The organism is Synechococcus sp. MIT S1220 (assembly GCF_047303025.1).
In the GTDB taxonomy this organism is placed as follows: Bacteria; Cyanobacteriota; Cyanobacteriia; order PCC-6307; family Cyanobiaceae; genus Parasynechococcus.
Map to the genome: position 1 here is coordinate 510136 of NZ_CP138939.1, position 57282 is coordinate 567417.

General features: G+C 57.3%; 50 protein-coding genes (1 of these 50 only partly in view). 23 read left to right on the top strand and 27 right to left on the bottom strand.

Features of this window, described 5'->3' with window-relative positions; all coding sequences use genetic code 11:
- A protein-coding gene (locus SIB64_RS02565) for a sulfotransferase domain-containing protein (RefSeq protein WP_413441768.1) crosses the window boundary here: on the top strand, positions 1-1175 show its 3' portion. 379 nt of this gene lie to the left of the window's left edge; only the last 1175 of its 1554 coding nucleotides appear in the window; its start codon lies off the left edge, out of view; the stop codon is at positions 1173-1175.
- A gap of 15 nt (positions 1176-1190) precedes the next feature.
- Here the strand turns inward: SIB64_RS02565 and SIB64_RS02570 are convergent, their stop codons facing one another.
- Entirely contained in the window at positions 1191-1886 is a 696-nt protein-coding gene (locus SIB64_RS02570) for a glutathione S-transferase N-terminal domain-containing protein (RefSeq protein WP_413441769.1), read from the bottom strand.
- Between the two features lie 36 nt (positions 1887-1922).
- Here SIB64_RS02570 and SIB64_RS02575 point away from each other — a divergent pair, with 36 nt between their 5' ends.
- Positions 1923-2381 (top strand): protein phosphatase, encoded by a 459-nt coding sequence (locus SIB64_RS02575; protein ID WP_413441770.1) that lies wholly within the window; start codon positions 1923-1925, stop codon positions 2379-2381.
- Positions 2378-3001, top strand: a complete 624-nt coding sequence (locus SIB64_RS02580; RefSeq protein WP_413441771.1) for a 2OG-Fe(II) oxygenase — start codon at positions 2378-2380, stop codon at positions 2999-3001. Before SIB64_RS02575 ends, SIB64_RS02580 begins: the two co-directional genes overlap by 4 nt.
- A 299-nt stretch (positions 3002-3300) precedes the next feature.
- Here the strand turns inward: SIB64_RS02580 and SIB64_RS02585 are convergent, their stop codons facing one another.
- On the bottom strand, positions 3301-4608 hold the full coding sequence (locus SIB64_RS02585) for a mechanosensitive ion channel family protein (RefSeq protein ID WP_413441772.1): 1308 nt from the start codon (positions 4606-4608) through the stop codon (positions 3301-3303).
- Entirely contained in the window at positions 4605-5858 is a 1254-nt protein-coding gene (locus tag SIB64_RS02590; protein ID WP_413441773.1) for an extracellular solute-binding protein, read from the bottom strand. Before SIB64_RS02590 ends, SIB64_RS02585 begins: the two co-directional genes overlap by 4 nt.
- Positions 5859-5946: 88 nt before the next feature.
- Between SIB64_RS02590 and SIB64_RS02595 the strand changes: the two genes are divergently transcribed.
- Complete coding sequence (locus SIB64_RS02595; RefSeq protein WP_413441774.1) at positions 5947-8691, top strand: valine--tRNA ligase; 2745 nt, start codon at positions 5947-5949, stop codon at positions 8689-8691.
- Between the two features lie 48 nt (positions 8692-8739).
- On the opposite strand, the gene SIB64_RS02600 is transcribed toward SIB64_RS02595, so the two are convergent.
- Positions 8740-9561, bottom strand: coding sequence for a dienelactone hydrolase family protein (locus SIB64_RS02600; protein ID WP_413441775.1), 822 nt, complete (start codon positions 9559-9561; stop codon positions 8740-8742).
- Positions 9562-9932: 371 nt separating this feature from the next.
- On the opposite strand from SIB64_RS02600, the gene SIB64_RS02605 reads away from it, so the two are divergent.
- From SIB64_RS02605 to SIB64_RS02630, 6 genes are all read left to right on the top strand, one after another.
- The gene (locus SIB64_RS02605) at positions 9933-12758 is read left to right on the top strand and encodes a hypothetical protein (protein ID WP_413441776.1); all 2826 of its coding nucleotides are present in this window, start codon (positions 9933-9935) and stop codon (positions 12756-12758) included.
- A gap of 456 nt (positions 12759-13214) precedes the next feature.
- Positions 13215-13562, top strand: a complete 348-nt coding sequence (locus SIB64_RS02610) for a putative quinol monooxygenase (RefSeq protein WP_413442839.1) — start codon at positions 13215-13217, stop codon at positions 13560-13562.
- A gap of 620 nt (positions 13563-14182) precedes the next feature.
- Complete coding sequence (locus SIB64_RS02615) at positions 14183-15157, top strand: ATP-binding cassette domain-containing protein (RefSeq protein ID WP_413442840.1); 975 nt, start codon at positions 14183-14185, stop codon at positions 15155-15157.
- A complete protein-coding gene (locus SIB64_RS02620) occupies positions 15157-15954 on the top strand; it encodes an ABC transporter permease (RefSeq protein ID WP_413441777.1) in 798 nt (265 codons plus the stop codon). The genes SIB64_RS02615 and SIB64_RS02620 overlap by 1 nt, the downstream gene beginning before the upstream one ends.
- On the top strand, positions 15954-16742 hold the full coding sequence (locus tag SIB64_RS02625; RefSeq protein ID WP_413442841.1) for an ABC transporter permease: 789 nt from the start codon (positions 15954-15956) through the stop codon (positions 16740-16742). The genes SIB64_RS02620 and SIB64_RS02625 overlap by 1 nt, the downstream gene beginning before the upstream one ends.
- Before the next feature lie 35 nt (positions 16743-16777).
- On the top strand, positions 16778-17401 hold the full coding sequence (locus SIB64_RS02630; RefSeq protein WP_413441778.1) for a TVP38/TMEM64 family protein: 624 nt from the start codon (positions 16778-16780) through the stop codon (positions 17399-17401).
- Here the strand turns inward: SIB64_RS02630 and SIB64_RS02635 are convergent.
- Genes SIB64_RS02635 through SIB64_RS02645 form a run of 3 tightly spaced genes read right to left on the bottom strand, consistent with a single transcriptional unit; the run spans position 17377 to position 20013 of the window.
- Positions 17377-17562 carry a hypothetical protein gene (locus SIB64_RS02635; RefSeq protein WP_413441779.1) on the bottom strand — a complete coding sequence of 62 codons (186 nt, stop codon included), beginning with the start codon at positions 17560-17562 and terminating at the stop codon, positions 17377-17379. The two genes, SIB64_RS02630 and SIB64_RS02635, sit on opposite strands and share 25 nt — an antisense overlap.
- Positions 17559-19601, bottom strand: a complete 2043-nt coding sequence (ligA, locus tag SIB64_RS02640) for an NAD-dependent DNA ligase LigA (protein ID WP_413441780.1) — start codon at positions 19599-19601, stop codon at positions 17559-17561. The genes SIB64_RS02635 and ligA overlap by 4 nt, the downstream gene beginning before the upstream one ends.
- A complete protein-coding gene (locus SIB64_RS02645; RefSeq protein WP_413441781.1) occupies positions 19594-20013 on the bottom strand; it encodes a hypothetical protein in 420 nt (139 codons plus the stop codon). Before SIB64_RS02645 ends, ligA begins: the two co-directional genes overlap by 8 nt.
- A 73-nt stretch (positions 20014-20086) precedes the next feature.
- On the opposite strand from SIB64_RS02645, the gene SIB64_RS02650 reads away from it, so the two are divergent.
- The 3 genes from SIB64_RS02650 to SIB64_RS02660 all read left to right on the top strand — a co-directional run bounded on the left by SIB64_RS02650 (position 20087) and on the right by SIB64_RS02660 (position 21820).
- A complete protein-coding gene (locus SIB64_RS02650) occupies positions 20087-20635 on the top strand; it encodes a SprT family zinc-dependent metalloprotease (RefSeq protein ID WP_413442842.1) in 549 nt (182 codons plus the stop codon).
- Positions 20636-20744: 109 nt separating this feature from the next.
- Entirely contained in the window at positions 20745-21275 is a 531-nt protein-coding gene (locus SIB64_RS02655) for a hypothetical protein (RefSeq protein ID WP_413441782.1), read from the top strand.
- Between the two features lie 50 nt (positions 21276-21325).
- Positions 21326-21820: a DUF1269 domain-containing protein gene (locus tag SIB64_RS02660; RefSeq protein WP_413441783.1), complete on the top strand. Its 495-nt coding sequence runs from the start codon at positions 21326-21328 to the stop codon at positions 21818-21820.
- A 74-nt stretch (positions 21821-21894) separates the two neighbouring features.
- Here SIB64_RS02660 and SIB64_RS02665 read toward each other — a convergent pair whose 3' ends face one another.
- The 5 genes from SIB64_RS02665 to SIB64_RS02685 all read right to left on the bottom strand — a co-directional run bounded on the left by SIB64_RS02665 (position 21895) and on the right by SIB64_RS02685 (position 27383).
- On the bottom strand, positions 21895-22353 hold the full coding sequence (locus SIB64_RS02665) for a hypothetical protein (RefSeq protein ID WP_413441784.1): 459 nt from the start codon (positions 22351-22353) through the stop codon (positions 21895-21897).
- A 90-nt stretch (positions 22354-22443) separates the two neighbouring features.
- Complete coding sequence (locus tag SIB64_RS02670; protein ID WP_413442843.1) at positions 22444-23022, bottom strand: chorismate lyase; 579 nt, start codon at positions 23020-23022, stop codon at positions 22444-22446.
- Between the two features lie 17 nt (positions 23023-23039).
- The gene (locus SIB64_RS02675) at positions 23040-23828 is read right to left on the bottom strand and encodes a hypothetical protein (protein WP_413441785.1); all 789 of its coding nucleotides are present in this window, start codon (positions 23826-23828) and stop codon (positions 23040-23042) included.
- Between the two features lie 122 nt (positions 23829-23950).
- Positions 23951-25891, bottom strand: a complete 1941-nt coding sequence (gene mnmG / locus SIB64_RS02680; RefSeq protein WP_413441786.1) for a tRNA uridine-5-carboxymethylaminomethyl(34) synthesis enzyme MnmG — start codon at positions 25889-25891, stop codon at positions 23951-23953.
- A 508-nt stretch (positions 25892-26399) separates the two neighbouring features.
- Entirely contained in the window at positions 26400-27383 is a 984-nt protein-coding gene (locus SIB64_RS02685; RefSeq protein WP_413441787.1) for a helix-turn-helix transcriptional regulator, read from the bottom strand.
- 357 nt (positions 27384-27740) lie between these two features.
- On the opposite strand from SIB64_RS02685, the gene SIB64_RS02690 reads away from it, so the two are divergent.
- Positions 27741-29036 (top strand): S8 family serine peptidase, encoded by a 1296-nt coding sequence (locus tag SIB64_RS02690; protein ID WP_413441788.1) that lies wholly within the window; start codon positions 27741-27743, stop codon positions 29034-29036.
- A gap of 38 nt (positions 29037-29074) precedes the next feature.
- On the opposite strand, the gene dnaB is transcribed toward SIB64_RS02690, so the two are convergent.
- The 3 genes from dnaB to SIB64_RS02705 all read right to left on the bottom strand — a co-directional run bounded on the left by dnaB (position 29075) and on the right by SIB64_RS02705 (position 31994).
- A complete protein-coding gene (dnaB, locus tag SIB64_RS02695; RefSeq protein WP_413441789.1) occupies positions 29075-30487 on the bottom strand; it encodes a replicative DNA helicase in 1413 nt (470 codons plus the stop codon).
- Positions 30488-30562: 75 nt separating this feature from the next.
- On the bottom strand, positions 30563-31021 hold the full coding sequence (gene rplI, locus SIB64_RS02700; RefSeq protein WP_413441790.1) for a 50S ribosomal protein L9: 459 nt from the start codon (positions 31019-31021) through the stop codon (positions 30563-30565).
- Positions 31022-31061: 40 nt separating this feature from the next.
- A complete protein-coding gene (locus tag SIB64_RS02705) occupies positions 31062-31994 on the bottom strand; it encodes an acyl-CoA desaturase (protein ID WP_413441791.1) in 933 nt (310 codons plus the stop codon).
- Positions 31995-32044: 50 nt separating this feature from the next.
- On the opposite strand from SIB64_RS02705, the gene SIB64_RS02710 reads away from it, so the two are divergent.
- A complete protein-coding gene (locus tag SIB64_RS02710) occupies positions 32045-32785 on the top strand; it encodes a hypothetical protein (RefSeq protein ID WP_413441792.1) in 741 nt (246 codons plus the stop codon).
- 57 nt (positions 32786-32842) lie between these two features.
- On the opposite strand, the gene SIB64_RS02715 is transcribed toward SIB64_RS02710, so the two are convergent.
- Complete coding sequence (locus SIB64_RS02715) at positions 32843-33688, bottom strand: acyl-CoA desaturase (RefSeq protein WP_413442844.1); 846 nt, start codon at positions 33686-33688, stop codon at positions 32843-32845.
- 198 nt (positions 33689-33886) lie between these two features.
- Between SIB64_RS02715 and SIB64_RS02720 the strand changes: the two genes are divergently transcribed.
- The 4 genes from SIB64_RS02720 (at position 33887) to SIB64_RS02735 (ending at position 38888) form a co-directional block, all read left to right on the top strand.
- On the top strand, positions 33887-35182 hold the full coding sequence (locus tag SIB64_RS02720; RefSeq protein WP_413442845.1) for an aminotransferase class I/II-fold pyridoxal phosphate-dependent enzyme: 1296 nt from the start codon (positions 33887-33889) through the stop codon (positions 35180-35182).
- A gap of 11 nt (positions 35183-35193) precedes the next feature.
- Positions 35194-35583, top strand: coding sequence for a glycine cleavage system protein GcvH (gene gcvH / locus SIB64_RS02725; RefSeq protein ID WP_413441793.1), 390 nt, complete (start codon positions 35194-35196; stop codon positions 35581-35583).
- Positions 35584-35637: 54 nt separating this feature from the next.
- Positions 35638-38511: an aminomethyl-transferring glycine dehydrogenase gene (gene gcvP, locus SIB64_RS02730; protein WP_413441794.1), complete on the top strand. Its 2874-nt coding sequence runs from the start codon at positions 35638-35640 to the stop codon at positions 38509-38511.
- A gap of 137 nt (positions 38512-38648) precedes the next feature.
- Positions 38649-38888 (top strand): hypothetical protein, encoded by a 240-nt coding sequence (locus SIB64_RS02735; protein WP_413441795.1) that lies wholly within the window; start codon positions 38649-38651, stop codon positions 38886-38888.
- Between the two features lie 3 nt (positions 38889-38891).
- Here SIB64_RS02735 and SIB64_RS02740 read toward each other — a convergent pair whose 3' ends face one another.
- From SIB64_RS02740 to SIB64_RS02750, 3 genes are all read right to left on the bottom strand, one after another.
- Entirely contained in the window at positions 38892-39098 is a 207-nt protein-coding gene (locus tag SIB64_RS02740) for a hypothetical protein (RefSeq protein WP_413442846.1), read from the bottom strand.
- Between the two features lie 224 nt (positions 39099-39322).
- Positions 39323-40054 carry a pirin family protein gene (locus SIB64_RS02745; protein WP_413441796.1) on the bottom strand — a complete coding sequence of 244 codons (732 nt, stop codon included), beginning with the start codon at positions 40052-40054 and terminating at the stop codon, positions 39323-39325.
- Complete coding sequence (locus SIB64_RS02750) at positions 40051-40575, bottom strand: NADPH-dependent FMN reductase (protein WP_413441797.1); 525 nt, start codon at positions 40573-40575, stop codon at positions 40051-40053. The genes SIB64_RS02745 and SIB64_RS02750 overlap by 4 nt, the downstream gene beginning before the upstream one ends.
- 22 nt (positions 40576-40597) lie before the next feature.
- On the opposite strand from SIB64_RS02750, the gene SIB64_RS02755 reads away from it, so the two are divergent.
- Complete coding sequence (locus SIB64_RS02755) at positions 40598-40831, top strand: hypothetical protein (RefSeq protein ID WP_413441798.1); 234 nt, start codon at positions 40598-40600, stop codon at positions 40829-40831.
- Here SIB64_RS02755 and SIB64_RS02760 read toward each other — a convergent pair.
- Positions 40790-42592 (bottom strand): flavin reductase, encoded by a 1803-nt coding sequence (locus SIB64_RS02760; RefSeq protein WP_413441799.1) that lies wholly within the window; start codon positions 42590-42592, stop codon positions 40790-40792. The two genes, SIB64_RS02755 and SIB64_RS02760, sit on opposite strands and share 42 nt — an antisense overlap.
- A complete protein-coding gene (locus tag SIB64_RS02765; protein WP_413441800.1) occupies positions 42593-44344 on the bottom strand; it encodes a flavin reductase in 1752 nt (583 codons plus the stop codon).
- 83 nt (positions 44345-44427) lie between these two features.
- On the opposite strand from SIB64_RS02765, the gene SIB64_RS02770 reads away from it, so the two are divergent.
- Positions 44428-45744, top strand: a complete 1317-nt coding sequence (locus SIB64_RS02770; protein ID WP_413441801.1) for an NRAMP family divalent metal transporter — start codon at positions 44428-44430, stop codon at positions 45742-45744.
- Between the two features lie 106 nt (positions 45745-45850).
- Here SIB64_RS02770 and SIB64_RS02775 read toward each other — a convergent pair whose 3' ends face one another.
- The 5 genes from SIB64_RS02775 to SIB64_RS02795 form a co-directional block, all read right to left on the bottom strand.
- Entirely contained in the window at positions 45851-46243 is a 393-nt protein-coding gene (locus SIB64_RS02775; RefSeq protein ID WP_413441802.1) for an Hsp20/alpha crystallin family protein, read from the bottom strand.
- 304 nt (positions 46244-46547) lie between these two features.
- Entirely contained in the window at positions 46548-47024 is a 477-nt protein-coding gene (locus SIB64_RS02780) for an MEKHLA domain-containing protein (protein WP_413442847.1), read from the bottom strand.
- A gap of 22 nt (positions 47025-47046) precedes the next feature.
- Positions 47047-47934 (bottom strand): SWIM zinc finger family protein, encoded by an 888-nt coding sequence (locus SIB64_RS02785; protein ID WP_413441803.1) that lies wholly within the window; start codon positions 47932-47934, stop codon positions 47047-47049.
- A 2-nt stretch (positions 47935-47936) separates the two neighbouring features.
- Complete coding sequence (locus SIB64_RS02790; RefSeq protein WP_413441804.1) at positions 47937-51134, bottom strand: DEAD/DEAH box helicase; 3198 nt, start codon at positions 51132-51134, stop codon at positions 47937-47939.
- Positions 51131-51547: a hypothetical protein gene (locus tag SIB64_RS02795; protein WP_413441805.1), complete on the bottom strand. Its 417-nt coding sequence runs from the start codon at positions 51545-51547 to the stop codon at positions 51131-51133. Before SIB64_RS02795 ends, SIB64_RS02790 begins: the two co-directional genes overlap by 4 nt.
- A gap of 24 nt (positions 51548-51571) precedes the next feature.
- Between SIB64_RS02795 and alaS the strand changes: the two genes are divergently transcribed.
- Both alaS and SIB64_RS02805 read left to right on the top strand, forming a co-directional pair.
- Positions 51572-54247 carry an alanine--tRNA ligase gene (gene alaS / locus SIB64_RS02800; protein WP_413441806.1) on the top strand — a complete coding sequence of 892 codons (2676 nt, stop codon included), beginning with the start codon at positions 51572-51574 and terminating at the stop codon, positions 54245-54247.
- Between the two features lie 707 nt (positions 54248-54954).
- On the top strand, positions 54955-55659 hold the full coding sequence (locus SIB64_RS02805; RefSeq protein WP_413441807.1) for a Crp/Fnr family transcriptional regulator: 705 nt from the start codon (positions 54955-54957) through the stop codon (positions 55657-55659).
- Between the two features lie 34 nt (positions 55660-55693).
- Here the strand turns inward: SIB64_RS02805 and SIB64_RS02810 are convergent, their stop codons facing one another.
- A complete protein-coding gene (locus tag SIB64_RS02810) occupies positions 55694-57190 on the bottom strand; it encodes a cyclic nucleotide-binding domain-containing protein (protein WP_413441808.1) in 1497 nt (498 codons plus the stop codon).
- Positions 57191-57282 lie beyond the last annotated feature (92 nt).

Sequence of the window (57282 nt, forward strand, 5' to 3'; positions counted from 1 at the left end):
GCATGGTGGTCGGTGCTTTGCAGGTGTTGAACCGCCTCGATGGTCAGAGTTTTGCTGAGGCGGATCAGGCTCAGCTCGAGGCTGTGGCTCACGCCATTCAGCCTTCGGTGCAGCGAATGCATGCCAGTCGCCAGTTGCAGCAGCGTTCGCTGAAACTGGACCGCACCATTGAGGTCCTACGCGAACGCCTGGAGGCGATGCGCCCTGGGCACAGCTTTCGCACGTTTGAACCTGCCCACCTCGCCCATGCGGAGGGATTTCTGCATCATCGGTGGAACGGCCGTTGTTATCCCCCGTTCATTGACCGGAGAGCGACCGAACACCTCACCCAGTCTTGGGACACCCAGCCGAATGATGTCCTCCTTGCGACGCATCAAAAGGTAGGAACTCACCTGGCCAAGAAATTTCTGGTGGAGCTGGTGCGAGCGAATGTTGATCTCCCAGATCGGCATCCGATGGCTGAGGGAGATATCGGCCATGGAGCCATGCCCTGGCCCGAGGTTTTGCTGTCTCAGGAGACGCCTGGAGAGTGGCAGCGATTTCAGGCGGCAACGTCGGATCGTCCGCGCCTTTGGTACCTGCACTGTGCCGTTGAGGATCTGCCCTGTCGCCGTATCCACCCGCAGACGCGTTTTGTGGTCGCCATCCGCGATCCACGCGCAGCATTGGTTTCTCAGTACTTCTTCTGGGTCCGTCACCCTCTGCTTCAGGTGGATCCAGAGCTCGACATGGATCGCTTCGCTGAGCTTTTCGTGGAAGGGGATCTTTATTTCGGCAGTTATTTCAAACATGTGCGTGAGTGGCTGACGCCGGAACCTCGACTGCAGGCTTCGCAGATCTGTGCTCTTCGTTATGAGGACATGGTGGAGCGCAAAGCGGACACGGTGGAGAAGCTTCAGCGGTTCCTGTTCCCATCGGCATCGCTGTCAGCGGACCGGGCAGCGGAGATCGCTGCCGCGACGGAATTTCAGACCATGAAGCAGGGCATCACAGCCAACCCTGGCAGTTTTCACCTCAATCCCAAGCTCTATTTTCGGGCGGGCACCACGGACAACTGGCGCCAGCATCTGTCTCCTTACGCCGAGAAACTTGTTGTGAACGCTGCTCGACAGCAATGGGTTGATCTGGAAGAGCATCCCCTGGTCGGCCCCTATCTCACCGCGATGGCGCACTGATTTCGAGCTTTTGTCTCATCTGGTGGAGGCGCTGCTGGTTTCGTTCTGGCCTGGGGCATCAGGTTGTTGTTCCGGGGCGGCTGCGGCGAAAGCAGCGAGAGATAGGCACTGGATGTGCAGTGCGTTCAGGCGTGTGAACGGTGAGAGATCAAGGCCCAATCGCCTTGCTGCTTCGAGGTGGGGTATCACGAACACGTCGGCCAGCGTCGGTCGTGTTCCGATGCAGAAAGGGCCCGGCAAAGAGTCCAGCCAGGAATTGAGGCTGTCTAGAGCATCGAGCTGGTGATGACGCACACCGGTCTGGAGAGCGGCTGCCAGGGTCGGACCGAGGTGCCGGCCGGCGTCCAGGATGGGTTGACGCAGCCTTGCCGGGAGCAAGAGAGGTTGCAGCGAGCTGTTGACGTGCTCGGCGATTGCTCGGCAGATCCGGCGCTCCTTTTTGGAGCTCGGCAACAGAGCGTCGCTTTGTCCATCCAGGGTTTCCTCCAGGGTCTCGAGGATGGCCAGTGTTTGAACCCAAGGCTCTCCATCCACAAGCAGGGTGGGAACTTCGGCTCGAGGATTGAGCGCCACATACCAGCCGCTGTGTTGTTCGCCTCGATCGAGGCAGACCGGTGTGTAGGTGAACGCAAGTTGTTTGAGCCGAAGGCCGATCTGCAGGCGGTGGGATGCACTTGATCGCCAGCATCCAAACAGTTGCAGCGAGGGCATTGGAGGGGGTGTGGACTCTCATTCAAGATGGCGTTTATGAGCACGCCGTCTTCCGACCCGGTCCAGTTACAGGCCACCTTGTTTGATTTCGCAATCGCTGAACTGGTCCGTCAGCACAGGGAGAGCTTTCAGCCGATCTGGTCGGTGGACAGCTGGGTGAAGCTGCTGATTTGGCTGTCGCTCAATTGCGGTTGCCGAGGCGATGAAGACGGGATGAAGTGTTTCGCTGAGGCGCTGGGCCCCAGCCTCACCACGCGGCTGCGGCGGCTGTTTTTCGAGAGGGAACTGGAGGATCTGGATCTGCAACTGATGGCGGACCCTGCTGAGCCGCAGGTCTTGGTGCTGCCGATGGGGCCGGGAGCACCGTTGGATCTGTCGCGGGTCGCTGCGGTGATCGAGCGGATGCAGCTGGAGGAGCAGGTGGTGCTAGATCAGGATCGCTGGCAACACCTCGATGGGGTGGTGGCGATCCCGCGCAGGGAGTCGGCGCCATGACCCTGATCTGTGGTTACTGCAATGCCGGTTTTGTTGCCGTTGCCGATGCGGTTTCGGATTTTTTTAACCGCCGGTTGGATCTTCAGCGGCCGGGCTTGGCCTTTGGTCCGTCTGGAGAGAGCGATCCCGCCAAGCTCAGTACCGACATCAGCCTGGTGGCGATTGATCGCAGTGATGCTGAGTCCTTTGCCTTGGCCCAACTGATCTTGCGCGGTGTCACGGCAGGTTTGGAGCGCTACCTGGCGGATCGCCCTCTTTTTCGTGACTGTTGTCCCGATCAGTCCCTGTTTGTTAACCCGATCTTCAATCTGCAGCACTACGCGCCGGGTGAAGGTTTTAAACGATGGCATTGCGATTGGACCATCGGTGATGAGGCCACAGAGCCTGTGCATCGCGTCCTGGCTTGGATTTTGTATTGCAATGATGTTGATGAGGCTGGCACTGAATTCCACTGGCAGGGCCACCATGAAGCGGCAGAACGGGGAAAACTGCTGATTTTTCCGGCCGGACCATCGCATATTCACCGTGGTCGTGTGAATCATCAGTCGAGCAAATTGATTGCGACAGGGTGGATCAATGCCGGGCGGCAAGAGGATTATCTCAAGCGCTTGGCGCAATGAATTGTGTGTCTGCGGCGTTGTTCATTGCGACGGCAATCACTGGTTTTTGCGCAGCATCGCTCCTTGCTCAACATTGATTATTCATTGCCACTTTTTGTCTCTTGAATTGGACCAACCAAAGTTTTGTCAGCGGTTAGATTATAACTGGTCGTGCATTGCAAATGGGCGTGGATTGCAATATCCCCAAACTCTTGTTTCTTGTTTTTATGTTGATTGTTGTGTTCAGATGCATGCGAACCGATGAGTGTCTGAAGGTGGCTCGCTCGATCTGGAATTGAAGGTGTTAATTCGTTGGGCGTTTATTCGTCGGTCTCGGCGTGCTCATTCTGTTCAGGTTGGAGCTGGTTGGATTGGGATCCAAGCCGCAGCGTCTGGTCTTTGGACGGTGGCCATTCCATGGGATACACCTGGCGTTGGGGAAAGGGTATTCCGATGCCATTGTCTTCGAAACTGCGCCAAATTGCCTGCCTTAGATCACTCCCCACCCCAAAGGCTTCCAAGGGATTTCGAACCCAGAACAGCAGTCGATAATTGATTGAGGAATCGGCGAAATCGACCGTGAATGCTGCTGGTGGAGGGTATTGCAGCACCCTTTCATGCTGCTTTGCGACTTCTTCGAGAAGTGCGATCACCTGCTGTGGCTCGTGGTGATAAGCGGCACCAACTATGACCGAATCACGCCGGGATGTTTCTTCGGCTGTGAATGATTCCGCTTCTTGCGTGAAAAAATTCTGGTTGGGGATCAGCAGCTCGGCACCATCGCGACCACGGCGAAGCTGGGTGGCACGCAATCCCAGTTTGCGAACCGTGCACGGATCACCATTGATCATCAGTATTTCCCCTGGACGAACGGAGCCTTCGAACAACAACCAGAGGCTGCTGATGAAATTGGAGATGATTTCTTTGATGCCGAAGCCAATACCCACAGAGAGGCCACCGGCCACGGCCACGATCGCTGTTCCATTGATGCCCATGTAATACGCCACTCCCATCACGCCGATTCCGACGACTGAGTAACGCACGATCACCTCGAGCGCCTTGCGGCCTTGTGGCTTGATGCCAAAGAAGCTTCCACCCAGCCAGGCGGCAAAGGCGGCAGGGCGACTGGCCAGGGAGATGACCAGGTAAACGATGACGAGGGCGGTGAAGAATTTGCCAATCGTGAGGGTCACTCCAAACACGTCGCCAAGGGAGATGAGTGAAATTGATTCCCGGCTCCCCAGCATCTGGAAAAACGTGAGGATCGTTCCCACCAGCAGGATTGGCCTGAAGAAGGATTTGTCGATCTCCTCGACTGGCACCTTCGGATGGCGACTGCTGATCAGCTGCTTGGTGGGTTCCACACAGCGCCAGATCGTCCAGAGCAAAGCCAGGTACTGCAAATAGCCGGCAGTTACCCCAAGTCTTGTGAGGATTGAGGTAACCACTAACAGCATCGCTGGAACGACGAGTTGGGTGAGGCTGGAATGCAATGAGGTCTGCAGCTTGCGCTTCAGCCTCGATTCGCTGGTGATCGCGATGACGAACACCCCAACTTGAAGGAGGACCGAACCGCGTTGCAGATAACCGAGCCAGGTGGTGGCTTCAGAGGTCAGAGCACTGATCATTGACCGCTCTCCCGCAGGCTCTTGAGGATGTCCTGTGTTGCCTCTTCGGGGCTGCGGATGTCGTAGATGGTGTCGAGCAGGGCATCTGAGATCGCTTCGTATTGCACCGGGTCGCGGAACACCCTGGCTTTCGACTGCCCTTTCGCCGCATTTTCCTGAAGGGACTGTTGGGCATACATCACCAACGCTTCAGTCCCACCAGGGATTTTGGACGCAACGATTTTGGCTGCTTTCCGATTGACCGGCAGGGAATTGCGCCCCGCTAGAGCATAGGTTTTCTGCGCCCAGGGTTTGCTGATGAAGTCGATCATCACCAGCGCTTTTTCACGTTGCTTGGGGCTGGAGTTCCGTCCGAGCGACCACACCTGCAGCTTGGTGGTGGCTTTCAGATGAGTTGAAGGTCCCTTGGGTAATGGGGCGAGCTCGAGTTTGTCCTTGAATTTCTCGCGCAGCTCCCGCAGGCTGCTACTCCAACAGGTGATCCAGTCCAACTCTTCGTTGATCAGGGCCTTGCGGAGGCTGCGCTGATCGTTGAGAAAGCGGATGTTTTGTTGGTAACTCGCGGCTTCCAGCCAGCGGAGCCAGTTGGTCACATTGAGCTGCCGTTCAGGACTCGGGGGCAGATTGTTCAGCGCAGCTTCCATGGCTTCGCCGGCATCAAATGATTCCGCACTCCAGAACAGATCTTTCAGTTGCAGGGCCATCCCGAAATTGTTCTCATCGCTGTCCTGTTGCATTTCCTTCAGCGTTTCGGGTGGTGACGCCAGGCGTTGCTTGTTGAAGCAGGCCAGCTGGACAAATTGATTGACCGGTCGACCCACGAGCTGACCGTCTTGCGCCGTCACCAATTCGAAGAGATAGGGCGGGGTATCGGCTCGATCCTCTGCTGAAAGTGTGATCGGATCGACCAGGTTGCGGTTGTACAGCTCCAAGGCCGTATCGCTGTCGGTGATTAACAGGTCCGGTCCGAATCCACTCTGGGTCTGTGCAGCAATCTCCTCGACGAAATTGGCTTGGGATGACAGGGTGAGTTGGGGACGAATGGACGGGTCCACTCCCTTGATGTGGCTGATGGCGTCCTCAGTGATTTCACGTAGGCGCTCGTAATCCCGACTGGAAACGGTTTCTGCGCTGTTGATCGTCCGGACCACCTTGACGACAACGGGTGGTTTCCACGGACCGCTGCAACCAGTCGTCAGCGCAGCTAAGGCGATGCCCAAGGCCAGATGCCGGATCCGGATTGGGTTCATTATTCACTGGAAGTTCGGGGATGTTAGGGGCGTTGGCTTGAATGGGCTGGGCTTTGCGAGCATGAGCCGCTGTGTATGTGAGCGTTCCGTGTCCGAACTGGCTAAGACCTATGACCCGGTTGGCACGGAAACCCGATGGCAGCGGGCCTGGGAGGACCTGGGGGCGTTCCATCCCGACCCGAAGGCGCCTGGTGAACCCTTCTCGGTGGTGATTCCACCGCCGAACGTGACCGGCAGCCTGCATATGGGCCATGCCTTCAATACGGCCCTGATTGACACGATCGTGCGCTACCAGCGCCTGGCTGGAAAGAACGTGCTCTGCCTGCCGGGCACCGACCACGCCTCGATCGCGGTGCAGACCATCCTCGAGAAGCAGCTCAAGGACGAGGGCAAGACTCGCCACGATCTCGGCCGCGACGCCTTCCTGAAGCGGGCTTGGGAATGGAAGGCTGAAAGCGGCGGACGGATCGTCGGCCAGCTGCGGCGGCTGGGCTATTCCGTTGATTGGAAGCGCCAGCGCTTCACCCTCGATGAGGGGCTGAGTGAGGCGGTGAAGGAGGCCTTCGTGCGCTTGCACGAGCAGGGGCTGATTTACCGCGGTGAATATCTGGTGAACTGGTGCCCCGCCTCGGGCTCGGCGGTGAGCGATCTGGAGGTGGAGATGAAAGAGGTGGACGGCCACCTTTGGCACTTCCGCTATCCGCTCAGCAGCGGCGAGGGGCATCTGGAGGTGGCCACCACCCGGCCCGAAACGATGCTGGGCGACACGGCGGTGGCGGTGAATCCCACAGACGAGCGCTATGCCCATCTGGTGGGCCGGTCCCTCACTCTGCCGTTTGTGGGGCGGGAGATCCCAATTGTGGCCGACGACCACGTGGAGAAGGATTTCGGTACCGGCTGCGTCAAGGTGACGCCGGCCCATGACCCCAACGATTTCGCCATCGGCCAACGCCACGGTCTGCCTCAGATCACGGTGATGCGCAAGAACGGCACCATGAACAAGGAGGCCGGTCAGTTCGAGGGGCTGGATCGCTTCGAGGCTCGCCAGGCGGTGGTGGCAGGGCTCGAGGAATTAGGGCTGCTGGTGAAGGTGGAGGACTATCGCCACAGCGTTCCCTTCTCCGATCGCGGCAAGGTGCCGGTGGAGCCGCTGTTGTCCACCCAGTGGTTCGTGAAGACCGAGCCCTTGGCGGCCCGTTGCCGCGAAGCTCTTGAGACGCAGAATCCCCGCTTTATTCCGGAGCGTTGGGAGAAGGTTTACCGCGACTGGCTCACCGACATTCGCGATTGGTGCATCAGCCGTCAGCTCTGGTGGGGTCATCGCATCCCCGCCTGGTTCGTGATCAGCGAAACCGGCGGTCGATACACCGACAAGACTCCCTATGTGGTGGCACGCAACGAAGCCGAAGCGCTTGAGAAGGCCAAGGCTGAATACGGCTCAGCCGCTGAGATTGAGCAGGACGAAGACGTGCTCGACACCTGGTTCTCTAGTGGTTTGTGGCCCTTTTCGACCTTGGGCTGGCCGGATCTGGACAGTGCAGACCTGCAGCGTTGGTACCCCACCAGCACCCTGGTGACAGGTTTCGACATCATTTTTTTCTGGGTGGCTCGGATGACGATGATGGCTGGCGCCTTCACCGGCGAGATGCCGTTCCAGGAGGTCTATATCCATGGGCTGGTGCGGGACGAGCAGAACCGCAAGATGAGCAAGAGCGCTGGCAACGGCATCGATCCCTTGCTCTTGATCGAGCGTTATGGCACCGATGCTCTGCGCTTTGCCCTGGTGCGGGAAGTGGCGGGTGCCGGACAGGACATTCGCCTCGACTACGACCGGAAGAAAGACACCTCCGCCACGGTGGAGGCCTCGCGCAACTTCGCCAACAAGCTGTGGAACGCCACCCGGTTCGCCTTGATGAATCTGGGCGGTGAGACGCCAACCCTGCTTGGCGATCCCGATCCTGATGCATTGCAGTTGGCGGATCGATGGATCCTGTCCCGGTTGGCGCGGGTGAATCGTGAAACCGCCGTGCGTTATGGCAGCTACGCCCTTGGTGAAGCGGCCAAGGGCTTGTATGAATTTGCCTGGAACGACGTTTGCGACTGGTATCTGGAGCTGAGCAAGCGCCGCTTGAATCCCGGCGAGAGTCCAATGCCGGAAGCCTTGGCTGATCAGCGCACCGCCAAGCAGGTGCTGGCCAAAGTGATCAGCCAAATGCAGCTGATGTTGCATCCGCTGATGCCTCACCTCACCGAAGAGTTGTGGCACAGCGTCACCGCAGCGCCCGAAAGCACTTTTTTGGGGTTGCAGCCCTGGCCGGCGGTGGATGAGGCAGCGCTGGACGATGGTCTTGAGACGTCGTTTGCGGAGTTAATTGCGGCGATCCGGGTGGTGCGCAATCTCAGGGCGGTCGCGGGACTGAAGCCGTCTCAGAGGGTGCCGGTGCGCTTCGTCACCGGCCGTGGTGCGCTGGCGGATGTGCTCACCAAGGGCACAGCCGAGATCACGGCGTTGACGCGAGCCGAGTCGGTGGCGGTGATGTCACTCGCGGAGGCCAATGCCGCACCAGTGGCCAAGGCCCTGGCCGGTGTGAATGGTGAGTTGCAGGTGCTGTTGCCGATCGAGGGACTGGTGGATCTCGATGCGCTCAGAGGTCGGCTCGAGAAGGACATTGCCAAGGCCGAGAAGGAGATCAAGGGCTTGGCTGGCCGACTGGGCAACCCCAACTTTGCTGACAAGGCACCGGCCGCGGTGGTTGAAGCATGCAAGACCAATCTCGCTGAAGCCGAAGCGCAAGCTCAGCTGGCGCGCCAGCGTTTGGCGGATCTTGGTTGAGAGTCAGCGCTCCAGATAAACATCTGCATGGATGCCGCAGGAGTTTTTTTACTGGAGCAACCGTTCCTTGAAGAAGGCAATGATTTCATCGCGTGCCGCCAGGGTCGGTTCCCCGATTTCATCGATGAGATGCGTCGTGACAACACTGTGTGGATGGCCCACCACCTCTTTGGTGAACGGTGGCAGGTCCTTCGTGTTGCCAGCGCTGTCGGGAAGCACGCGGCCAATGAATTGGTCGCCGAGGGCGTCGGAGTAGGCAGCAAACCGTTCAGCCCGACAGAACGAATCACCCTCAAAGCGATAGCCGAGCACGGTGAGCTGATCGGTCTTCATACGCTCGGCGATCGTGCTGATCTCTTCCGTTGAGATGGCGAGTGCAGAGGGATTGTCGAGGGGAAGCGATGGTTCGCACATGACAGGCGCAACCACGGCCGGTTCAAGCATCATCGACAGCGCAAAATTTCCTGTGAAGCACATGCCGACGGCGCCCACACCAGGCCCTCCGCATTCCTGATGGGCCAATTTGGCTAACCCACGCAGCCATGACGTAACAGGACTGGATTCGTTGCTGGCAAAGGCCTTGAATTCATGGCTGATGCAAGCTCTTTCGAAAATCTCCTTGCCTTCTGATCCGCTGGGAATGGCCCCATCCCGCCCGAATAGAGATGGCATGTAAACGGTGAACCCCGCGTCTCTCACCCAGCGGCTGAAGCGTGCCACATGGGGGCTGATCCCTGGGATTTCAGCGATTACAACAACGGCTGGCCCAGTTCCTGAACAAAAGACCCGTTTTGTTGTGGTCTCGAAGGTCATGTTTCTGACCTTGAAATCTTCCAACCCATCAGGCTGGTTCACGTTACGTGGGCTCATCGGATGGGTGGTTGTTGAAGCAAGGGTTTAAGGGGGTTAGGTGTTTTGCTCGATGTTTCCAGCCTGTTAAAGAGTATCTAACCCCAGTTGCGTCCAAATCTTGGCTTGGCGATTTTTTCTGAAGATTTAAAAATGAGAAGCATCTGTGTGTGATCTGCGCAGCCCATGATTTATAGGTGAATGGGGATGTCGTTGGATTTTTGATCTGATTCGGAACCCAAGCCTTTGGATTCCGTTCATCCCCAAGGAATTGAGGATGATCAACGTAAAGGGTCTCTTTATTTTTTGGCGGTGATCTTTTCTCGTGACTAGCATGTGTTCGTAACGCTTGTGTCAATGTGATTTCTGAGCGGAATATTCTGGGTCACGTCTTGCAAGGGCCAGGGCATGACCATCATGATGGCCATTCTTCGTCTGGTGGTCATGATTCAACGTATGAGCCCACTCAGTCGCAGCCAAATTATTTTCAAATCCCCAATTTTAGTAAGGAAGACCGTTACAATCCCAATGCAGCTTATAACTTAGCCCCTGCATATACGTTTCCCAAGGGATTGGCTTTGCCAATCGCTAAGAATTTTGATTACCAATCTTTTATCAAGACAACCTGGGCCAACAATACGGAAACAAATGAGACTGGCCAAGGCCTTCCTCTTTATATTGATCTTCCCAATCTCGCATCAGAGGGTTCCTTCCAATGGGATAGCTTTCCAGCCGGAGAAGCACAGCAATTTTTAACGTTCAGTGTCGACCAAGACACCATCAACGATAAAGACCTCTACAACGGTGAAAACAACGGAGAAACACCAGTTGTTTTAGATGCATTGTCCAGTTCTAAAACTCAGCGTCCATTTACGATCTCACTGACCGTTACTCCATACAACGCAGGCCCGATTCCTCATATTCACTGGGCAGAAGATGAGTGGTTCATTCTCCTTCAGGGTGAGATGGATTCCTGGATCGGAGATCCTTTGGATGAACCCTATGAATTAAACGAATTCCCAGAGGGTTCGGAACCATCAGATGAATATTATTCTGGGAAGGTTATTACATCTGACAATATTGACACGTTCTATTACGGGCATTTGATGCCTGGACAATCTGTTTATCTCCCTCGGGGGCATGCGCACGCCTATCGAAATGCGAGCCCGAGTGGAGATCCATTGGTCTTTTTAACCATTTGGTCTCGCACTCCAGGCTACCCAGAGGGAGGTATTGAAGAATTTTTCACTTTGCCTGATCCAAGGATCGGATATTTCTTTGATACATCGAATGATGCTGCTTCGTTCGGAAATTTGAATAATAAAAATATTGGTAGTGAAACTGGAATTGAGAATCAACAGAGATTTGTTGATTATTTCAATACTTTCCCTGACTATCATGTCGCTATGAGCCGTAACTTTGGCTCATTTGCTGATCCAAATAGTGCAGGAGGAAATTGGAATCCTGAAATTCCTAATGATACTGCTGCGATCAGTACTCCCCCGCCATCCTATTGGTCCAAAACGTCTCAAACGCCCTGGCTAACAGAGGAAGATGATCCTGATTCCTCTCCTTTCTATTTGCCTCCTGCACCCAATGCCCCCTCGGATTATGTAGATTTTTCGACGCCTTTTGATCCAACAGTTGTTCAGACAGCTGAATATACATATGTTGGGCCTAGTTCTAAGAAAGGTAGGCGATCATTTGTCGATAGCTTGGAGCAGCTCCATGATGTGATTTCAACAAGTGATGGAGTGCTGAATTCTTACTTGTTACAGAAATCCTCGCAGAGTACCGACTCTCCTTCTTACGTCATTCAATCTACCTATGAGACTTATTCAGCACTGTCTGCTCTTCAAGATTCCTCTGAGTTTGAAGAAACCGCGAGTGATCTTTTGAAGGTGTCTGAACTTGATGTTGCAAACAATACTGTCAATGCAGATGTAGGGTCCGAAAGTAATGGGCAAGTGTTGGTTGGTGTTGCAAAAGTCAAGCCTCGTCATTTCGAAGAAGCGGTTGCTTTAAGTGCGAATTTTATGGATGCTGTGAACGAGCAAGGCCTTTCTGTGCAATCTGATTTTTATGTTGATTCTAATAATCCCAATACACTTGTTTTTATCGAAAGTTATTCTGGAGGCTCACAGGTCAACCAATATTTAACATCCACTGCTTATAACCAGTTTGCATCCGATTTTGGCCCCATGTTGAAGACTGGTCAACTTGCCAGTCGTGACGTTGTGATTTATCCAGTTAATTCAAATATTTCTCAGTTTTATCCCGAGCAGGTTGCTGGGACAAAACAATTGACGGATATTCTAAAGTCAATGCCAGACTTGATGCTTTCTTTGCAGGTCGATGAAAAATTTGTCATCCCAACCAATCAAACGAAGACGAATGATGTTGGCGGCTATCTGGCGATTAAAGCCAAAGTGCCCTCGCCAGAGAATTTAACTTATGGATATTTGACCTCTGAAGACTCCTCGCCAAAGATTTTATTCGAGCAGCCGAAAGCAATGAAAAATAATCGATTTTTGAAACAAGTTAACCACCGGATGATTCCTTTTATTTCTGGTGATCAGCTTCGATTCTTTGCTTCGGCACAGTCTGCTGCTGATATCACTGATAACGGACTCGTTGAGAGTGAAGCGTTATTTCTCAACCCTGCAGACGCCAAAACCAGTAAAAAGTCTGTCAAGTTTGACGGGTTGACTGTTTCTTTGGATTCACCAACTCAAGGCCTTTCGGAAGTGAGTAGTTCCATCCAGATGGATGCTCCAGGTGTTGTCGATCTCGTGCAGATACCACGGCGAACATTGTCTGGTGAATTCCATCTCCTTGATTCTACTGGAACACATTTACATGATAAAAAAGTTGGTTATGGTCTTTTCGAATTGATCGATCAAAGCGGATCGATTCAGGATCCACTGACAGGCAAATCTATTTCCCCCAATCAATCGAAACGATTTGGTGAGGCTCTGGCTTCTCTGGAAGATCAGGATGCTCTTGCAGAAGCTGATCCTGCTAATCACAAATCATTCAGTGTTGAAGGTGGTGCTTTGTATGCTCCTTACCTCAAGATTAATCGGAAATTTTATACTCCCTTCTCCAAGGAGTTCTCACAGCTTGGCGAGAATTCATTCGCTTTTCAAACCACTGATGAATTGTATATTACATCGATGGATCTTTTGATGAGTGGACAACTCCCAGTTCTTGCTTGAGGTTAATTGCATCAAGCCAAGTGCGATTCACTTGGCTCAAAAGTTTGTTATCAATTGTTGGAGGGAATTATTTGATCTGATGCTGTTCAGATTGCCTGATCTATCTTCGCTGATCACGGCACTGATCTTTTTGGAAAAGCAGGTCATGCTGAGATGGGGTCCATGTAGTGGTGGTGAATCGTTGCTCCTTTGGACCGACAGCTCAGGTCCGTGCGCATTTCTATCCATCGTCCTCATGCATGAATGTCTTGAGAAGTCTGGGTTTTGCCTGGGGTGGATATGTTTTCTAGGCTTTGATTTTGCCTTAGTCTAGGAATTATTGCTAGGCTATAAAGATAGAAGCTTCTTTTTGTTGTGAAAAGTTTTTGGTCGTCGGCTTTGCTTTCAGGATCCCGTTGGAGCAAATATTTATCCCTATCGCTTGTTGCTCTCATCCTTGCCGCTTGCGTGAGCTGGATGCCTGCTCTTTCTGGTCCTTCTGGGGCTGATGCGACTGCTCCCATTCACGTAATTGGCCGTATTCGCCTTGAAATACCAGAGAGTAAGTACGAGGAATATATGCTAAAAACCGACGCTTTATTTTCTTCGACAGCGAAAATTGATCGACCGAAACTCTACACCTGTAGCCGTGATTTGAACGATCCGACTATGTATGTTTGGGACGAGGAATGGTCTAGTTATGATGCTTTGCAGACGCATTTGGCCTCCACGCACTTTAACGATTGGTATTCCTACGTCAAAAAGTATCAGGTTGGTGATTTAAATGTGGTTTATGCGCCGATTTCGGCTTTCAAGACAGTTTGATCTTGACCAGCCTTATACTCACTGAAGTTTGTTTGTTTAAAGCTCGATCATTAAATTAATTCACTGGTTGAGCTTCTAGAGGTTGAATCATCTTGAATTATTCTCTCATTCATTTGAATTAAGCTTGGATTGATGTTGCATATTTTAATCTCGGGTTTCCATGCATTTTTGCTAGGGTTTTAAATTGATTTTTAGTTGAGTTAAATAATGAAATTTGGCTTATTTGCAAGCCAAGAGTTCTATTTTAATTTCTGTGTAGAGAATGTGTTGGTTAAAGTCCTGCCTCTTGGCCTGTTTTGAGGCCATTGGTGAATGGTCTTTCCACTGATCTATGAGGCGGGCAAAAGGTCATCCGTTGCACCGTTAGTCGCGGCCTTGTCTGATTGGTGGCTCGGGATGTGTCCTTGATCAACTGGTTGTTTTCTTGGGCGTGAATTTTGTCTTGTGACCATCGGGTACTTCTGTTGAATTGTTATTGGCTTCAAGTGATCGTTGCTGGTGTTGTCTGTGCATCTTCATCGTGGTTCTTGAAAGCTCGGTGGTCGGGCGTCACTCCCCCTGAACGTCCGTTACTGTTTTGTGTTGAGGCGGCAGAACATGTTGACTCGGTTGCCATGGCATTGATTGATGTCAGAGGTTTAAGCAAGACCTATAAGGTGGCCGATAAGCAACCCGGGTTTGCAGGCACCCTTCGTCATTTCCTGCAGCGTCGTTATCGCGATGTCGCGGCGGTACAGGATGTGTCGTTTCAAATCGCTCCCGGAGAGATGGTTGGTTTCCTCGGTGCGAACGGGGCCGGGAAAACCACCACATTGAAGATGCTTTGCGGCTTGATTTACCCAAGCGATGGTGACGTGCAGGTGGCAGGTCACCGACCGCAGCGGCGCCAGGCCGAGTTTCTGCGTCGTATCACTTTGGTGATGGGCCAGAAGCAGCAACTGATGTGGGATTTGCCGCCGTTGGATTCGCTTCGGGTGAACGCTGCGGTATACGGCATTCCCGATGATGTGGCACGTCGGCGTACCTCTGAATTGGCGGACCTGTTGGAGCTCGGCGAGGAGCTCACCCTGCCGGTCCGCAAGTTGTCTCTTGGGCAGCGGATGAAAGCAGAGCTGCTGGCTGCACTCCTTCATGAGCCGGAGGTGTTGTTTCTCGATGAGCCCACCCTTGGCTTGGATGTGAATGCCCAGTCCCGCGTCCGCCAGTTTCTGGCCGAATACAACAGGCGCACCGGAGCAACGGTGTTGCTGACCAGTCATTACATGGCTGACATCACCGCTCTCTGCCAGCGGGTCTTGCTGATTCATCAAGGGCGTCTGTTCCATGACGGTCCCCTTGAGGTCCTGGCCGATCAGCTGGCGCCGGAGCGAGAGGTCCATCTCGAGCTGGAGCGTCCTGCTCAGTCGGATGCCTTTGAAGGCCTTGGTCGGCTGGAACGGATCGAGGGCTGTGAGGTGCGGCTCCTTGTACCGAGAGATCAGCTCACCATCGTGGTTGCGCAGTTGCTGGAACGTTTTCCTGTCCGGGACCTGGACGTGAAGGACCCACCCATTGAAGAGCTGATTGGCGGTTTGTTCCGCCAGGGGCGCGTCTGATGCGGATCTTCGGGCTGAACCGGCGGATCATCCGCGTGCTGTTGGGCTCCCAGTACGCCCACATGCTCGAGTACCGCGCCGAGATTGCCCTCTGGGCGCTCTCCGGTGTGCTGCCGTTCATCATGCTGAGCGTTTGGAGCGGCAGTGAGGCCCGCCTCGGACTGGGGCTCGATGGGGTGGCGCTTGATCGTTATTTCCTCAGCGCTTTTCTGGTGCGCCAGTTCTCGGTGGTGTGGGTGGTGTATGCCTTCGAGGAAGACGCTCTGCTCGGGCGCCTTTCTCCCTATCTCTTGCAGCCGCTTCATCCGCTCTGGCGCTACGTCGCAGCTCATCTCGGCGAGCAGCTCACACGCTTGCCTTTCGCTGCGCTGATTGCTGCGGTGTTCTTTGTGGCGCAGCCCCAGGCCTTCTGGTTGCCGTCATTGGGCGGGTTCCTGTTGGCTTGGCTCGCTACCTGGTTGGCCTTTGCCATCGCCTTCCTGTTTCAGAGCCTGATCGCCGCTCTCTGCTTCTGGAGCGAGAAGGCCAGCGCCCTGGAGCGGCTCCAGTTCATTCCCTTTGTGTTTCTCTCCGGGTTGCTGGCGCCGCTCACGGCGTTTCCGCCGGGGGTGCGGGCTTTGGCCCAGTGGACCCCCTTCCCTTATTTGATCGACTTTCCAGCTCGATTGCTGGCCGGCCAGCCGGTGGATCTGATCGCGGGCTTCGCGGCGCAACTGGCTTGGGTGGCTCTGTTGCTGCCGCTGGTGCTGCTGCTCTGGCGGGCCGGCGTGCGGCGCTACAGCGCCATGGGGGCCTGATGGGGCGCTACTGGCGAACCTTGCGGCGCTTCTGGAGCACCGCCGTGGCGGTGCAGTTGGAGTACCAGGCCAACGTGTTGATTGAGTTGCTAGCGGTGGCGATGAGCCTCGGCGGCAGCCTGTTTCTGCTCTCGCTGTTCTATGGCCCGGATCAGACCCTGGGTGGCTGGAGCTGGGCCCAGGCTCTGATGGTGCAGGGGCTGTACACCGTGTTCGACGGCATGGCCAGCACCTGGCTGCGCCCGAACCTCGGCGCGATCGTCACCCATGTGCGCGAGGGAACCCTGGATTTCGTGCTGCTCAAACCGATCGACAGCCAGTTCTGGCTGTCACTGCGCACGTTGTCGCCGGGGGGGCTGCCTGAGATCGCTCTGGGGTTCGCGTTGTTGATCTATGGCAGCGTTCAGGCCGGTGTGGTGCTCACCCTGCCCTCCCTGTTCACCGTGCTGGTGATGTTGCTGGCCGGGGGCTTGATCCTCTACTCGCTCTGGTTTCTGATTGCCGCCACCAGCATCTGGTTTGTGAAGACCTGGAATGCCACGGAGGTGTTGCGCGCCCTGCTGGCCTCCGGCCGTTATCCCCTCAACGCCTACCCTCCGGCCTTGCGCCTGCTGTTCACCCTCGTGTTGCCGGTGGCGTTTCTCACCACGGTTCCCGCCCAGGTGCTGCTTGGTGAGGCTGCAGCACCAATGCTGCTGGCGGGCTTGGCGCTGGCGGTGCTGTTCTTTTCGGTGGCGCGTGCCTTCTGGTTGTTTGCCCTGCGGTTTTACACCTCAGCCTCCAGTTGAGTGCAATGCTCCACGCCATGCGTGGGTGAGTTCGCTTGATCTCCTTGGTTCAGCACTGGCTGCCGGATGTGTTGGAGCTTTTGCGCTCCCCTGTCGGAGCACTGCTGTTTGTTCCGCTTTACGCCCTCTGGGTGACGTTGTTGCTGCCGGGGGTGTGGGCGTCGATGCTGGCCGGTGTGCTCTATGGCACTTGGCTTGGCAGTAGCCTGGTGTTCGTTGGGGCCTGCTTGGGGGCGGTGGTGGTGTTTCTGCTGGGGCGTTCGGTGCTGCGTGACTGGGCCCGGCGCCGCTTGGAGCAGCTTCCCAGGCTGCAGGCGGTGGAGCGGGCCGTCAGCAAGGAGGGCCTGAAGCTGGTGTTGCTGACACGCCTCTCGCCTGCCTTTCCCTTCTCGCTGCTCAACCTGGCCTACGGCCTCAGTGAGGTGAGCCTGCGGGACTACAGCATCGGCTTGATCGGCATCCTCCCCGGCACGGTGCTGTTCTGCGGGTTGGGGGCGTTGGCCGGTGATGTGGCCCGTTTCGGTGAGGTGCTGGGGGGTGAGGCTGATGCCGGCACCTGGGCCCTGCGGGTGGCGGGAGTGCTCGCCACGCTGGCGGTGGTCTGGCTGGTGAGCAGGGCTGCCCGGCGGGCCCTTCAGGATGTGGAGACGTCGCTCTGATCGGGATTGGGCAGGCGCCAGTCCCGCAGGGCAGCGATCAGAATGAACCAGGCCAGGCGCGCGCGGGCGGTCGGACCGGTGCGTTGCTGCAGCTCAGCCAACTTGGCCCGTCCGCAGTCGGTCTTGATCCAGCGATGCAGCGCAGGGGTGGGTTGGCTCATGGCTCAAGCATGGCGGTGAGGTCGACTTCGCTGAGCACTGTCACCCCGAGGCTCTCAGCTTTGGTCAGTTTGCTGCCGGCGGCCTCGCCCGCCACCAGATAGTCGGTCTTCTTGCTGACGCTGCCAATCACCTTGCCGCCGGCCGCCTCGATCAGCGCTTTTGCGTCGCTGCGGCTCAGGTTGGGGAGCGTGCCTGTGAGCACCAGGGTCTTGCCCTGCAGCATGCCGTTGGCATTAGCTCCGGCTTGGCTCGCGGCCTCCTGCTCGGCTGCACTGGCTTCCAGGGAGAGGCCGACGCCGCGCAGATCCTGAAGCAACTGATTGTTGGCGGGGTTGTGGAGCCATTGTCCAAGGCTGGCGCTGATTTCCGGGCCGATGCCATGCAGTTCGGCAATCTGCTCCGGGGCCTCCAGAGCTGCTGCCGCGAGGCTGTCGATGCTGAAGAACTCGGCAGCGAGCGCCTTGGCAATGACCTCGCCGATGTGCCGGATCCCGAGGCCGTAGAGCTGCCGGTGCCACGGCTGCTTTTTGGAGGCCTCCAGGGCCTCCACCAGGTTGGTGGCCGACTTGTCCCCCATGCGATCCAGGCTGGCGAGCAGGGCCGCATCCAGGCGGTAGAGATCGGCCAGCGAGCCCACCAGGCCGCGGTCCACCAGTTGTTCGATCAACTTGCTGCCGAGGCCATCCACATCCAGGGCGCCCTTGCTCACCCAGTGGCGCAGGCCACCCCGAAGGATCGCCGGGCAGCTGCTGTTCACGCAGCGGGTGGCGGCTTCGTCGCCCTCCCGCACCAGGCTGGAGCCGCATTCGGGGCAGTGCTGCGGCAGTTGCACCGGGGTGGCGTCGCTGGGCCTGAGCTCGGGCAGCACCCGCACCACTTCGGGAATGATTTCGCCGGCTTTGCGCACCACGATGGTGTCGCCCAGATGCAGATCCAGTTCAGCGATCCGATCGGCATTGTGCAGGGTGGCGCGGCTGACGCTGGTGCCGGCCAGGGCCACCGCTTCGAATTCAGCGACAGGGGTGACGGCACCGGTGCGGCCCACCTGCGCCCCCACCCTCAGCAGACGGGTGGGGGCTTCTTCAGCGGGGTATTTGAGGGCGATCGCCCAGCGCGGTGCCTTCTGGGTGAAGCCGGCTTCGTCCTGCAGCAGCAGGTCGTTCAGCTTCACCACCACGCCGTCGGTGGCGTAGGGGAGGTCATGGCGACCCTGCTCCCAGTGGTCGCAGAAGCTCTGGATGGCGGCCAGGTCGGCACAGAGCTCCCGGTTCGGGTTCACGCGGAAACCGGCCGTGTTCAGCCACTCCAGAGCTGCCCATTGGCTGGGAGGTTGGGCGTCAACCGGTAAATGCAGGGTGTAGGCGAAGAAGTCGAGCCGGCGGGCGGCCACCACCTTCGGATCGAGCTGCCGCAGGGTGCCGGCGCAGGCGTTGCGGGGATTGGCGAACAAGGCTTCGCCCCGTTGCTCGCGTTCAGCATTGATCACCGCGAAGGTGGCATCGGGGATGAACGCCTCGCCCCTCACCTCCACCCATTCCGGTGGGTTGTCGATCTGTAGGCGAAGCGGAATGGAGCTGATCGTGCGCACATTGGCGGTGATCTCTTCACCGCGCGTGCCATCGCCACGGGTGGCGGCCCGCTCCAGCACCCCGTTGCGGTAGCTCAGGGCGAGGGCGTTGCCATCAATTTTTAGTTCCCCCACCAGGGGCAGCTGGGTGTCGCCCGGGCGGTCCAGCACCTTGAGCAGCCGCTCGTGCCATGCGAGGAGATCCCCTCGCGTGAAGGCGTTATCGAGGCTGAGCAGCCCGATGCGGTGGTCAACGCTGGTGAACCCTTCCGCAGGAGCACCTCCCACCCGCTGGGTGGGGCTATCGCTGCTCCGCAGGCGTGGTTCTGCTGATTCCAGCTGGACGAGCTCCTGGTAAAGCCTGTCGTAGACTGGGTCTTCCAGGATCGGTTGGTCGAGAACGTAATAGGCGTGCGCAGCCCTGTTGAGCAGACCGCGTAATTCAGCCGCCCGCTCACTCTGATCAGGCATTGACCCGATTGATGCGGGCAATCCTCCAATCGTCCTCCACTTTGGTGAAGGTGAAATCGAGGGGAAGTTCGTCGTTGTTCTCAGCCTTCAGTTTCACCGTGAGGATCACGTTCCCTTCTTGAATGCGCGGACGACCGGATTTGAGATTGCGGTATTTGTTCAGGCGCAATCCAGCCAGAAAGCGGATGAACTGCTGGCGGTTCACGTGCTGTCGGTAGGTCTTGGTGGTGAGCAGATAGGCCGCGTCGATTCGGCCGGCTGCCACCTGGGTGAAAAACTGTTTGATCAGCGGGTTGATCCCGCGTGCGCTGAGGATCAGCTTCACTGCCGTGAAGGTCCAGTAGAGAAGCAGAGCGCCTCCGCCGGCCAGCAGTGCCTTGCTGCCGATCTCGCGCACCAGACCCAGTTCCATCAGCTGTCTTCAGACCAGGGCAGAGTCTGACTGACCACGGCAGGATGGTGGGACTTCCTGATCAGGTTCGCCGCTGTCGCTGCTGCCGTTGCTGCCGCTGTTCCATCGCCTTAACAGGGAGCACTTCGATGGAGCACTCGCTAGGGCGGGAAAGCCCTTGCCTGCTATTCGGTGGAGCGATGGACGCATGTCCCGGACGGCAGGCCTTTACCGGCGAGGCCCAGCGGTCGCAGAAGGTCGTGGCTGCGAGATCGTGCTCTCAAGGCCTGTGCTCGAGCCGTTGCCGCAAGAGGCAACGGAGAGCACTCTTTGCCACGAGATGATTCACGCCTGGGTTGATCTGGTTTTGCATAGCCGTGAGGGCCACGGCCCCCACTTCCGCCGGAGAATGAACGTCATCAACGGGTCGCAGGATCGCTTTCAGTTGAGCGTGCGGCACAGCTATCCGGTTCCCGCGAAGGCTCCACGCTGGTGGGCCGTATGTCCAACATGTCGACGTCGGACGCCATACCGCCGTCGTGTACGCAATGTCGCTTGTCGCTCCTGCTGCGATCTGCACCATGGCGGGCAGTGGCATGCCAGCTGTCTGCTGCACTATGAACCGGTCGATGGGAGGGGGTGATCAATGGCCACGTTTTTGATCGCCCTGGAATGTGCGGGAGTCGTCATCGCCGTGATTGGCCTGCGACGGGAACATCAGCTTCGGCATCGCCGTCGGTAACGTCAGAGGTATGGAGGACAGACCCGCTCGAAGTTTCCGGTCGAAGGACAGCCGCGATCGACGCATGGATCAGTGGCTTGAAACTGGCCGACAGTTTGTTGATGGTGTTTCGGGGCGTCGCCCAGGACAGCGGCGCAGCTCGATCGACCTGGATTCGGTCGGACGCTGGGTGGGTGATCGGATCGAATGGCTGCTCGAGGATGATGAAGATTGGCGGGAGCCATGGCAGGACCCCAGGGAGAAAGATGTGCTGAATCGCAGTGGTAAGCGCCCTTTGAACGCCATTTCCAGACGGGTTCAACGCCCCTCTTCATCACCCAATGGAGTGGGACCTTCCTCCCAACAGCCATCGTCTCCAAAGCCATCTTTCCAGCCGCCGCCCTTGTCGCATTCGCCGGGGTTGGAGGACCCAACCCCGGCGTCATCGCCTGATGCCGATGTCTGGCCCGACGATGAGAGTTTTCGCGTTGAACACTGGACGCGCAGCAACGAAGTGTCGTCTAGGCGGGCCTTGCCACGGTCGAGTCGGCGCCGCACCTGACCCGAACGCTGATCCCTGATTACCGTTCGGGGCATCGACTCCAAGATCTAATGAGCAATCTGGTGGTGATCGGCTTCCCGACAACCGATGAGGCTGAGCAGGTGAGAAGCGAGCTGGTTGGGATGCAGCAAGAACACCTGATTGCTCTGGAGGATGCCGTGGTGCTGGAGCACGGAGAGGATGGTCATGTTCATCTCCGGCAGGCGATCAACATGGCTGCTGCAGGTGCGGCCAGTGGAACGTTTTGGGGAATGCTGGTGGGCCTGATTTTCTTGAATCCACTGGCTGGACTCGTGGTGGGGGCTGGGGCCGGGGCGGCGTCCGGGGCCTTGAGTGATATCGGGATCAATGATCAGTTCTTGCGAGATCTCAGTGAAACCCTTCCCAAAGGCAGTGCTGCTCTAGCGCTCCTGGTGCGTGACGGCACCCCTGATCGGATCGTGGATCGGCTTCGCAGTCATGCCCCCAATGCACGGATTGTGAAAACCAGCCTCAGCCATGCCAATGAGGACAAGCTGCGTGAACTGCTGAAATCTGCGGCTTAAGAGGGCAGGGATGCGTTGATTGTCGGCTGGCGATGCATCCCTGTCGTCTCGTCTTGATCGGGCATGCAGCCTGTTCAGCAGGCAGAAGCACTGCGTCTGGTGTGATGGCTTGCTCCTGTTCGAGGAACGCGGAAACCACAGCCGCGGGCGGCTAGCTGGTGATTGACATCCTCAACAAGGTCTCCTGGGATGTCTTCCGCCATTTGCTCAACGGTGGCGTTGATGGATGGAGAACCCTCGGCCATCGCCTCGAGGAAATAGGTCCATTGCTGCACCTGCTGACTGTGCGGCATTGGTCTGTACCCCTTGTCCTCGAAAGCGCCACCGCAGATTTCGCGGTTCCACAGCGTGCTTTGTGACTGTCCGTGGGGACCGGATGTTTTTGCTGCTCCAGATTCGAGGGCCTCTGGAGAGGGGAGGCCGCGGCGATCTCGCCAGCCCAGCTGTTCTAAATTGCGGCCGCAGTGGACAGCTGAAATGCCGAAGATCCGACCGAGGTCGGTGAGGCTGAGCCAGATTGGAGAGGCTGCCATGACACGGTGAACCAGTGTCATTCCATGATCCTTAGCACATAGGTGATGGCAAGTTGTCAAGAGCAAATCCCAACATTCCTAGGGATTTATTCATGAACTTTTGTGGAGCTCCTGGCGCAGGGTGGGGCCGAGCCAGGTCTCCAGCTGAGGGCTGAATACCTCGCGAATCACCGTCAACGCTTTCCCCCCGCGAAAAAACCGGTAGTGCCTGCTCCAGAACGGTCCTCGCAGGCCGAAACTTGCCTGGAGCCAGTCAGCTTCCACGAGAGCCAAGCCATCCACTTCGCGGAACAACTCGGAGCGGCCCTGGGTGAGGCTCCGCCAGATCGGCTGTTCGCGATCGCGCAGATGATGATCGGCCTGCTCCTGATTCCACCAGCTTTCCGCCCAAGCCAGAGTGCTTCCACCACAGTTCAGCCAGACCTGGCGACGCAGCAGCGGAGGCTTGAGATCCGTCACTTCCGTGGGTGCGCCGGAATGATCCGAGCGATCCGGTTCCATGGCGATCAAGTCGACGGTTACCGGTTCACCGGTCAGCAAGCGCAGGTGACGGGTTGGACTGCCGTCTCCCAACAGCATCAGGCGCCAGGGACCCGGCAACTGGCGCGGGCCCTCGCCAGAGAGCACCGCCTGGGTCGGAGCCTGCCAGAGCTGGTGGGGTGACTGCAGCGGAACTGGGTTATTGCTCAGAACACGCCTCCCACCGATAGGTTGCGCCGCTCACCATTGCGATGGATCACTGCGCCGGTTTCGCTGATTGATTCCAGGGTCCAGCCACTGTTCCCGATTCCATCTCCCAATCCCACCGAAAGGGAGGACTGGTTCAACTGGAAAATGGCCGAGCTGCTCCCCCCTGGACCTTGAACCACCCCAGTGAGTTGTGGCACCGGTGCATCCGAAGGGCGAGCCACTGCTGCTGGACCTGGTGATGGGGCTGATGACACCACCGGCGCAGGGGCTGCACCGCTGTCAGGAGATCGGCGGATCGGAAGGGTGAGAGGTTCCAGGCTGGTCACCCATTCAGGTTCGGGAGGCGGTGGCACCTCCCCGGTGCGGCCTGGCGCCGGGGGCGTCGGGGTCATGGGTTGCGCTGGCCTGGCGGGAGACTTGATTGGCTCGGCCGGGGGAGGCGTTCTCAGCCGTTCGATCAAGCGCAGATTTCGTTCTTGCGCCAGTTGAGATTCGGACTGCCTCCAGCTGCCGATCAACAACCCACTGCTGATCATTCCTGCTGCCGCAAGTCCACTCAGCAAGGGGATGAGCCAGACATCAGCCTTCGATGCTGGAGGTCGTTCAGAACCACTGCCACCATCGGTTTGTCTTGGCAGATCGCTGCTGGGTTCCTCAACATCGACGTCAACCGCAACCAGAGGTGGCTGGTTGGCGCGGAAGGCATCCTTTTCAAAAACCTTGTCCATCACCTGCTCGGCCCGCAGGTTCCAGTAGGCGCTCGAGGTAGGGACCCGTGAAACCAAGGTCAGTAGGGACGGGACCCAACGCTATCGAGCTTCGCTTGGCAGGGCGAGGGGTAGAACCGCCAGACTGTGGGTTGGGCATGGATGAAAGTTGATCATCCTGAAGATCCGATGCCTTTTCATTACGCCCTCTGAGATGGCGCGGTGGCCTTGATTGGGTCCGACTTGTGTCGCTGCTGCAGTTCAAGCCACATCAGCAGTGCCGTGATGTCGGCTTTGCTCACCCCTGGGACGCGCGACGCCTGACCAAGAGTGGTGGGTTGGATGTCCGTCAGCTTTTCGCGGGCTTCGCGGGAAAGGGTCTTGATTGATGCGTAGTCCATAGAAGCGGACAGTTTCCGCTGGCTCTGCCGTTTGACCTGGTCGATCTGCTGCTGTTGTCGCTGCAGGTAGCCGCTGTACTTGATGTCAATCTCGACTCCCTCCCTCACCGGCAAGGGTAGGTTTCTGTCCGAGAGGCCATGGCGGAGCAGATCAGCGGCGTGCATCCCAGGGCGTCGCAGCAAATCGGCCAGAGTGATTGATCCCTTGATCACCGCACCGGTTTCCCTCTCAATCGCCGGTGCAGCTGGGTCGCTGACTTTGAGCCGTTGGCTCTCCAAGCGTTCTTTTTCGGTTTGCATGGCTCGGAGTTTGTCGTCGAACAACGTCCAGCGGCGATCGTCGATCAGGCCGAGCTCGCGGCCCAGCGGCGTGAGACGTCGGTCGGCGTTGTCGCCGCGGAGAATCAAGCGGTATTCACTGCGGCTGGTGAGCACTCTGTAGGGCTCATGCAGGTCACGGCTCACCAGGTCGTCGATCATCGTGCCGATGTAGCTGCCCTCGCGGGGGAAATGCACCGGCTCCTGACCGCCCATCAGTCGGGCAGCGTTGACGCCGGCCACCAACCCCTGGGCGGCAGCTTCTTCGTAGCCCGTGGTGCCATTGAGCTGGCCGGCGCTGAACAGGCCGCGCACGCGCTTGGTTTCCAGCGAAGGTTTCAGTTGGGTGGCGGGCAGGTAGTCGTAATCAACGGCATAGGCAGGACGCAACATCACGCAGTGCTCAAGTCCAGGAAGTGTTCTGAGCAGTTGCAGTTGGATTGGTTCCGGTAAGCCGGTGGAGAAACCCTGCACATAGATCTCCGGGGTGTCACGCCCCTCGGGTTCCAGGAAGATCTGGTGGCTTTCTTTGTCGGCGAAGCGGACAATCTTGTCTTCGATCGAGGGGCAGTAGCGCGGCCCTTTGCTGTCGATCACGCCGCCGTAGATGGCAGTGAGATGCAGGTTGTCGCGAATCAGTTGATGGGTTTTGTCGGTGGTGCGGGTGATGTGGCAGCTCATTTGTTCACCGCTCACCCAGGCAGCCGGATCAAAGGAGAAGAAGCGATCGGACGCATCGCTCGGCTGCTCCTCCAATTGGTCGAGGGCGATGCTGCGTCGATCGATGCGGGCCGGTGTGCCGGTTTTGAGTCGATCGGTGTGGAAGCCGAGCTGCTGGAGCGCTTCAGTGAGGCCTTCGGCGGCCTGCTCGCCGGCACGACCGGCCGCCATGGATTGGTGCCCCACCCAGATGCGGCCCCCTAGGAAGGTGCCGGCGGTGAGGATGACGCTCTCCGCCCCATAAACGCTGCCGAAATAGGTACGGATGCCGGTGATCCGTTGTTGATCGCCCTCAGTGCATACCTCAAGGCCGGTCACCATTGCTTCGCGCAGCGCGAGGTTGGGTGTGTGCTGCAGCAGCTGCAGCATCTGGCGGCTGTACAGGCGTTTGTCGGTTTGCGCGCGTAGTGCCCAGACGGCGGGACCGCGGCTGGCGTTCAGGATGCGCTTCTGGATGGCGGTGGCATCGGCGAGCCGACCGATCACGCCACCAAGGGCATCTACTTCATGGACAAGCTGGCTCTTGGCGGGTCCGCCGACAGCCGGGTTGCAGGGCTGCCAGGCGATCCGATCGAGGTTGAGGGTGAACAGGGCGGTTGTGAGTCCGAGTCGAGCTGTGGTGATTGCTGCTTCACAGCCCGCATGGCCACCCCCGACCACAATGCAATCGAAGGATTCGGTTGGGATGGCGCTGAAGCTCATCTCATCATTATCAGCAAGTTGGTTCAGCCCGCTAGCTCTTCTGGGCGTGACGTCGCTCCAGGTTCAGAGTTTTACGGATCGACAGGGATGCCCTTGGATGATTTCTAGATGGAGAGGAATCAGTTGCTGGTGGCCTGTGGTGATCAGCTGCTCCTGGAAACGTCACCAAGATGGATTCGAGTGTTTGTGGTGTCAAGTATTTGTTGACTTTTTGTCGGTTGTCTTTGATGCGATGTTTGGTGTGTAAAGACGCGAAGCAATTCAGTATTGACGTGAAAATAGGCTCTGCTGTGAGGGGTATTTCGTCTCAGTCGTTGTGCTTTAAAGGCTAGTGACGAATAATTTTTCAATAGAGTTTCATTCAGTGTGAAAATATTGTAGCTGTAATATCGAGCATTGTGTGTTAATCAAGCCCGCCCCACGCTAAATACACAGATTATCGATCTGTCGGCTGCAGTTGTGGTGAGGTGTTGGAATGCGTTGATGGTGAGTTGGTTGTCCCGGCTTGTTATGACGGGCCTGCGTTGTGATCCCTGGATCTGTTCTGGTGCAGGGTGTCTTGGGGTAATTCCCCGTATCGCTGTTCATAGCGTCGCGCAAAGTGGCTACGGCTTTGAAACCCAAGTTTGGCTGCAATAGCGCCGACTCCTTCCAGTTCAAGGCGCTGGCAACGCTCGGGGTTGAGGAGAAGTTGGCGCACCAGATCGAGTCGAATCGAGCGTTGTAATTCCAGCGGTGTACGACCAAAATGTTCCTGACATCCCTTGAATAGCGACGTCCGTGATTGGAACAGCACCTGACTCATCTCATCGATGGTCATGCTTTGTTGGGGATTTTGTTGACACCAATGCAGAAGTTCGATGGCGGCCTGATGTCTAATCTGTCGCTTGGCAATGGGGCGCGTTTCGGCGTTTTGGTTGTCAAAACAATCGAGCAGAGCTGTAATCAGGCAATCAGCGGCATCAGGGGAAGTGTCCTGATTCGGGGCATTAACAAATGCATGGAGTTGTTGTTGGAACACGCTTCCACTTGGCTCTTGCAATTCCAACTGATTGGTCTTCTCCCAGCGTTCCAGGATCAGGTTGCTCTGCCTTCGCCTTGTTAGTCGTTCAAGGAGGTGGTCTTTGCTGATGATCAATGTGGCCACTTTGCAATGGGCTGGTAGTTGCAAGTCGAAATCTCTGAGCTGAAAGTTGTACCCCATCAATCCCTTCCAAGGCATTTGAATCCCTTGGGCCCTGGTTTCGCCAAGCTCGGTTGTGTTCCCTAAATCAAGGGCAAGTGTGCAGGGTTTTGGTCTCCGTGTACCGCTAATGAAGAGCGACTGATTGATTTCCAGCAGCGTGAGTCGAAATGCTCCGAGGCTGTAAATGCGGAGCCGGCCATCCAAGGGGCCGTTACTCAGTTGCAGAGCCGCAAGGTCTGATGAAATTGGCTTGAAGAGTTCTTGGAGGTCGGCACAGCTCCGGACCGTCGCGTCAAGCAGCTGCACGGGAGACTCTTTGTAACCCGCAGACAGTTTTGCTTACGTCCAGCACTCGACTCACCAAAGATGAGCCCATTCGTCCGTGATTCAGGAGACTGAAGCGAGTTTGCCTGTTTTCTAGGGTGTTTAGTGCAAAAGACGTTGCCGAAACGGGTTAAATTTAATTTTTAAGCGATTAATTGAGAGATGGGTGGTCAAAGATATATATATGATTTTATTTTACGTCCTGATACTTCCTCGGTTTGTCCGTGAATGTACCAAGGCTAAGTTCTTGGCTCATTTCAATTTCTTTAAACTTGTTAATATGAAGTCGATGTCCATCCTGGCGGCTATGCTCTTAATAATGCATTCGATCGTGGCGAGATGACGATTGTTGCCATCGTCGATTCGGGGCTGAATTTAAAGCATCGTGATATTTCGCCCAACCTTTGGGTTAATTCTGGCGAGATTCCAAATAATGGAATTGATGATGATGGTAATGGGGCTATTGATGACATCCATGGATTGGATACTTTTTCATCCGCGGGTTTAGCAACAACCCTTTCAAATAGTGGTGATCCTCAGGGCCATGGCACCCATGTGGCTGGGATTGTTGCAAGGCTGGCCCCGAAAGCGGAGCTGATGCCGGTACGCATGCTTGATGAACAGGGGAATGGCGTGCTTTCAGATGCCCTTTTCGCATGGTCTTATGCATTGGAAAATGGTGCCAAGGTTATTAACAACAGTTTTGGGGTAGTTGGATTGCCAACCTCTGAATTTTCATTTATGGAAGAGGCCGTTCGTTTGGGAAAATCAGGCTACGGGGCAGTCTTCATTGCGGCGGCGGGTAATCAAGGTAATGACAACGATGTTGTCCCGTGTACTCCAGCAAATGTACCTGGCATGATTTCAGTTGGTGCAACTTCTGCCGGTGGAGATGCTGCTTCGTTTTCGAATTATGGCAAGAAATCAGTGCATCTTTTTGCTCCTGGTGAAAATATATTGAGTGCGGATGCCTTTTCGGTTTCCGCAAGGTCTCGAAAAAGTGGTACGTCACAGGCGGCGCCAATTGTATCGGCTTATGTCGCCAAGATTTATGCTAAAAAGCCTAAGTCCAAGCCTTCTTTTGTTGAAAAACAGTTATTTTCACAGATTAAAGGTTCTACACTGCTGGCTGGAAAAAGTAAAAGTGGTGGCGCGCTGGCTGCTGTTCATACTCGCAAAATCAATAGTGTGGCTTCGCCTCGCTATGCAAGACGGGCGGAGCGACAAGCATCAGATCCCTTGATCAATTATCAGCGTCTGGTGGGTGTGGTCAACCAATCTAGTGGGATTACGCAGCATGATGTGAATGAGCAGTTGTTGTGCAAAGGATATAAATTTATTGACGATATTGTGTGGCCTTTTGATAATGTTGCGGTGATTTCTTTGGATAGTTCCTCCAAGGAGTTTGTCGCGTCGCAACGTGATACTGGGGCATTATCCCGTGTTCTTGATATGCCATGGAGTGCTAAGAAAAGCCTGAAGCGCGTCAAGCGATTGGGTTTTTTCGAGACGTTGGAGTGGGATGCCTTTGTGACGCAACAAGCATCGCCTGATCACTCCTTTGCCCTTGGTTCGCATGACCAATCACCACTGGCTTTGATCGGCGAGGCGCAGGTCGAATTGGGATCGGTATAGCCGTGTGATGTCTTGTTTTGGTTTTTAGAGCTGGACGATCAAGCTGCCAGATTGCGGAACCTGGTGAATTGCGGTTCAAACAAGAGCTTGACGGTTCCAACTGGGCCATTTCGGTGTTTGGTCACGATCACTTCGGTGATTCCTCGATCGGGGGTCTCGGGGTTGTAATACTCGTCTCTGTAAATCATCAACACCAGATCAGCATCCTGTTCGATCGAGCCGGATTCGCGAAGATCACTGAGCATGGGTCGTTTGTTGGTGCGTGATTCAACGCCTCGGCTGAGCTGAGACAGAGCGATCACAGGAACATTCAATTCTCGTGCCATTCCTTTGAGCCCACGGGTGATTCGTGAGAGTTCCTGGACGCGATTGTCTGGGCTTGATCCCTCCATCAACTGCAGGTAATCAATCACAACCAGTCCAAGTTCTTTGCCTTGTTCCGCCATCAACCTCCTGCAGAGTGAGCGCATCTCAAGGACTCCTGAGTTTGGTTTGTCGTCGATGTAGATGGGTAGTTGTCCCAGGCTGTTGATTCCCTGCCCCAACAAGGGCCATTCCTCCTGTTGAAGCCGTCCGGTGCGTAGCCGTCCAGCTTCAATCCCGACTTCCATCGACAGCAAGCGGTAGGTGAGCTGCTCTTTGCTCATCTCCAGGCTGAAGACACACACGGGCAGATCGTGCAGTTGTGCCACGTTCTTGGCCAGGTTGAGCACAATCGAGGTCTTTCCCATGGCCGGTCTGCCAGCCACGATGATGAGATCGCTGCGTTGAAGCCCCTGGGTCATGGCATCCAGGTCGTAGAAATTCACTGGAATTCCTGCCACAGATGTCCCGAGCGACCGGCTTTCGATCTCTTCGAAGGTCTGCGTGAGAATCTCCGCTGTGGGCGTCAGCCCCTTGGATGGTTTTTCCTGGCTGATGGCGAAGATCGTTTGTTCTGCCTGATCGAGCACCTGCTCCATCGGCAGGGTCTGGTCGAATCCGAGCTTGATCACCTCGTTTCCGGAGCGGATCAACTGCCGCCGTAGAAACTTGTCCATCACGAGCCTCGCCACCTGTTCCATGGAGGCGGTGGAGCTCACGCGTTCGACCAACTCAATCAAGCGGTTGTTGCCGCCCACCTTCTCAAGGGACCCTGTATCTGCCAGCCAGGCGGTCATGGCGGTGAGATCTGTCGGTTTGCCCTGGCCATGAAGCATCAAGGCGGTTCTGTAGATCTCGCGATGGGCGCTCAGGTAAAAGGCTTCCGCCTGTAGCACATCTGCAACCCGGCCGATGGCATCAGGGTCCAGGAGGATGCCGCCAAGCACGGCTTCTTCCGCCTCAAGATTCTGGGGCGGAACGGAATCCGGGAGAGCCTCGAAATTCGGTTCTTGATCCCGTCCCCGATTCAACCTGGTACGTCCCCCACCGGCGTTATCGCCGTTGTCAGAAAGGGGGACGCTCACCATGGGGGTAGGCCACTGATCAAGGGTTATTCACTTTGGCTCAGCAGAGCCCGATCAGCACCTCATGTGGAGTGTCGATCAGTAGCTCACCACTTCCAGGTTCAGTTCTGCGGTGACCTCGCTGTGCAATTTCACGTGGACGGTGTATTTGCCGGTTCTGTGGATTTCGGGCACGACGATGTCGCGACGGTCAATCTCCTTCTTTGTTGCTGTTTCGATCGCCTCTGCAACATCGCCGTTGGTGACCGTTCCAAACAGAACGTTGTCCTCTCCTGTCTGCTTCTTCACGGTGAAGCGTCCAATCGTGGCCAGTGCGGTCTTGAAGTCGATCGCCTCCTGCTTCAGGGCTGCCTGACGCTCGGCTTCCTTAGCGCGCCGATGCTCAACCTGCTTCATCACGGCCGGCGTTACGGGCACGGCTTTGCCGAAGGGCAGCAGGAAATTGCGGGCGTAACCGGGAGCGACTTCAACCATGTCTCCGTTCTTTCCGAGACTGAGGATGTCCTCATTCAGAACGATCTGAACACGTTTTGGCATGGGGAACGATCCTGACGACGGCTCTTAGCGATCGACAAGTTTACGATGCGACAGGTAGCCGAATGCGAGTGGCGAGGCCAAGAGCCCGCATCAGCCGAATGTGCTCCCAAGTGAGGTCAATCTGGCCGGGTTGCAGACCATGACGGGCGGAGTGAGGGAAGGCGTGATGGTTGTTATGCCAACCTTCCCCAAAGGTCAGGGCAGCCACCCAGCCGTTGTTCCGGGAGGCGTCACCGCTGTCGTAGGCCACCGTGCCCCAGCAGTGGGTCGCTGAATTCACCAGCCAGGTGACGTGATAAACGAGCACGAGGCGAAGAGGAATCCCCCAAAGCACCATCGCCCATCCACCCGCGCCCGTTGTCGTTCCGATCCAGAACAGCAGAAGTCCGAGGGGGAGCTGCAATAGCAGAAAATAGGTGTTCAACCAGCGGTAGTAAGGGTCTTTGGCGAGGTCGCCACTCAGGCGGGGCACCGCCTGCATGGCAGGAATGGGTTGGAACATCCAGCCCATGTGACTCCACCAAAAACCGCGGTGGCTGTTGTGATGATCAGCATCCGTATCAGAAAACTTATGGTGGTGGCGGTGCAGTCCAACCCAGTCAATCGGGCCGTGCTGGCAGCTGAGGGCACCGCAGGTGGCGAAAAAACGTTCCAGCCATTGGGGCACCTTAAAAGACCGGTGCGACAGAAGTCTGTGATAGCCGATCGTGACGCCAAGACAGGCTGTGATCCAGTAAAGGATCGCCAGGGCGCTGACGGACTGCCAGCTCCAGAACATTGGTGAAAGGGCCACGGCCGACAGGGAGTGGATCGTGATCATGAATCCGATCGTCCCCCAGCGTTTCGCCTGATCAGGTCGGATTGGATCGTGGCCTTTGCGGGGTTGGCGCAGATGTTCTGCGAGCTTTTTCGAGTCGTTTGAGGGTGTTGGTCGACTTGGGGGCGAGGGTGTTGCGACCACGGTGGACGACATCTCAATCTGATTAATTGCTCAAAACTATAGTCGATAAGAATCCGTATCAAATGGTAGATTCTCGGCAGTGCTCTGATCGCATGGCCATGGGGTATCGCGAGCGATTGACGGATGGTCGCCGTGCGATGGCTCATCTCGTTCATGTCTGGCACGAACGAAATGGCTGGTCCCACAAGGTGTTGCCCACCTTTGCCGATGCCCTTGATCTCGGCCGTGTGCACAATTCCCAGATTTCCAACCTGCGGAACGGCAAGCTTGCAGCTCCTGGGCCGGAGGTGTTTCTTGCTCTTGGTCAGGCCAATGCGTTGTTAATGGGAGGGCTGGAGTCCATCCGAACTGGTCTGGAGGAGTCTCACCCCGAACTTCTCCAGATCCTCGTTGATGGTCATGCACCTCTTGTGGATGCTGGAGGAGACCCCCTAAGCGCTGGTGCCTTGTTTGAGATCTTCGTTGGTCTGGCTCCACTTCCGCCAGGGTTTGATTGGCGAATCGATGCTGATGAAGCTTCGGCTCTGAGTGCAGCCCTGGCTGAACATCTTTGTGGGGGCCGTCGCTGGCGCTTCTGTCGCGAGCAGGTGATGAAGGCCTATCCCGTCAAAAAGAATCAGCGTCGTGATCGATTTGCAGAGGTTATGGCCGGCATGCGGGACTACAACGCTGAGGAGCTGGATGGTGAACTGCTCGACCTGTTCGCTACCCATCAGGCGCTGGGTGGATCGGGAAAGAGCGGAGCTGATGGCTTTCTCACTCAGTTGCGTGCCCGAGCCAAAAACCTTGAGGGTGAACGGTGACCTGCTGAATTCAGTTCAGGCTGTGAACTGATGAATCGGCCCGAACACCACCTTGATTTATGGATAGTGGGCCTGGCGCACGCGACGGGTCAGGCCAAGTCTTTTGAGCAGTTGGATATGCATCCAGGTCAAATCGAATTCAAACCAGCGCAATCCATGGCGAGCGCTGGATGGAAAGGCGTGGTGATTGTTATGCCAGCCCTCTCCGAAGGACAGAAGTGCAACCCACCAGCAATTTCTGGACAGATCGGGACAGTCGAAATTCCTGTAGCCGAAGGCATGGGTGGCTGAGTTCACCAACCAGGTGACGTGATACACAACCACAAGTCGAAGTGGGATCGCCCACAGAACCAAGCCGAGTCCACCGCCGTTGACCTGTGCCGCTTCGCCGTACCAGTACAACCCCAGGCCCAGGGGAATCTGCAGCAGCAAAAACCAGCGATCGAGCCACCGATAAAACGGATCTCTCAGCAAATCACCGGCATAGCGATCGAGTTCTTTAAGAGCTGGGATCTCATGCAACATCCACTCGCTATGACTCCACCACAGCCCCCGGCCCGCATCATGATGATCGGTGGGTTGATCGGAATAGCGGTGGTGATGTCTGTGAAGGCCAACCCACTCAATCGGACCGCTTTGGCACGCGAGGGTCCCCATCACCACAAGAATCCGCTCCACCCAGCCGGGCACCACCAGGCTGCGGTGGGCCACCAATCGATGGAGTCCGAGGGTCACACCCAGAACGGTCGCCCAGTACAGAACACCGAACGCAACGAGACCCTGCCAGCTCCAGAACCGCGGCAGTAGGGCAACGGTGGACAGCACGTGCATGACCAGCATGAAGCCGGTGGTCCCCATCTTGAGGCGGCGCTGGCGGACGGGGAGCGGTCCGCGGGGAGCCATCACGGCTGCTCGTTGCCGAAGCTCACGAGTGTCAGCTGTTTGCGTGGAAACCAACAGGAAAACTCCAGGGGTGACAGAGCCGCTCATGCAGGGAACCCCGGAGCGGATGGTGCCATTAGCGACCGAAATCTAAAGGAATTGCCGGGCTGATCTGTGGCCGGGGGGGCATGCTGCAGTGCTGGCGCCGGGAGTGACGCGGTGAAGAGTGGTGAAGTTGACCATCCCGCCCGGGCGCGAGCCCGGGATTTGGTTGAGAACGTTGCCAGGGAACAGGAGCCCCAGGCGGCGCTTCGCACCGCTGCGGTGCAGCAAGGACTGGAGCGGGTGCTTGATGCCTTCCGAGGCGAGCGGCTTGGGACGCAGCATTTCGCCTCGCTAACCGGCTACGGCCATGGTGACCAGGGGAGGGACGTTCTCGATCGGGTGTTCGCGCGCGTTTTGGGCGCCGAGGCTGCTGCCGTTCGGCTGCAGTTCGTCAGTGGAACCCATGCCATCGCTGCAGCTCTGTTTGGCGTACTGCGGCCTGGGGACCGCCTGCTATCGGTCACGGGACGTCCTTACGACACGCTCGAGGAAGTGATCGGCTTGCGCGGCCACGGGCAGGGATCCTTGGCTGAATTCGGGATCACCTACGACGAAATTGCACTCAGCCCCAGCGGAGTGGTTGATGGGTTGGCGCTCGATTGTGCCTTGAGCCGTTCAGCGCGGCTGGTTCTGATTCAGCGGAGCTGCGGCTACAGCTGGAGGCCATCGCTGTCCATCGCCCAGATCGGCGACCTGTGCGAGCGAATTCACGATCGTCAGCCCGACTGCGTTTGCTTCGTTGACAACTGTTACGGAGAGTTTGTTGAAGCGGTGGAGCCTCCCGCTGTGGGCGCGGATCTGATCGCCGGATCCCTGATCAAAAATCCTGGTGGCACCATCGCGCCGGCGGGGGGGTACGTGGCGGGAAGGGCTGATCTGGTCCGCCAAGCGTGCTGCAGGTTGACGGCCCCTGGAATCGGTATGGATGGCGGAACCGGGTTTGATCTCCAGCGCCTGGTGTTGCAGGGGATCTTCCTCGCGCCGCAAATGGTTTCCGAAGCCCTGATCGGTGCCGATCTCGTGGCTGGCGTTTTCGCCCGTCTTGGCTTCACTGTTCAACCGGTTGCGGGGGGCATGCGCAGCGATCTGATTCAGGCCGTTCGCTTGGGCACCCCCGAGGCCCTCAAGATCGTCTGTCGTGCGTTTCAGGCCTGTTCGCCCGTTGGGTCATATCTCGATCCCGTGCCAGCGGAAATGCCTGGCTATGCCAGTGCGTTGGTGATGGCCGGGGGCACGTTCATTGATGGATCCACCAGCGAATTTTCCGCAGATGCCCCTCTCCGTGAACCTTTCGATCTTTTCGTTCAGGGTGGAACCCATCGCACCCATGTTCGATTGGCTCTGACCGACGCGCTCACGGCGTTGGATGCGGCAGGGCTGATTGATCTCCCGCAGACTGGGAAGGCCTGAACCGTTCACCGATGGCGTTCGAGTTTCCTGCCTCCTTCCGCTTTGCCGACAGCCACGAGTACGCCAATGCTGATGGCGAACTGGTACGGGTTGGAATCAGTGCGTTCGCCGTCGATCAGCTTGGTGACATCGTTTTCGTCGACTTGCCAGAGGTGGGTGCTGATCTCAGCAAGGGCAGCAGCTTCGGTTCCGTTGAGTCCGTCAAGGCGGTTGAGGACATGTATGCGCCTTTGGATGGAGAGGTTGTAGAACGCAACGACGCTGTTCTCGACAGCCCGGAGCAATTGCAGAACGACCCCCATGGAGAAGGGTGGCTTCTCGTTGTGCGGCCCAAAGACCTGACTCAACTGGAGTCTCTGCTCGATGCGGCGGCCTACGGCATGAAGGTGAATGCCGACTGACATCGGTTCCGGTCATCCTTCTTTACGATCTGCTGCACTTACGCGGCCGCGGACTTGTCTTCCCCTTTCCTGCAGCGCCACCTCGGGCCCGGAGAAGAGGATCAGCAGCGGATGCTTGCCGCACTCGGCTACAGCGATCTTGATGCCTTCATCGCAGACGTTGTTCCCGGAGACATCCTTGATTCAGAGCCACCAGCCGAGGTGTTGCCGACAGGTTGCGATGAAGCCACAGCGTTGCAGGACCTGCGTGACATCTCTGCAACCAATCAACGGCGCCGATCACTCATCGGCCTCGGATACCACGGAACAGCGACGCCGGCGCTGATCCAACGGCACGTCTTCGAAAACCCGGCTTGGTACACCGCATACACCCCATACCAGGCGGAGATTGCCCAGGGTCGTCTTGAGGCCTTGCTCAACTTTCAGACCCTGATCAGTGAGCTCACGGGCCTGCCCATTGCCAATGCCTCGTTGCTGGACGAAGCAACTGCGGCCGCTGAGGCGATGGCATTGAGTTATTCGGTGTGCCGACGTTCCGGGGCCAAACGCTTTCTTGTCGATGCGGCGGTTTTGCCGCAGACCTGGGCTGTTCTTCAAACCCGTGCTCAACCACTTGGGATTCAGCTCGATCGGATTCGACCTGACGATGTCGTTCCCGACGAGCAGGTCTTCGGAATGCTCCTGCAATTGCCGGGGGCGGATGGGCGTCTCTGGGATCCCACGTCATTGATCGCTGAGTGTCATGCCGTCGGTGCTCTGGTCACCGTTGCAGTCGACCCCCTCGCCCAGACCCTGATGGCTCCGGTGGCGGAGCTGGGTGCTGACATCGCTGTCGGCAGCGCCCAGCGATTGGGTGTACCGATGGGATTCGGAGGACCCCATGCTGCTTTCTTCGCAACGCGGGATGCCTTCAAGCGTCAGATTCCCGGTCGCTTGGTTGGCCGTTCGAAAGATGCTGAGGGTCGAGCGGCTCTAAGACTTGCTCTTCAGACCCGTGAGCAGCACATCCGCCGCGACAAGGCCACGAGCAACATCTGCACGGCACAAGTGCTGTTGGCTGTAATGGCGTCGTTCTACGCCGTCCATCACGGCCCGGAAGGTTTGACGTCCATTGCGCGTCGAATTGTTGTTCGTCGGCAGCGGTTGGAAGCGGCACTGCGAGCGCTGGGTTTCCCTCTCGAGGTTCAACCAAGGTTCGATTCCCTGGTGGTGGACACTCCATGGGCGCCGGCCGTGCATCGCGCAGCGGCGGCGGCGGGCTTCAACCTTCAGGTCCTCCCCCATGGGGCAGCCCTCGCTGAGGCGACTGGCTTCGGTATTGCACTTGATGAATGCAGCACCGATGAAGAACTCAAGGCGCTGATCGGTGCCCTGGCTGCTGCAGTGGATCGGGATCCCCCGGCTCTTGTCGCCACCGTGACCGGGGATCTGGATGGCGTTCCCCTCCGCAGCGGTCCCTGGCTGACGCAGGAGGTCTTCCATCGGTACCGCAGCGAGACGGAGCTGATGCGATATATCCAACGTCTGGTCAGCCGTGATCTGTCCCTGGTGCACGGCATGATTCCGCTTGGAAGCTGCACCATGAAGCTCAACGCAGCTGCTGAACTTCTGCCCGTGAGCTGGCCGGATTTCGCAGCTCTTCATCCCTTCGCGCCTGCTGATCAGTCCTCCGGTTACGCACGCCTCGCAGTGGATCTTGAAACCTGGTTGGCGGCGCTGACGGGTTTTTCTGCTGTATCGCTTCAACCCAATGCCGGATCTCAGGGTGAATACGCGGGGCTGCTGGTGATCCGGGCCTGGCACCTGTCACGCAACGAATCCCATCGTGATGTTTGCCTGATCCCAACCAGTGCCCACGGCACCAACCCTGCAAGTGCGGTGATGGCGGGTTTGCGTGTTGTGCCGGTGGCCTGCGACGAGGAGGGAAACATCGATCAGGAGGACCTTGCGGCACGGGTGCTCGAGCACGCTGATCGCCTGGCCGCCCTGATGGTCACTTACCCCTCAACCCATGGGGTCTTTGAGCCAGGAATTCGGAGCATCTGCGACTTGATCCATCAAAACGGAGGTCAGGTGTATCTCGACGGAGCCAACTTGAACGCCCAGGTTGGTCTCTGCAGGCCCGGGGCCTATGGCGCCGATGTCTGTCATTTGAATCTTCACAAGACGTTCTGCATTCCCCATGGGGGGGGTGGTCCTGGGGTCGGTCCGATCGGAGTGGCGACCCATCTTGCCCCTTTCCTGCCGGGGCATCCCCTCACAACATCTGCCGGAACGGCGATCGGCCCCGTGTCGGCCGCTCCTTTGGGCAGTGCCGGCATCCTGCCGATCAGTTGGATGTATTTAAGGATGATGGGAGCAACGGCACTCCGTCAGGCCAGTGCTGTCGCTCTGCTCGCGGCGAACTACTTGGCGCATCGTCTCGACGAGCATTACCCCGTGCTGTTCAGGGGACCAACGGGATGTGTAGCCCATGAATGCATTCTTGATCTTCGCCCCCTGAAGCGCAGTGCCGGTCTCGATGTGGACGACATTGCCAAACGTTTGATGGATTTCGGATTCCATGCCCCAACCGTCAGTTGGCCTGTTGCAGGCACGGTGATGGTGGAGCCAACGGAAAGTGAAAGCCTTTGTGAACTGGATCGGTTCTGCGACGCCATGATCGCCATCCGCTCCGAGGCGAGGGACATTGAATCCGGTCGCATGGATCCCCTCAACAACCCCCTGAAGCGGGCGCCGCACACGATGGCAGCTGCCCTGGCCGATGACTGGGATCGTCCTTACAGCCGGACCGTTGCCGTGTTCCCGATGCCTGGGCAGGAGCAGAACAAAATCTGGCCGGCTGTCGCACGGATTGACAATGCTTTTGGTGACCGCAATCTTGTCTGCACCTGTCCATCGGTGGAAGACCTTGCGGAGGCGGCTTGAGTCTTCTTTGATCTGGTCTTCGGGCGCAGCGCAGGTTAAATTTTCATGGAAAACGGAAAATTTGGTTTGATTTCGGGCGTTCCCCTTGCGCTTGTCATCAAACTGTCCGACAACTGGCGCGTAAGCCCGGAAGACCTATGGATCGGATCAATCTCAATTCCAATCCATCACCGAGTCTTCCCCCTCTGCCCGAAGGGCTGGAATCGGCCTTCAAGCGCGGTCATACCCTGCAGGTGGATGGCACAAATGTGGTGAGGGTTCCCTTCGGTGTTCGCCAAGCCAGGCGCAGCCGGCCGGCAAAACCCGCTCATTGGCACACTCTTGTCATCCCTCTGCAGCCTTCTGGAGCGCCAACGCCCCCTCCGGCTGCAGCCTGAAGATCACGCCACCTTGATTTCAATCGATTCCTGAGAAAGCCTCCAGTCCAATAACGCTTTGACATCTTCAAGAGAGCAGGTGGGTGTCCTGAATGGAAGTAGGGCCATTGGGCTTCGTTCAGGGCGAACCAACCAGCTTTGATTGTTTTGGGGGAGCAAGAGAAAGCCCCGGTAGCGAATTGCTTCGGAATGATTCATCACAAATCCCATCGCTCGAGGGATCATTGATTCGTGGCATCGTTATTTCACCGCACAAGATGTGGTGTTGCCGGTTTGTACGGAAAGTTTTTCGGCTTGGTTCTGATCTTCAAACTTCAAGCAGCTGACCCTTGACGGCAACTGCGATGTTTCGACTTCAACCCATGCCTTCTCTGTATCAATTGACTCGGTTTGTATGAAACGATACCGTCCAAATTGAGCTGGGTTGTCCACATCTAGTGTCCTGCTTGCTCTGTATCTCTCATGCTGAACAGGAGGATGTCAGCGCCTGATTCAGACCCAATCAGCGTCGCAAATCTTGGGTCGTCCCGATCGATGCCGACGCCATCCCCTCGTTCCAGGCGCATCTGTTTTCCCTGTTGAGTCATCGATTCGATCGCTCCATCAATGACCTGCATCCAGATTTTTGATCCCTCTGCCATTCGGGGTATCGATAGGCGATCACCCGGCTGAGGTTGAGCGCGCCACAGTTGAACGGTTTGCTCGACGGCCATCGCTCCGTGCTGTCCTTTGGGATCCAGAAGGGCTGTCCATTCCCGGCCGATCGCAAACGCTTTCTGTTCGTAAGCCGGTGGCAGGTTGTTGTCTCTGGGTTCGATCCAGATCTGAATCAGCCTGCAGGCGGAAGCGTCTCGGTTCATTTCACTGTGAACAAGTCCGGTTCCAGCGCTCATGCGTTGCACTTCTCCCGCGTTCAGGACCTCCTCATGCCCCATGGAGTCCTGATGGGTAAGTCGTCCAGCCACCATCACCGTGATGATTTCCACATCGCGGTGATGGTGCATGCCAAACCCGCGTCCAGCGGCAATGGTGTCGTCATTGATGACTCGCAAAGGGCCAAATCCCTTCCAATCCGGGCTGTAGTGATCAGCAAAAGCAAAACTGTGCCAGGAGTCCAGCCAATCGTTCTGACTGTGGAAGCGCTCGGAACTGCGGCGAAGTTTCACAGGGTCAACGGTTGGAGCTGCAGGAGGCGTGCCAGCAGGTCATCGATGGTCTCCTGGCGAGGTGGTTTGCTTTTTGTGCTGTGCAACTGACGGCCTACTACTTGGGCGCCGAGGTGAATGAGTTGGATCCTGAGGCTGACCAGCAATTCCATTCCTCCACTGCCCGACACGCTGGCAATGACCACAGGACGACCATTGAAGAGAGCGCGGAAATCGGAACCCTGAACAGAAAGCCATGCGATTGCATTGCTCAGGACAGGGGGGATTGAACCGTTGTATTCCGGGGCACAGATCACCCAGCGCTGCGCCCTGGACAACTGCTTTTCAAGGGCAGAAAGACCTTGTGGTGGTGTGTCGCCTTTGATCCTTGGTGTGAAGACCGGTAAGTTCAGCGTGGTCAGGTCCAGAAGTTCGCAGCTTGCCCCTCTGGGGGATGCACCCTCCACAAAGCGTTCTGCAAGCTTGAGATTTTCCCCATTGCTGGCCGCGATCACGAGCAGGTCAACAGGTTGGTCAGCCATTTGATTCAACAATTCCTCTGTATTGATCCTGATCGTCCTGAGATGGGTCCACAACCCACTGCTAGCTGATCTGAACCAGGATCGTCCCGATCGATCATGGCTTGTTTCGTCTGGCCGTCAGGCTGTGATGCCCGAAACCCTTACGGTCACCGATGGCGTTGTCGATCTCCCGTTGGTCAGAGCGTCAACGCCAGTTGATGTGCATGATCTGATCTCAATAGTTGGCGCCACTGCGGCGATGGTGCACAGCTGTTGAACCCGTCAGGTCAAACACTCCACCGTGATTGACGCGGGCGTAAAGCAGCCAGTGGTCACCGCACTCCATGCGCTGCGACACCTCCCCCTCAAGCCAGGCCAATGCATCGGGCAGAAGGGGCTGATCGGCTGGGCTGTCCTGAAGCTCCAACCCGGAAAAGCGGTCCGCACCGGGGTCGAACGGCTGAAGAAACTGTCTCATCAGACCGGTTTCACGTCCTTCAGCCAGCACGTTCAATGCAAAACGGTCTCCTTTGTGCAGCAGGGCTTCGACGGCGCGATCCTTCGCTACAGCGATGGTGATCCCCGGTGGAGAGAAGCTGGCTTGGCTCACCCAGCTGGCGACCATGGCGCCGCTGAGTTCGCCTTTTCGGGTCGTTAAAACACAGAGGGATCCGATCACACGGCCGAGGGCGATCACTGCCGGATCGCTGCGACTTTCGCTCAGCCCACCGGCACTGCGCCGTTGTGCGCGCTTTTGGGCTTTCAGTAACTGGCGTGCAAAGCGGGTTCCGGTTTCCTCCAGCTGCTTCACCTTGGCTGTATCCGGGCTGAACTTGACTCGAATCGGCTCGAATCCGAACTGAAATCCACCGTCCCGCAGCTTGGTCTCTAGGAGGTCCACCGCTTCACCGCTCCAGCCGAAACTGCCGAACACGCCGACAGGTTTGCTTCGGTCGCCCTCCGCAAGCACGGTGCCAAGGGCAGAGACGACCGGTGTTGGTGCATGACCGCCCAGGGTGGGCGACCCGATCATGATGGCGTCTGCCTGATGAATCGAGGCGATCAGCTCGTCGCTTGGGGTGAATTCACAGTTGAGGCTGTTCACGCGGATCCCAGTGCGGCTCACGCCCTTGGCCAGGGCGTCGGCAATGGCCGCCGTATTGCCGTAGGCGCTGGCGTACAGAAGAACCACATTCAAGCTGGCCTGTTGGTGGCTTTCTCCCCAGCGGCGGTAATCGCTTAGCAAACTCCTCCAGCTGCTGTCGATGGCTGGACCATGGCCCGGGGCAATCGTGCGGATGTCGAGTTCCTCGAGACGATCCACCAGGGACTCCACCTGACGAGCCATCGGGGCCATCAGGCAGTCGTAGAAATGCCGACGCTCCTCGTCCGTGCTGCTGCGATTGGTCTCAGCCCAGTTGTCGGTGCAGAGATGGGCGCTGAAAAATTTGTCGCTCATCAGGAGACCGAGGCTTGCCTCAAAGGCGAGCAATCCTCCGGGCCATCGGGGTGTCGGAACTGCCAGAAGCAGCAGATCTCGTCCATGCGCCAATGGAAGAGTCTCTTCATGACGGATCACCCGCATGGGTGGAAGGTCCGGAAGCGGTGGTGGGTCTGTGCCCTGCCCCGGTGGGGTGGGTTTGCGCTGGTTCCAGAGTTCTCTCAGCAGTTTGGCGCCAGCATTGGAGGCGATCAGTTCAAGTTGAGAGCGGGTTTCGGCCAGGTTGCGAAGCAGAGCCACCCTGTTCGGGTTTACATGGCCGACAACGATCCGAAGCGGCTGGTCACAGTTCGGGAGGACGTCCGCAAGCGCTGGAAGAAACACGTCGCTGTACGCCGTTCCGGGGGGATGCACCAGAACAGCTGGATGGTCGTCGTCCGCTTCGAACAGAAAGCTGTTGGCGGTGCTGCCCCGCTCCAGGGCGTATTCCAGTTCAAAGCGATGACGCCGCGGACTCAGGCCACGCAGGCTGAGCACCCCTCCATCGATCGGCAATTGGATGGTGTGACGTTGGTCAGTGGTGCTGGACACGATCATTCAGTAGTGGTTGCCCACTTTGCGGTGGTGTACGGCGGTGACAGCGTCGGCGTCAGCCACGTTGCCCTGCTCCACCACGGCGTAGATGATCCAGTGGTCCGGCCCCTCCATGCGCTGCTCCACCTGGCAGCCCAGGAAGGCCAAGGCTTCACTGAGCACAGGCCCGCCCTGCGCCGCTCCCTCCAGCAGGTTCACGCCCGCGAAGCGATCGGCACCGGGGGGGAAGCGCTTCAGAAAGTGCCGCAATAAGTCCTGGTGGTTGTCCTGGCGCAGCACGTTGAGGACAAACCGGTCCCCCACTTGCATCAGGGCTTCAATCGCCCGGTCTTTGGCCACAGCAACAGTGATCCCAGGAGGTGAGAAGCTCGCCTGACTCACCCAGCTGGCGACCATCGCGCCCCGCCGCTGTGCCTCACCGTCCCCCTGGCTCGCGGTCACGACATACAGACCCCCACTCAGGCGGCCGAGGGCCTTGTCGAGATCGCCATCCAAACTCTTCATCGCTGCGATCGTTTTCTCTTTTGTGAGCAGCTGGCCGAGATCGGTGCCAGCCTCCTCACAGCGTTGGTAGTCACTGCCCTGGGGCAACTGACGAATGCGTAGCGGCGCGAAGGCCTGTTTCTGTCCTTGGCTGCGCAGCTGATCAGCAACCGCGTCAATCGGCTCGTCGTTTCCGCCAAAGGCGTCATAGACGCCGACCAGCTGCTTGGGGGTCAGTGCTGCAAGCAAGGTCCCGATGGCTGTCTGCAGGTCGCCGTCCGGTTCCGCGGGCCAGGTGGGTGCGACCACGGCTTTGGCATCGCCGATCAGTGCCGTCAGTTCCTGGGCATCGGTGGCCCGGAGGTCGATGAGCTGCACCTGGGCTTCTGCCTTTCCGATGCCGTGGGCGATCGCCTGGCTGATCCGATCGGAGAAGCCGTACTGGCTCAGATAACAGACTGCGGCATAGCTCTCACCCTTGCTGCGTTGGCTGCTCCATTCCTTGTAATCGGCGAGCCAATGGCTGAGGTGATGGCGCAGCAGTGGACCGTGGCCAACAGCAACAGTGTTGATGTCCGGCAAACCGTCCATGCGTTTTAAGGCTTGCAGAACGCTGCGGGCGTTGGGCCCCATCAAACAGTCGTAATAAAAGCGAAAGTCGGGAGCGATGGCCCCTGGATCGCTGTCGAAGAGATCGTCTGAGCAGTAGTGAAGTCCAAACGCATCGCAGGTGTAGAGGATGCCAGTGCCGTGATCAAACGAAAAAATCGTGTCGGGCCAGTGCAGATTCGGGGCACTGAGGAATTCGAACCTGTGCTCGATTCCGCTCTCCAGGTTGGTGCCGAGATTCAGCTCATCACCTGATTTAACGGCACGGGATTGGAAAGGCCTGTGAACCTGATCTTTCAGAAATTGCAATGCCACTTTCGATCCCACGATTTCAATCTCAGGATTGAGATCAATCAAGTCACCGATCAGCCCCGAATGGTCGGGTTCGGTGTGACTCACAATCAATACATCGATCGATTTGGGATCGATCTGATTTTTCAGAAGAGGTATCCAAGTGTCCCGAAACTTGGCATGGCTGGTGTCGATCAGGGCGGTGCGCTCGCCCCTAATGAGAAATGCGTTGTAGGTGGTGCCGTTCCGCAGGCCGAATTCGATGTCGAAGCGACTGCGATCCCAATCCAGAGAACGGATGGTGGTCGTGTCCGTGGCAATCGCCTCGCTCTGCAGGCTCAGGCGCGACTCGACAACGGGGGCAATGACCATGAAATCAGCCTTCTTCGGCGTCGACTGTACGAAGACTTTCCGGGTCGCTGTCCCTGCAGGATGGATTGATCTCGAGAGATCCCATGGCCATGGAAGCGGCCGGTTCAGGTGTCGTTGCCTTGCGCAAGAGCATCGGCCCGGGAATTTTGTTTGCAGCAGCCTGTATTGGTGGTTCGCACCTGATGTCCTCGACCACCGCCGGGGCACGCTTCGGCTTTGCCCTGGTCGGTCTGATTGTTCTGACCAATTGTTTGAAATATCCCTTCCTGCGGGTGGGCAGTCGTTTCACAGCCGTGACAGGGTTGTCGCTGTTAGAAGGGTTTCAGCGCCGGAATCCGGCCTATCCGGCGATCTACCTGCTGGTCACCCTTGCAACCGGCACGATCACGATTGCTGCGGTCAGCTTCGTGGCGGGTGACTTGCTCACCAATGTGCCCTTGCTTTCAGCGCTCAGCTCATACGGACTGGCGATCGCCGTGCTTTTGGTGAGTGGGTTGGTCTTGTTGTTCGGCCAATACAGGCTGCTGGATCGACTCTCGAAGGTATTGGTCGCATTGTTGACTCTGCTTACGGCTGTGGCGGCTGCAACGTTGCTGATGCGCGGTCCCGTTGGAGATGTGGCATCGAGCTGGATCAGCAGTCAACCAAGCCCCTGGACCATCGCCAACCTCGCATTTCTGATCCCGCTGATGGGGTGGATGCCAGGACCGATTGAACTGTGCGTCTGGCCATCCCTCTGGATGTTTTCGCGTGCCCGCGACACCCAACACACCGCTTCATTGGCGGAAGCCGAGGCTGACTTCAACGTTGGCTATCTGATTTCACTGATCACTGCAGTGTTGTTTGTGATCTTGGGCGCTTACACGATGTATGGAACGGGGGAGGGGATGTTGAGCGGCAGCGGCCTCTCCTTCGCGAAAAATCTGATCCGCCTTTACACCGAAGCCATGGGGGGCTGGGCTGCCTGGGTGATCATTCCCGCCGCATTCGCGGCGATGTTCAGTACCACCATCACCTGCCTTGATGCCTACCCCCGCAGCATCGCTGCGATTCAGGGTCTCTGGCTGGGTGATCCAACCCCCGAAGCGCTTCAGGCCCAACAGCGCCGCCGCTTCAGTCTTTGGGTTGTCATCCACCTCATGGTGGCGATCGGTGCCTTGATCTGGGCGCGAAGTGGAGGCATCACAGTGCCGCAATTTGTCTTCGGTGCGATGACAGGCAGTTTCCTGACAGCGCCAGTGTTCGCATGGATGGCGATGGATACGATCAATCACGATCCCGTGCCGCCTGAGCACCGTTATGGGCTTGGGATGCGCGCACTCTCCTGGATCGGTTTGGGGTTTCTGAGCGGGTTCAGCCTGTTGTTCATCGCCAACGCCTTCTTCGGTCTGGGGGGCTAAGCAAAGGATCCGCGGCGGGTGCTGGCTTGGCATGAAAAAGCCCCCGCAGTGGCGGGGGCGGGATCCGTTCGTTCCTCATCGATGAAGCCCTTGTGCGCCGAGTGGTTCAGGCCTCCACCGTCACGGAGACACTGGTGTGTTCCACGGCTTTTCCTGCCACGATTTCGAGAATGCCATCCCGGTAGAGGGCCTTCACTTGCTGGCGATTCAGGCTGTGGGGGAAGCGGAAGCTGCGGCTCCAGGTGCCGCTGCGGAATTCGCTGAGCAGTGGGGCTTGGTTGCTTTCGCTGTTGCTTGCCGGGCGCTCGGCAGAGATCGCCAGATTGCGATCGGTCGCTTTCACGTCGATGGACTTTCGGTCGACGCCGGGCAATTCGAGCCGAACGGTGTAATTCTCATCAGTCTCGACGATTTCGGCATGGGGCACTCGCTCAGCAGTGGCAAGTTGTTGTTCGAGGCGTTCGAACACATCAAAGGGTGATTGACGCAGAGTCAGCATGATTGTTGATCCGTAGAGTGAACATCTGCGGACTGGTTTGATCGCCCGCCGTCACAATCTGCGCCCTGTGAATTGGATTTAGAAGGGTGAGAACCGTCCGTTGTTGATCGGTCTGCCTCACCAGGTTCGGCGGCTACGAATTAAAAGGTGTATCAACCGAATCGTGACTGATCTGTAAATTCACCGCCGTTATTTTTCGAACATCAAGGGCTTTTGGACACGTGTTTTATGAATGGTCTTTTGCTGACGAGATCGTCTGAGTCATCGTGATCTGATGTTTTGCCGCAGGATCGTAGAAACGTGATCAGATCCACCACCAGTCGCTGAAGCTCGCAGCCAGACCCAGCACCTGTTCGCGGTTGTCGCTGATCGACCAAACGCGAGCGTTGTTGATCATGAATCGCTTCTCTCTGCGGCTGATGCGGATGCCGCTGTATCCACTGATTGCCTTGATGGCGAGCGCTTGAGTGAGGGCGGACTCGCGATCACCGCGTTCTGATGCAGGCGCAGTGAGTCTGGACGGCAGGCCGATCAGCTTGTTCCAGGTCGTTTGCCAGAGCAGCAGGGCACTGGCGTTGGCGTAACTCAGTTGCGGATCAGCTTCGATCCCATGGGCCAGTACAGGGAATCCACAGGAGAACAGCTCCTGGCACCGCATCCGTTCTGAGGCTCCATGTCGTCTGGATGCGATTAGAGGACGACCAAAGGCCCGCTCGTGGGAGTGCAGGATCAGGGTGGTCAGTCCTTGCTTCTCTGCACTCAGCCAGGGGGCTTCGGACATCTCGACCACGGCCAGGTTGACCTCAGTGGCCTGCTTTCATGGCCTGGAGCATGGCGCGCTGGGCCGTCGCCTGGCCGTGACTGCGCAGATTTCTCAAAAATAGTTCCCGTGCGTCTGGAAATCGCGGTTCCTCCGCTAGCGGCAGTTCTCCGGCGGCATCCAGGCCCGTGTCGCCATCCATCGCCGGGGTGATCACCACAAGATCGCCATCCAGGTTGCGGTTGTATCGCCACCACAGAGATGGTTCCTGCACCGCGGGATGGGGTGGTAATGGAGTGGTCTCCTCCGAGCTCTTGGTATCGCCAGAGGCTTCTGATTGTTCCGCGAGTTCCGCCAGGGCTTTGCGGCGGTATTCAGCGAGGTCTTCCAGCAGCTTGGCCCGGGTGCGACCACGGAGCTGAAACAACACAAAGGGATCTTCGCTGAAACGATCCCCCATCAGGAAATACACCGCACTGATGTGTTTGCACGGATTGGCCTTGTCCGGGCAGTTGCATTCGCTGCGCACCTCCTGAAGCTTGAAGGGGAACAGTCGCTTGCCACTGGCGGCGAAGGCGCGTTCGATGTCTGCCGGCATGATCCCGGCCAGCAATTGGGCCGACCATCGTGCCTTCTGGGCCAGGGCCTCCAGCACATATCCCCAGTCTTCATCGTTGAGGACATCAAGCCATAACTTCACTTTGTAGGGGTCTTCACCGGTGCCCTGAACGCGGGCATGAACCCGCCGGCCTTCGAAGCGGATCGAGGTCACATTGCCCTCCCGGGCGTATCCCCAGGCCCGCTCAAGCCGTTTCTTGAAGCGGTAGCCGTTGATCAGCTCCATCCATTGCTCAACCCACCAGGGTTGCTGCCCCAGGCCGTCATCGCCGATGGCCGTGATGCCTTGGCTATTGCTGTTGCTGATGGTCATGGTCAGGTGTCTTCGAGGGAGACAAGATCACGCAATTGATCACCGCCGAGGCTGCCGAGCCAGTCCTCTCCGGAACCAATTACATCCTCAGCCAGGCGGGACTTCTCCATAATCATCCGATCGATCTTCTCCTCCACCGAACCACCGGTGATGAACTTGTGCACCATCACCCGGTTGGTCTGCCCGATCCGGTAGGCCCGGTCGGTGGCCTGGTTCTCCACAGCAGGGTTCCACCAGCGGTCCACATGGAACACGTGGCTAGCACGGGTGAGGTTGAGGCCGACACCACCGGCCTTGAGTGAAAGAAGGAAGAGCTGCGGGCCGCGAGGATCCTCCTGGAAACGATCCACCATGGCCTGGCGCTCACTCTTCCTCGTCCCGCCATGGAGGAAGGGGACCTCCGCCTTCCAACGCTGCTGCATCCAGGCCTGGAGCAGGTGGCCCCATTCGGCGAACTGGGTAAACAGCAGAGCCCTATCGCCCGCCTCAATCACTTCGTCGAGGATCTCTTCAAGCCGCTGCAACTTGGCAGAACGGGTCAGGAAGCCATCTCCCACGGCGCCTTCGTCCAGAGCAAGCGCCGGGTGGTTGCAGATCTGCTTGAGCTTGGTGAGCAGCGCCAGCACCTGACCATGCTTCTGGCCGCGTGGAGCCCTCGCAATGGCATCCAGCGTGTCTTCCACCGTTTTGCTGTAAAGCGATTTTTGCTCCTTGCTGAGCCCAACCCATTCGCTCAGCTCGACCTTCTCCGGGAGGTCGGAAATGATCGCCTTGTCGGTTTTGAGTCGGCGAAGAATGAAGGGCCCGACGCGTGACTTCAGGTCTCGCAGCGACGCCATATCTCCGTACCGCTCGATCGGCATCCGATACCGCTGGCGGAAGAAGTCCTCTTCTCCGAGCACTTTTGGATTGAGGAAATCCATCAGAGCCCAAAGCTCGCTGACCCGGTTCTCCACCGGAGTGCCGGTTAGAGCGATGCGGAAGCGGTTGCTCTTGCTGCGGCTGGTGCGCGCCAGGTCACGGGCGGCCTGGCTCTGCTTGGCGCCAGGGTTTTTGATCGCCTGGGCTTCATCGATCACAACCCCCTGCCAATCCTGGCTTTCCAGCAATTCGCTGTCCCGCTGCAACAGCCCGTAACTCGTGAGTACCAGATCAACATCCTGCAGTGCTTTTTTGAGGGCAGTAGGGGTGGAAGGGCGGCGGGGGCCGTAATGCTCCCTTACAGAAAGCTCGGGCGTGAAGGCCTCTGCTTCGCGGTGCCAGTTCGTCAGCACCGAGGTGGGCGCCACCAGCAGGACTGGGCGCTTCAGTTCCTGTTCCGCCTTGAGATGTTGCAAGAAGGCGAGCAGTTGGATCGTTTTGCCCAGGCCCATGTCGTCCGCGAGACAGGCGCCCTGGTCGAAACGATGCAAGAAGGCCAACCAGCCGAGGCCCCGTTCCTGATAGGGCCGAAGTTGGCCGCAGAAGCCGTCAGGTGCGGGGAGGGGATCCGGGGCTTTCTGCTGGTGGTATTGCTCAAGAACCCCCTGAAGCCTTGGACCAGCATCGAATTGATGCACTGGGAGGCGCATCAGCAGATCGCCTTCCGCAGCTGTGATCCGGAGGGCATCATCAAGACTCAGCTCGGGATTGGCACTGCAGAAGCGCTCTGCATTTTTGAGATCGTTGGGGCGCAATTCGATCCAGGCACCCTTGTGGCGCACCAGCGGGCTGCGCTTGCCGCTGAGCCGCTCCAGCTCCCGCAGCGTCAGGGTCACTCCCCCGATCATTAGATCCCAGCTCCAGTCGAGACTTTCGCCGAGGGTGAAACCGCTGGATCGCTCCGGCAGTTCCGCTTTGATCGCCAGGCCAAGGCGACTGGCCAAGCCACCCGACAGGCTGGGGGGAAGTTCCACGCCGACGCCGGCATCGCGGAGTTGCTGGGTGGCGGTCCGCACCAGAACGAACGCTTCAGCAGGTGTGAGCTGCATCGTTTCCGGGGTGGCGCTTTCCAGTCCACGCTCGATCGGTGCAAACACCGTCAGGGCCCGCCCCAAACCCTCCAGCAACACCTCACCGGGCTGTTCAACTTTCACCTCTCCCAGTTGCAGTGTTTCAGCGCCGGAGGCCCAGGCTGCCGCTGCCGGTAGTTTCAGGCTTGGATCGGCTTCGGCTTGCAGGGCGAAGCGCAGTTCCCAGAGGTCTTCACCTTCCGCTGGCGTGAGCAGTTCCAGGCAGGTGCGGGCGGCGGCAAACCCGCCTGAGATCCCTTGCCGCCAGTGAAGGCTGGCGGCGGCAAGACGTTCGGCATCCTCCTCGCCCAACTCAATGACACCCGACTCGGATCCGAGAGCGTCCTGCCAGGTGCTCAGCAGGGGGTCAAGGCCGTCTTGGGATGGCTGAAAGTTCTGCCTTAGTAGGGCGTCGACGAGATCCTCCAGCAGGGTTGCCACCCGGAGCCGGCCGCTGCGCGGGCGGCAGCAGGCCACGGGATTGGCGGCCCGCATTGCCTCCGGCCGCAACCGGGTCATGCGGTTGCTGCGGCGCCCCATGGGCTCTCGCCAGGGAAGGGCACAGGTGGCGACCAACGGCAAGCTGGCCGCGAGATCTTCGAGGCGCCGGCGATCCTCTTCTCGGTTCAGCAACGGCACCCAGCGGGCTCTGTGGGGGTAGCCGTCGCCCTTGCTCAGTTCCACCTGCGGGATCCAGCGTCCCCTGGCAACAAGACTGAGTGCCCACCGCTGCAGATGGCTCCACCAGCGGAGCTCGTCCGCCAGATCAGGATGGCCGTCGGAGAGCGGCAGGCGCGAGAGCCAGTCGGTGGCAGCTCTCGGTTCGAGGGCAAGGCCCTGGACCTGCCAGGGCCACCATTCGGTCTGCTTTGGAATCGGTTCCCCTGCCTGGAGGGGGAGACCGGTCCAAGCCGGTTCCTCGGCGGGGGGGTCCGTTGGCTTGCTTCGGCTGCGCCGTGGTTTCACCGCGCGGCTCGGCAGGGTGAGGCAGGCCGTCGCATGGATACTGCCGTTTGGTAGGAGATCCTGTTCACCAAGCCAAGCCGAGAGATCATCGCTGCTCAGGCTGAAGGGGTGCAGGGCCGGAGTCAGCCCAGGCCCCTGAGGAGTCGCCACGCGCCAGGTGTCAGCCCAAATCAACAGCGCCGGCTGTCCGGAACTGTTGTCGGTGCGGATGGCTGGAAGCCAGGTGGCGTGCAGCAGGCTCATGGCCGCGACGCGGGCAGGAAGCGATGGGTGCCGTGGAGGAGGAGAGCACTGCCGATCAACGGCAGCCAACCCTGTAGGAGTTCAACCCCCACCAATCCCAGGCTATCGAGCTGCCACTTGTCAAGTGTTAGGGGCATTCCCAGGCTGCGTACTCCGCAGATTGCCCCCACAAGCCCGGCCTGTAGATGGCTGTCGTCGGGATCCGCCCGGTGCAGGTGGAAGGCGAGCAGTCCATAAAAGAGTCCACATCCCCCAGAGCGGATCACGGCTTCCAGCCCCCAGCCGAGACTGATCAGCCCAGCGCTGATGCCGGCCAGTAGGGCCCATCCGATCGATTTCAGGCGTAACTGGGCACGAATGTCGGAATCGCTTGGAGAAACGGCCAAAGCTGCCGGCGGCTCAGGGGCGATCATGAAGCTGGATCATCTCTCCCTTCCATGGCCGCCGCCGCATCGTCGTCATCTGCAGCGTCTGCACCCCGCAGCGGTGAAGAGATCCGGGAGGCGTTCCTGCGGTTTTTTGCAGAGCGTGGGCATCAGCGAATGCCTAGCGCGTCACTGATTCCGGAGGATCCAACGGTGTTGCTCACCATCGCTGGGATGTTGCCGTTCAAACCGGTTTTCCTGGGTCAGCAGGAGCGACCGGCGCCGCGGGCAACCAGCTCCCAGAAGTGCATTCGAACGAACGACATCGAGAACGTGGGTCGCACAGCACGCCATCACACGTTCTTCGAGATGCTCGGCAACTTTTCCTTCGGGGATTACTTCAAGCAGCAGGCGATCGAGTGGGCTTGGGAGCTCAGCACAGAAGTCTTCGGCATTGATCCGAGCAATCTTGTGGTGAGCGTGTTCCGCGAAGACGACGAAGCCGAACAGATCTGGCGTGATGTGGTGGGGGTCAATCCCAAGCGGATCATTCGCATGGATGAGGCCGACAACTTCTGGGCCTCAGGCCCGACCGGCCCCTGTGGACCCTGTTCGGAGATCTATTACGACTTCAAGCCCGAACTGGGGAATGAGGGCATCGATCTGGAGGACGAAGACCGTTTCATCGAGTTCTACAACCTGGTGTTCATGCAATACAACCGCGACGCACAGGGGAGCCTGTCGCCGCTGGCGAACCGCAACATCGACACCGGCATGGGCCTAGAGCGGATGGCGCAGATCCTGCAGAAGGTTCCAAACAACTACGAAACCGATTTGATCTTTCCGCTGATCAAAGCTGCTGGAGATCTGGCGGGGGTCGACTATCACCAGCTCGATGCCAAAGGAAAGACGTCGTTGAAGGTGATCGGCGATCACAGCCGAGCCGTCACTCAGTTGATCTGCGATGGCGTTATCGCCAGCAATCTGGGGCGTGGTTACATCCTGCGCCGCCTGCTACGTCGGGTGGTGCGCCATGGACGCCTGCTGGGAATCAACAGGCCCTTTTTGGTGACGATGGGCGAGGCGGCGATCACGTTGCTTCAGGGTGCCTACCCCAGCGTTGTCGAGCGCCAGGAGGTGATCCTCGCAGAACTGCAGCGGGAGGAAGCCCGATTCCTGGAAACTCTTGAGCGGGGCGAAAAGTTGCTCTCGGAGCTGCTGGCGTCCAAGCCAATGCAGATCAGTGGTGTCCAGGCCTTTGAGCTGTACGACACCTATGGCTTCCCGCTGGAGCTCACCCAGGAAATTGCTGAGGAACAAGGCTTGGCTGTCGATCTCGACGGTTTCGAGGTGGCTATGGAAGAGCAGCGCCAGCGGGCAAAGGCCGCGGCGGTGAGCATCGATCTCACCCTCCAGGATGCGATCGAGCAGGTGGCCTCTGATCAGGCGGCGACTGCCTTCAAGGGTTACGAAGCCCTGGAGCACGCCAGCTGTGTCCAGGCGTTGGTGGTGAACGGTGAGCCTGCATCCCACGCTGTTGCAGGAGATGCTGTCCAGATCGTGCTCGACACCACCCCGTTCTATGGGGAGGGGGGTGGTCAAGTGGGTGATCGCGGTGTGTTGTCAGGTGGTGATGTGATCGTCACTGTTGATGCCGTCAGCCGGATGCGTGATGTTTTCGTCCATGACGGACGCATCGAACGGGGCCAACTGGCCGTGGGTGATCGCGTCAATGCCCAGGTGGATCGCACCTGTCGCAGGCGGGCCCAGGCCAATCACACGGCGACTCATCTGCTGCAGGCAGCGTTGAAGCAGGTGGTGGATCCAGGCATCGGTCAGGCCGGATCCTTGGTCGATTTCGATCGCTTGCGATTCGACTTTCATTGCCCCCAAGCCGTCAGCGCCGATCAGTTGGTGCAGATCGAAACCCTGATCAACGGCTGGATCGCCGAAGCCCATGACCTTGAGGTGCAAGAGATGGCGATTGACCAGGCCAAGGCTGCGGGGGCGGTGGCGATGTTCGGAGAGAAATATGCGGATGTGGTGCGCGTCGTTGACGTGCCAGGCGTGTCGATGGAGCTCTGCGGCGGCACCCATGTGGCGAATACCGCTGAGATTGGCCTGTTCAAAATCGTTGCTGAAAGCGGTGTTGCTGCGGGCATTCGGCGCATCGAAGCGGTCGCCGGTGCCTCTGTTTTGGCCTACTTGAATGAGCGTGATGCGGTGGTGAAGCAGCTAGGTGATCGCTTCAAGGCTCAGCCGGGCGAGATCGTGGAACGTGTCGCGGCCCTTCAGGCGGAGCTCAAAAGCATGGGCAAAGCTCTGTTGGCAGCGCAGGCCGAACTGGCGGTGGCGAAATCAGCGGCCCTGGTGTCCAAAGCCGTTGCGGCCGGGTCATGCCAGCTCTTGGTGGAGCGGCTCGATGGCATGGATGGGGCCGGCCTGCAGGGTGCCGCTCAGAGCCTTGCCGATCAGCTGGGTGATGGAGCGGCTGTGGTGCTCGGTGGTCTGCCCAATCCCGAGGACCTCGGCAAGGTGATCCTTGTCGCGGCTTTCGGCAAGCAGGTGATTGCCGCGAAACTGCAGGCGGGCAAATTCATCGGCGGCATTGCCAAATTGTGCGGGGGAGGGGGAGGAGGCCGTCCAAATCTCGCTCAGGCTGGTGGTCGAGACGGTGCCGCTCTCGATGGGGCGCTGGCTCAAGCTCGAGAGGATTTGAGCCAAACACTGGCAGCGATATCAGGCTGAGGGCGGACAGCTCGAAAGGAACAAGGCTGTTCCAATATTTATCTTTTAATTGTGCCATTCTAAGTGTTCAAAATGTCGGCCTTGATTGATGTCAGGTGACAGCAGTAGTGAATTCTTCTTTGCTTCAAGAGCATCTTTGCTATTCACGAGCTTGGTGGTGCAGGATCGCCAACGATGCTTCTCTCATAAGTTAAATCCACGCGATTAATGCCATGCCGGATGAACTCGCAAGCTGTTGATTGAGCGAGGCAATCTAGTGAATTGATTTTTTGATATTTTGGAGTGAGCGATGGGCTGGTGTGATCCATTGAATCGAAAAATTGTGATGATTAAAATCAGGATTTTTTGGATATCTGCAAATGTCTGGTTTTGATTTTGCCTGAAGTGCTGAGTCGATTTTGATCATTCATTCGTCTGAATCATGCGTTGTTGAATGATGGACGTGGCTTTGGCAGGTTCTGCTCGGTGTTCATCCAGCCTCTCTCAGCTGTCAGGCCACTTGGGCTTGTCCAGTCCTTTGCTTTGGGGGGTTGATCTGGATGTGGTGGATCGAATGAAGTTCAGTTGTTTTTCATCAATGCGGGACCTGTTTTGCGACATTGGTTCAAGCTATGGCACCAGGATGATTTTTGAGTTTCATTGTTTTTGGGAACTCCCTTCACAGCCCGGCTAACATTGGTTATCTAAGAACTGATTCCAGGCGAGATATGCCAGCACTGTCCGCTGAACAGCTGCATGAGATACCTCTTTTTACATCGCTCAATCCAGAGCAACTTGAGTTAATCCTTCACCGACATCGTGAAACGTCCCATCAGGCTGATCAGGTTCTGGTGATGGAACAGGATTGGGGCGAGTCGGTGTTCCTGATGATGTCCGGCCTCGCCAAGGTGCGGACTTATACGGCTGATGGTGATGAAGTCGTGATGTCTTTGCTTGGGCAGGGCGATGTGTTTGGGGAGATGGTGGCTCTAGAGGGCTCGGTGCGTTCAGCCGATGTTGTTACCTTGACTCCTGTTGAGTTGGTCAAGCTTCGTGTTCAGCCATTTTCCAGCCTTCTCAGGCAACAGGCTGGATTCGCCTTGGCCTTGGCCTCTTTGGAGACATCAAGATTGCGTGATTTGAATCGTCGCTTCGCGTTGCAGTCTGCGGATGCAACGTCACGATTGTTGGATGCTTTGGCTTATTTGGCTCGTAAAAGTTCCCATGATCAAGATCCACTCGCCCGAATTCCTTGCCTTGCACAACGTGAAATCGGTTTGCTGGCAGGGCTGGCCCGGGAAACAGCTTCGCGGACTTTAAGCAAGCTCCGCACCAGAGGTACTGTTGTTGAAGAGGATGGAACTCTGATGATTGTTGATTTGCAAGCCTTGATCAAGAGAGGGTTAGTTGATCCAGCAGAAATGAAAAAATAGAACTTTTTCAAAATTTATTGCTGTTAAGTTTGGTTCATTCTTCATCTTCATATAGAAATATTTGCCTCATGAGGCTAACAATTGTGCTTTTCTTCCTGCTCGTTGATGATGCGAGTGTGGTTCTATCGGAAGGCTGTTGTCGTGTTTCGATTAATGCACCGATCTCTTCGAGCAACGCAGGCTCTTCTTTCAAGAGAGGCGATAAAGAGCTTCGTTTGATTTCTAGTAATGTGCTGGCTTCGATGCAACGCACGGTTGCTGATCTCGGTTCTCCTGTATAGAACGACATTTCCCCTACCATGGAGACCGGGCTCAACGTGTTGAGTAATCGTTGATCTGACTGTCTCCCTTTAATGGCCTGCAAAGATCCTTTCAATAAGATGTAGAGACTTCCCCCTTCACTTCCTTCCTCAATAATTGTTTCTCCATTGCCGAATTCCCGTAATGTTGAGGTGATGACGAGTTGTTCGAGTTTCTCGTAGCTAAAATGTTCGAAGTAGCTGAGATTGCCAAGTGTTGAAATGAGTGCAACTGTCGATTCATTGATATCCTCGTTGATTGTGTTATGGGCGTTTTTTCTAACGATGACTTCCGTAATCGGATAAGGAATTCCATGCCCTTCTCGCTGCAGCGTGTACCAAATATGTTCAAGAATTTCACTGCGCAGGCTAATCCTTTGGAAAGGACTGCTTTGCCACATATAGATTTTATAGATAACAGCGCTCTCTCCAAAGTGATCAATCCGAACAACAGGTTTCGGTTCTTGCAGGATTTTTGAATGCTTGAGAAGAACAGACGTTAAAACAGCCATCGCCTGATGTGGTGGTAGTGAATAGTCGAGGCCGATGGTTAAGACCTGGCCGACGGGTCTATTGCGTCGAACCCGTTTCAGCCCAACGTTGCATAGTTGACTGTTGGGAATGACCACCATTTCGCCAGTCACAGTGAGTAAACGTGTTGTCATCAGGCGTAATGATTTAATTTCGCCACAAACTTCATTGACTGAGACCCAGTCTCCTTCTTCGAACGGACAATCCAGTTCAAGGGAGAGTCCTGCAAAGAGATTTTTTAGGGTTTCTTGAGCTGCCAGGCCGATCACAGCTGTTAACACAGCTGATGTTGCGGCCAGGCTGACAAGGTTAATCGAAAAGTAATGTTGAAAAATAATAATGGTGATGATTGTCGAAGCCACCAGGAAGATCAAATCCCTTGCTATTTTCGCGATAGGCTTAAAAAGTTTTAAATCTACTGGGAGTTGAAGGAATGCCCAGACCATTAGTCGAGTGACTGCTAGAGAGACAATTAATTCGTCTGCTGCTTTCAGAGCTGATTCAAAGACGATGAAGCTGTTGGGTAAAATATTGTTCCGTCCCGCCATCAAGATGTTGAAGAGCGTTGTTAGCAGAACAGCGATAAATGGTAGTCGTGATGGTGGTGGTGTGAATGAGTGTTGTCTGCAGAATTTTCCCAGCAGCAAAAGAACCGCAACGACCACGATGCCGATTGCAAGCTCAACGAAAATCGATATCATGATTTCAACGGGATCGTGGGCTTTCTGTTTTAGATAGTTTAGATAGTCTTTTGGTTCACGTCTTTCGCGTTTGATTGTGCAAGCTTAAATTT

What these genes read in the sequence shown, in the direction of transcription:
- SIB64_RS02590 (WP_413441773.1), bottom strand. Translation starts at nt 5,858, where the DNA reads ATGAACCCAATCCGGATCCGGCATCTGGCCTTGGGCATCGCCTTAGCT.
- SIB64_RS02790 (WP_413441804.1), bottom strand. Translation starts at nt 51,134, where the DNA reads ATGAGCCTGCTGCACGCCACCTGGCTTCCAGCCATCCGCACCGACAAC.
- SIB64_RS02610 (WP_413442839.1), top strand. Translation starts at nt 13,215, where the DNA reads ATGCCTGCTCTTTCTGGTCCTTCTGGGGCTGATGCGACTGCTCCCATT.
- SIB64_RS02645 (WP_413441781.1), bottom strand. Translation starts at nt 20,013, where the DNA reads ATGGAACTGGGTCTGGTGCGCGAGATCGGCAGCAAGGCACTGCTGGCC.
- SIB64_RS02665 (WP_413441784.1), bottom strand. Translation starts at nt 22,353, where the DNA reads ATGGCAGCCTCTCCAATCTGGCTCAGCCTCACCGACCTCGGTCGGATC.
- dnaB (WP_413441789.1), bottom strand. Translation starts at nt 30,487, where the DNA reads ATGGTGAGCGTCCCCCTTTCTGACAACGGCGATAACGCCGGTGGGGGA.
- SIB64_RS02705 (WP_413441791.1), bottom strand. Translation starts at nt 31,994, where the DNA reads ATGTCGTCCACCGTGGTCGCAACACCCTCGCCCCCAAGTCGACCAACA.
- SIB64_RS02655 (WP_413441782.1), top strand. Translation starts at nt 20,745, where the DNA reads ATGGAGGACAGACCCGCTCGAAGTTTCCGGTCGAAGGACAGCCGCGAT.
- SIB64_RS02585 (WP_413441772.1), bottom strand. Translation starts at nt 4,608, where the DNA reads ATGATCAGTGCTCTGACCTCTGAAGCCACCACCTGGCTCGGTTATCTG.
- SIB64_RS02750 (WP_413441797.1), bottom strand. Translation starts at nt 40,575, where the DNA reads ATGGCTGACCAACCTGTTGACCTGCTCGTGATCGCGGCCAGCAATGGG.
- gcvH (WP_413441793.1), top strand. Translation starts at nt 35,194, where the DNA reads ATGGCGTTCGAGTTTCCTGCCTCCTTCCGCTTTGCCGACAGCCACGAG.
- SIB64_RS02715 (WP_413442844.1), bottom strand. Translation starts at nt 33,688, where the DNA reads ATGGCTCCCCGCGGACCGCTCCCCGTCCGCCAGCGCCGCCTCAAGATG.
- SIB64_RS02580 (WP_413441771.1), top strand. Translation starts at nt 2,378, where the DNA reads ATGACCCTGATCTGTGGTTACTGCAATGCCGGTTTTGTTGCCGTTGCC.
- SIB64_RS02770 (WP_413441801.1), top strand. Translation starts at nt 44,428, where the DNA reads ATGGCCATGGAAGCGGCCGGTTCAGGTGTCGTTGCCTTGCGCAAGAGC.
- SIB64_RS02660 (WP_413441783.1), top strand. Translation starts at nt 21,326, where the DNA reads ATGAGCAATCTGGTGGTGATCGGCTTCCCGACAACCGATGAGGCTGAG.
- SIB64_RS02760 (WP_413441799.1), bottom strand. Translation starts at nt 42,592, where the DNA reads ATGATCGTGTCCAGCACCACTGACCAACGTCACACCATCCAATTGCCG.
- SIB64_RS02805 (WP_413441807.1), top strand. Translation starts at nt 54,955, where the DNA reads ATGCCAGCACTGTCCGCTGAACAGCTGCATGAGATACCTCTTTTTACA.
- ligA (WP_413441780.1), bottom strand. Translation starts at nt 19,601, where the DNA reads ATGCCTGATCAGAGTGAGCGGGCGGCTGAATTACGCGGTCTGCTCAAC.
- alaS (WP_413441806.1), top strand. Translation starts at nt 51,572, where the DNA reads ATGGCCGCCGCCGCATCGTCGTCATCTGCAGCGTCTGCACCCCGCAGC.
- SIB64_RS02575 (WP_413441770.1), top strand. Translation starts at nt 1,923, where the DNA reads ATGAGCACGCCGTCTTCCGACCCGGTCCAGTTACAGGCCACCTTGTTT.
- SIB64_RS02710 (WP_413441792.1), top strand. Translation starts at nt 32,045, where the DNA reads ATGGTAGATTCTCGGCAGTGCTCTGATCGCATGGCCATGGGGTATCGC.
- SIB64_RS02600 (WP_413441775.1), bottom strand. Translation starts at nt 9,561, where the DNA reads ATGAGCCCACGTAACGTGAACCAGCCTGATGGGTTGGAAGATTTCAAG.
- SIB64_RS02690 (WP_413441788.1), top strand. Translation starts at nt 27,741, where the DNA reads ATGACGATTGTTGCCATCGTCGATTCGGGGCTGAATTTAAAGCATCGT.
- SIB64_RS02570 (WP_413441769.1), bottom strand. Translation starts at nt 1,886, where the DNA reads ATGCCCTCGCTGCAACTGTTTGGATGCTGGCGATCAAGTGCATCCCAC.
- SIB64_RS02740 (WP_413442846.1), bottom strand. Translation starts at nt 39,098, where the DNA reads ATGGGATTTGTGATGAATCATTCCGAAGCAATTCGCTACCGGGGCTTT.
- SIB64_RS02780 (WP_413442847.1), bottom strand. Translation starts at nt 47,024, where the DNA reads ATGTCCGAAGCCCCCTGGCTGAGTGCAGAGAAGCAAGGACTGACCACC.
- SIB64_RS02620 (WP_413441777.1), top strand. Translation starts at nt 15,157, where the DNA reads ATGCGGATCTTCGGGCTGAACCGGCGGATCATCCGCGTGCTGTTGGGC.
- rplI (WP_413441790.1), bottom strand. Translation starts at nt 31,021, where the DNA reads ATGCCAAAACGTGTTCAGATCGTTCTGAATGAGGACATCCTCAGTCTC.
- mnmG (WP_413441786.1), bottom strand. Translation starts at nt 25,891, where the DNA reads ATGAGCTTCAGCGCCATCCCAACCGAATCCTTCGATTGCATTGTGGTC.
- SIB64_RS02635 (WP_413441779.1), bottom strand. Translation starts at nt 17,562, where the DNA reads ATGAGCCAACCCACCCCTGCGCTGCATCGCTGGATCAAGACCGACTGC.
- SIB64_RS02795 (WP_413441805.1), bottom strand. Translation starts at nt 51,547, where the DNA reads ATGATCGCCCCTGAGCCGCCGGCAGCTTTGGCCGTTTCTCCAAGCGAT.
- SIB64_RS02625 (WP_413442841.1), top strand. Translation starts at nt 15,954, where the DNA reads ATGGGGCGCTACTGGCGAACCTTGCGGCGCTTCTGGAGCACCGCCGTG.
- SIB64_RS02735 (WP_413441795.1), top strand. Translation starts at nt 38,649, where the DNA reads ATGGATCGGATCAATCTCAATTCCAATCCATCACCGAGTCTTCCCCCT.
- SIB64_RS02785 (WP_413441803.1), bottom strand. Translation starts at nt 47,934, where the DNA reads ATGACCATCAGCAACAGCAATAGCCAAGGCATCACGGCCATCGGCGAT.
- SIB64_RS02810 (WP_413441808.1), bottom strand. Translation starts at nt 57,190, where the DNA reads ATGATATCGATTTTCGTTGAGCTTGCAATCGGCATCGTGGTCGTTGCG.
- SIB64_RS02765 (WP_413441800.1), bottom strand. Translation starts at nt 44,344, where the DNA reads ATGGTCATTGCCCCCGTTGTCGAGTCGCGCCTGAGCCTGCAGAGCGAG.
- SIB64_RS02775 (WP_413441802.1), bottom strand. Translation starts at nt 46,243, where the DNA reads ATGCTGACTCTGCGTCAATCACCCTTTGATGTGTTCGAACGCCTCGAA.